This is a genomic window from Polaribacter ponticola (assembly GCF_026191475.2).
GTDB classification, from domain to species: domain Bacteria; phylum Bacteroidota; class Bacteroidia; order Flavobacteriales; family Flavobacteriaceae; genus Polaribacter; species Polaribacter ponticola.
On sequence record NZ_JAOSLC020000002.1, the window covers coordinates 635,343 to 693,013 of the forward strand.

Annotated in this window: 49 protein-coding genes, 1 tRNA gene and 2 pseudogenes (2 of these 52 cut by a window edge); 28 read left to right on the top strand and 24 right to left on the bottom strand. The window is 29.7% G+C overall.

Annotation, left to right across the window (positions count from 1 at the left end; all coding sequences use genetic code 11):
- On the bottom strand, positions 1-250 hold the beginning of the coding sequence (gene surE / locus N5A56_RS03395) for a 5'/3'-nucleotidase SurE (RefSeq protein ID WP_265726600.1). 521 nt of this gene lie to the left of the window's left edge; only the first 250 of its 771 coding nucleotides appear in the window; it begins with the start codon at positions 248-250; the stop codon falls past the left edge of the window.
- Positions 251-460: 210 nt separating this feature from the next.
- Between surE and N5A56_RS03400 the strand changes: the two genes are divergently transcribed.
- From N5A56_RS03400 to N5A56_RS03415, 4 genes are all read left to right on the top strand, one after another.
- A complete protein-coding gene (locus N5A56_RS03400) occupies positions 461-1,084 on the top strand; it encodes a hypothetical protein (RefSeq protein ID WP_274270179.1) in 624 nt (207 codons plus the stop codon).
- Between the two features lie 5 nt (positions 1,085-1,089).
- Positions 1,090-2,592, top strand: a complete 1,503-nt coding sequence (locus N5A56_RS03405) for a carboxy terminal-processing peptidase (protein WP_274270180.1) — start codon at positions 1,090-1,092, stop codon at positions 2,590-2,592.
- Positions 2,593-2,662: 70 nt separating this feature from the next.
- Positions 2,663-3,106 carry an acyl-CoA thioesterase gene (locus N5A56_RS03410; protein ID WP_265726598.1) on the top strand — a complete coding sequence of 148 codons (444 nt, stop codon included), beginning with the start codon at positions 2,663-2,665 and terminating at the stop codon, positions 3,104-3,106.
- A complete protein-coding gene (locus N5A56_RS03415; protein WP_274270181.1) occupies positions 3,103-3,903 on the top strand; it encodes a DNA/RNA non-specific endonuclease in 801 nt (266 codons plus the stop codon). Before N5A56_RS03410 ends, N5A56_RS03415 begins: the two co-directional genes overlap by 4 nt.
- Positions 3,904-4,097: 194 nt before the next feature.
- Here N5A56_RS03415 and N5A56_RS17335 read toward each other — a convergent pair whose 3' ends face one another.
- Positions 4,098-4,541 carry a hypothetical protein gene (locus N5A56_RS17335; RefSeq protein ID WP_337994743.1) on the bottom strand — a complete coding sequence of 148 codons (444 nt, stop codon included), beginning with the start codon at positions 4,539-4,541 and terminating at the stop codon, positions 4,098-4,100.
- Positions 4,542-4,566: 25 nt separating this feature from the next.
- Complete coding sequence (locus N5A56_RS17340; RefSeq protein ID WP_337994744.1) at positions 4,567-5,067, bottom strand: type I phosphomannose isomerase catalytic subunit; 501 nt, start codon at positions 5,065-5,067, stop codon at positions 4,567-4,569.
- A gap of 481 nt (positions 5,068-5,548) precedes the next feature.
- Here N5A56_RS17340 and N5A56_RS03425 point away from each other — a divergent pair, with 481 nt between their 5' ends.
- From N5A56_RS03425 to N5A56_RS03450, 6 genes are all read left to right on the top strand, one after another.
- Complete coding sequence (locus tag N5A56_RS03425; RefSeq protein WP_265726374.1) at positions 5,549-8,710, top strand: SusC/RagA family TonB-linked outer membrane protein; 3,162 nt, start codon at positions 5,549-5,551, stop codon at positions 8,708-8,710.
- 10 nt (positions 8,711-8,720) lie between these two features.
- Complete coding sequence (locus N5A56_RS03430) at positions 8,721-10,403, top strand: RagB/SusD family nutrient uptake outer membrane protein (protein ID WP_265726373.1); 1,683 nt, start codon at positions 8,721-8,723, stop codon at positions 10,401-10,403.
- 111 nt (positions 10,404-10,514) lie between these two features.
- A complete protein-coding gene (locus tag N5A56_RS03435) occupies positions 10,515-11,831 on the top strand; it encodes a sugar MFS transporter (protein ID WP_265726372.1) in 1,317 nt (438 codons plus the stop codon).
- A 4-nt stretch (positions 11,832-11,835) separates the two neighbouring features.
- Entirely contained in the window at positions 11,836-14,166 is a 2,331-nt protein-coding gene (locus tag N5A56_RS03440; protein ID WP_265726371.1) for a GH92 family glycosyl hydrolase, read from the top strand.
- Positions 14,167-14,192: 26 nt separating this feature from the next.
- A complete protein-coding gene (locus N5A56_RS03445) occupies positions 14,193-17,138 on the top strand; it encodes a GH92 family glycosyl hydrolase (RefSeq protein ID WP_265726370.1) in 2,946 nt (981 codons plus the stop codon).
- Between the two features lie 8 nt (positions 17,139-17,146).
- On the top strand, positions 17,147-18,682 hold the full coding sequence (locus N5A56_RS03450) for a basic secretory protein-like protein (protein WP_265726369.1): 1,536 nt from the start codon (positions 17,147-17,149) through the stop codon (positions 18,680-18,682).
- Between the two features lie 35 nt (positions 18,683-18,717).
- Here N5A56_RS03450 and N5A56_RS03455 read toward each other — a convergent pair whose 3' ends face one another.
- The 4 genes from N5A56_RS03455 to N5A56_RS03470 form a co-directional block, all read right to left on the bottom strand.
- Positions 18,718-18,885, bottom strand: coding sequence for a hypothetical protein (locus N5A56_RS03455; RefSeq protein ID WP_265726368.1), 168 nt, complete (start codon positions 18,883-18,885; stop codon positions 18,718-18,720).
- Between the two features lie 32 nt (positions 18,886-18,917).
- Positions 18,918-20,543, bottom strand: coding sequence for a tetratricopeptide repeat protein (locus tag N5A56_RS03460; protein ID WP_265726367.1), 1,626 nt, complete (start codon positions 20,541-20,543; stop codon positions 18,918-18,920).
- A gap of 150 nt (positions 20,544-20,693) precedes the next feature.
- On the bottom strand, positions 20,694-21,881 hold the full coding sequence (gene kbl, locus N5A56_RS03465) for a glycine C-acetyltransferase (RefSeq protein ID WP_265726366.1): 1,188 nt from the start codon (positions 21,879-21,881) through the stop codon (positions 20,694-20,696).
- Positions 21,866-22,846 carry an NAD-dependent epimerase/dehydratase family protein gene (locus N5A56_RS03470; RefSeq protein WP_265726365.1) on the bottom strand — a complete coding sequence of 327 codons (981 nt, stop codon included), beginning with the start codon at positions 22,844-22,846 and terminating at the stop codon, positions 21,866-21,868. The genes kbl and N5A56_RS03470 overlap by 16 nt, the downstream gene beginning before the upstream one ends.
- Positions 22,847-23,015: 169 nt before the next feature.
- Between N5A56_RS03470 and N5A56_RS03475 the strand changes: the two genes are divergently transcribed.
- The 3 genes from N5A56_RS03475 (at position 23,016) to N5A56_RS03485 (ending at position 24,877) form a co-directional block, all read left to right on the top strand.
- Complete coding sequence (locus N5A56_RS03475) at positions 23,016-23,348, top strand: Lrp/AsnC family transcriptional regulator (protein WP_274270182.1); 333 nt, start codon at positions 23,016-23,018, stop codon at positions 23,346-23,348.
- A gap of 202 nt (positions 23,349-23,550) precedes the next feature.
- Complete coding sequence (locus tag N5A56_RS03480; RefSeq protein ID WP_265725062.1) at positions 23,551-23,898, top strand: ISAon1 family transposase N-terminal region protein; 348 nt, start codon at positions 23,551-23,553, stop codon at positions 23,896-23,898.
- 43 nt (positions 23,899-23,941) lie between these two features.
- Positions 23,942-24,877, top strand: a complete 936-nt coding sequence (locus N5A56_RS03485; RefSeq protein WP_420793184.1) for an ISAon1 family transposase — start codon at positions 23,942-23,944, stop codon at positions 24,875-24,877.
- A 107-nt stretch (positions 24,878-24,984) separates the two neighbouring features.
- Here the strand turns inward: N5A56_RS03485 and N5A56_RS03490 are convergent.
- A tRNA-Leu gene (locus tag N5A56_RS03490) sits at positions 24,985-25,066 on the bottom strand.
- Between the two features lie 92 nt (positions 25,067-25,158).
- Here N5A56_RS03490 and N5A56_RS03495 point away from each other — a divergent pair.
- The gene (locus tag N5A56_RS03495; protein ID WP_265726363.1) at positions 25,159-26,553 is read left to right on the top strand and encodes a dipeptidase; all 1,395 of its coding nucleotides are present in this window, start codon (positions 25,159-25,161) and stop codon (positions 26,551-26,553) included.
- A gap of 154 nt (positions 26,554-26,707) precedes the next feature.
- Entirely contained in the window at positions 26,708-27,886 is a 1,179-nt protein-coding gene (locus N5A56_RS03500; RefSeq protein ID WP_265726362.1) for an OmpA family protein, read from the top strand.
- A gap of 70 nt (positions 27,887-27,956) precedes the next feature.
- On the opposite strand, the gene N5A56_RS03505 is transcribed toward N5A56_RS03500, so the two are convergent.
- Complete coding sequence (locus N5A56_RS03505; protein WP_265726361.1) at positions 27,957-28,583, bottom strand: peptidylprolyl isomerase; 627 nt, start codon at positions 28,581-28,583, stop codon at positions 27,957-27,959.
- A 103-nt stretch (positions 28,584-28,686) separates the two neighbouring features.
- On the opposite strand from N5A56_RS03505, the pseudogene N5A56_RS03510 reads away from it, so the two are divergent.
- The 7 genes and pseudogenes from N5A56_RS03510 (at position 28,687) to N5A56_RS03540 (ending at position 35,517) form a co-directional block, all read left to right on the top strand.
- Positions 28,687-29,057: pseudogene (locus tag N5A56_RS03510) on the top strand (BlaI/MecI/CopY family transcriptional regulator).
- Positions 29,054-30,079 (top strand): M56 family metallopeptidase, encoded by a 1,026-nt coding sequence (locus tag N5A56_RS03515; protein ID WP_274270183.1) that lies wholly within the window; start codon positions 29,054-29,056, stop codon positions 30,077-30,079. Before N5A56_RS03510 ends, N5A56_RS03515 begins: the two are co-directional and overlap by 4 nt.
- Positions 30,080-30,614: 535 nt before the next feature.
- Positions 30,615-31,310, top strand: coding sequence for a hypothetical protein (locus tag N5A56_RS03520; protein WP_265726358.1), 696 nt, complete (start codon positions 30,615-30,617; stop codon positions 31,308-31,310).
- A gap of 87 nt (positions 31,311-31,397) precedes the next feature.
- Entirely contained in the window at positions 31,398-32,498 is a 1,101-nt protein-coding gene (locus N5A56_RS03525) for a DUF4407 domain-containing protein (protein ID WP_265726357.1), read from the top strand.
- A gap of 278 nt (positions 32,499-32,776) precedes the next feature.
- Positions 32,777-34,471: a lysine--tRNA ligase gene (gene lysS, locus N5A56_RS03530; RefSeq protein ID WP_265726356.1), complete on the top strand. Its 1,695-nt coding sequence runs from the start codon at positions 32,777-32,779 to the stop codon at positions 34,469-34,471.
- An 83-nt stretch (positions 34,472-34,554) separates the two neighbouring features.
- On the top strand, positions 34,555-35,253 hold the full coding sequence (locus tag N5A56_RS03535; RefSeq protein ID WP_265726355.1) for a hypothetical protein: 699 nt from the start codon (positions 34,555-34,557) through the stop codon (positions 35,251-35,253).
- A 102-nt stretch (positions 35,254-35,355) separates the two neighbouring features.
- Complete coding sequence (locus N5A56_RS03540; protein WP_265726354.1) at positions 35,356-35,517, top strand: hypothetical protein; 162 nt, start codon at positions 35,356-35,358, stop codon at positions 35,515-35,517.
- A 339-nt stretch (positions 35,518-35,856) separates the two neighbouring features.
- On the opposite strand, the gene rsmG is transcribed toward N5A56_RS03540, so the two are convergent.
- Positions 35,857-36,486: a 16S rRNA (guanine(527)-N(7))-methyltransferase RsmG gene (gene rsmG / locus N5A56_RS03545; protein ID WP_265726353.1), complete on the bottom strand. Its 630-nt coding sequence runs from the start codon at positions 36,484-36,486 to the stop codon at positions 35,857-35,859.
- Positions 36,487-36,607: 121 nt separating this feature from the next.
- On the opposite strand from rsmG, the gene N5A56_RS03550 reads away from it, so the two are divergent.
- Positions 36,608-37,699 (top strand): fatty acid desaturase family protein, encoded by a 1,092-nt coding sequence (locus N5A56_RS03550; protein ID WP_274270184.1) that lies wholly within the window; start codon positions 36,608-36,610, stop codon positions 37,697-37,699.
- A gap of 27 nt (positions 37,700-37,726) precedes the next feature.
- A complete protein-coding gene (locus tag N5A56_RS03555) occupies positions 37,727-38,914 on the top strand; it encodes a pyridoxal phosphate-dependent aminotransferase (protein WP_265726352.1) in 1,188 nt (395 codons plus the stop codon).
- Positions 38,915-38,968: 54 nt separating this feature from the next.
- On the opposite strand, the gene N5A56_RS03560 is transcribed toward N5A56_RS03555, so the two are convergent.
- The 14 genes and pseudogenes from N5A56_RS03560 to mraZ all read right to left on the bottom strand — a co-directional run bounded on the left by N5A56_RS03560 (position 38,969) and on the right by mraZ (position 54,966).
- Positions 38,969-39,178, bottom strand: coding sequence for a hypothetical protein (locus tag N5A56_RS03560; protein ID WP_265726351.1), 210 nt, complete (start codon positions 39,176-39,178; stop codon positions 38,969-38,971).
- A 199-nt stretch (positions 39,179-39,377) separates the two neighbouring features.
- The gene (gene ftsZ, locus N5A56_RS03565) at positions 39,378-41,273 is read right to left on the bottom strand and encodes a cell division protein FtsZ (RefSeq protein ID WP_274270185.1); all 1,896 of its coding nucleotides are present in this window, start codon (positions 41,271-41,273) and stop codon (positions 39,378-39,380) included.
- Between the two features lie 66 nt (positions 41,274-41,339).
- The gene (gene ftsA / locus N5A56_RS03570; RefSeq protein WP_265726350.1) at positions 41,340-42,671 is read right to left on the bottom strand and encodes a cell division protein FtsA; all 1,332 of its coding nucleotides are present in this window, start codon (positions 42,669-42,671) and stop codon (positions 41,340-41,342) included.
- Between the two features lie 6 nt (positions 42,672-42,677).
- Positions 42,678-43,403 carry a cell division protein FtsQ/DivIB gene (locus tag N5A56_RS03575; RefSeq protein ID WP_265726349.1) on the bottom strand — a complete coding sequence of 242 codons (726 nt, stop codon included), beginning with the start codon at positions 43,401-43,403 and terminating at the stop codon, positions 42,678-42,680.
- Positions 43,393-44,745, bottom strand: coding sequence for a UDP-N-acetylmuramate--L-alanine ligase (murC, locus tag N5A56_RS03580; protein ID WP_265726348.1), 1,353 nt, complete (start codon positions 44,743-44,745; stop codon positions 43,393-43,395). Before murC ends, N5A56_RS03575 begins: the two co-directional genes overlap by 11 nt.
- Positions 44,742-45,833: an undecaprenyldiphospho-muramoylpentapeptide beta-N-acetylglucosaminyltransferase gene (gene murG / locus N5A56_RS03585; protein ID WP_265726347.1), complete on the bottom strand. Its 1,092-nt coding sequence runs from the start codon at positions 45,831-45,833 to the stop codon at positions 44,742-44,744. Before murG ends, murC begins: the two co-directional genes overlap by 4 nt.
- Positions 45,820-47,001, bottom strand: coding sequence for an FtsW/RodA/SpoVE family cell cycle protein (locus N5A56_RS03590; RefSeq protein ID WP_265726346.1), 1,182 nt, complete (start codon positions 46,999-47,001; stop codon positions 45,820-45,822). The genes murG and N5A56_RS03590 overlap by 14 nt, the downstream gene beginning before the upstream one ends.
- A 216-nt stretch (positions 47,002-47,217) precedes the next feature.
- Positions 47,218-48,552, bottom strand: a complete 1,335-nt coding sequence (murD, locus tag N5A56_RS03595) for a UDP-N-acetylmuramoyl-L-alanine--D-glutamate ligase (protein WP_265726345.1) — start codon at positions 48,550-48,552, stop codon at positions 47,218-47,220.
- Positions 48,553-49,779 (bottom strand): phospho-N-acetylmuramoyl-pentapeptide-transferase, encoded by a 1,227-nt coding sequence (gene mraY, locus N5A56_RS03600; protein ID WP_274270186.1) that lies wholly within the window; start codon positions 49,777-49,779, stop codon positions 48,553-48,555. It lies immediately after the preceding gene.
- 2 nt (positions 49,780-49,781) lie between these two features.
- Complete coding sequence (locus N5A56_RS03605) at positions 49,782-51,248, bottom strand: UDP-N-acetylmuramoyl-L-alanyl-D-glutamate--2,6-diaminopimelate ligase (protein WP_274270231.1); 1,467 nt, start codon at positions 51,246-51,248, stop codon at positions 49,782-49,784.
- Between the two features lies 1 nt (position 51,249).
- Positions 51,250-53,210: pseudogene (locus N5A56_RS03610) on the bottom strand (penicillin-binding protein).
- A 78-nt stretch (positions 53,211-53,288) separates the two neighbouring features.
- The gene (locus N5A56_RS03615) at positions 53,289-53,594 is read right to left on the bottom strand and encodes an FtsL-like putative cell division protein (protein ID WP_274270187.1); all 306 of its coding nucleotides are present in this window, start codon (positions 53,592-53,594) and stop codon (positions 53,289-53,291) included.
- A 9-nt stretch (positions 53,595-53,603) separates the two neighbouring features.
- A complete protein-coding gene (gene rsmH / locus N5A56_RS03620; protein WP_265726343.1) occupies positions 53,604-54,512 on the bottom strand; it encodes a 16S rRNA (cytosine(1402)-N(4))-methyltransferase RsmH in 909 nt (302 codons plus the stop codon).
- Entirely contained in the window at positions 54,499-54,966 is a 468-nt protein-coding gene (mraZ, locus tag N5A56_RS03625) for a division/cell wall cluster transcriptional repressor MraZ (RefSeq protein ID WP_265726342.1), read from the bottom strand. Before mraZ ends, rsmH begins: the two co-directional genes overlap by 14 nt.
- Before the next feature lie 204 nt (positions 54,967-55,170).
- On the opposite strand from mraZ, the gene N5A56_RS03630 reads away from it, so the two are divergent.
- The 4 genes in view from N5A56_RS03630 to N5A56_RS03645 are tightly spaced (at most 38 nt apart) and all read left to right on the top strand, a layout consistent with a single transcriptional unit that may run on beyond the window.
- A complete protein-coding gene (locus N5A56_RS03630) occupies positions 55,171-55,935 on the top strand; it encodes an alpha/beta fold hydrolase (protein ID WP_265726341.1) in 765 nt (254 codons plus the stop codon).
- A gap of 38 nt (positions 55,936-55,973) precedes the next feature.
- Positions 55,974-56,585 carry a ribosome biogenesis GTP-binding protein YihA/YsxC gene (yihA, locus tag N5A56_RS03635; protein ID WP_265726340.1) on the top strand — a complete coding sequence of 204 codons (612 nt, stop codon included), beginning with the start codon at positions 55,974-55,976 and terminating at the stop codon, positions 56,583-56,585.
- A gap of 6 nt (positions 56,586-56,591) precedes the next feature.
- The gene (locus N5A56_RS03640; RefSeq protein ID WP_265726339.1) at positions 56,592-57,281 is read left to right on the top strand and encodes an RluA family pseudouridine synthase; all 690 of its coding nucleotides are present in this window, start codon (positions 56,592-56,594) and stop codon (positions 57,279-57,281) included.
- Positions 57,282-57,309: 28 nt separating this feature from the next.
- A protein-coding gene (locus tag N5A56_RS03645; RefSeq protein ID WP_265726338.1) for a nitroreductase family protein crosses the window boundary here: on the top strand, positions 57,310-57,671 show its beginning. The gene runs 376 nt beyond the window's last position; only the first 362 of its 738 coding nucleotides appear in the window; its start codon is at positions 57,310-57,312; its stop codon lies off the right edge, out of view.

Here is a 57,671-nt window from a genome sequence, read left to right on the forward strand (position 1 = left end):
TTGCCATTTTTACACAATCTGCAGGTGTACCAGAACAGGTATATTCTAATTGTGGTCCATCATCAATAGTAATAGGATTACATGTTAAAACATTATCAACAGTAATTGCATGTCCCATTCCGCTTTGTGGACTATCTGGAGCCACTACTACAACTTCTCCAATTTTATTCATGATTTTTATAAGCGCCCTTATTCCAGGAGCAGTAATACCATCATCATTTGTTATTAAAATTAAAGGTTTTTCTTGCATGTTTGTAGTTTTAATTACAAATGTAATTTATTTTAAACAATTTTCTTTTTAACATTTTGTAAAGAATTAAAGAGTTCCTTTTTATGTAACATTGTAATACTTGAGGTTTCTTACCTAAAATATAAAAAGCAATATAAAAACTTGGCATTATTTTAGTAGTTTAGCAAGAAGAAAAAGTAATTAAAGTATACAAATAACGACAGAAGATTTATGATGACGAAATTTAAGTTTACAACTATATTTATTGCATTAGCTTTTTTAGCTAATAGTTTTACTATAAACGCAACAGACAAAAATACTGATCCAGATCCTGAAAAGGATAAAATTCTTGTTTATGTCTTAAAAAACATATTAACTAGAGGTCATTTTGTTATTAAAGACATGAACGATGATTTCTCTGAACATGTTTACCATTCTTTTATAGAAGGTTTAGACCCTAATAAACGTTATTTTACCCAACAGGATTTAAAAGAGTTCTCTCAATATAAATATGAAATTGATAATCAGCTTTTACAAGACGATTTAACTTTTTATAATTTAGTTTATAATCGTTTTTTAGATAAAATTAAAAACGCAAAATCTTATTATGGAGATTTGCTTGCACAACCTTTTAATTTTAAGAAAAATGAAATTATCGATTTAGAATATGATAAAATTCCATTTGCTAAAAACGACAATGAATTAATTGATTATTGGCGTAAACAATTAAAATTACAAACACTAAGTAGAGTTCAAGAACAAACAGAATTACAAAATGAGAAATTAAAAAAGGATCGTAATTTTAAAGTTAAAACGTTTAAATTGTTAGAAAAAAAGCTAGAATTGAAGTTTTAAAAAACATGGATGAACTCTATCTTAGAATTGAAGAAATAGAACATGACGATTGGTATTCTACTTTTTTAAACTCTGTTGTAGGTGCTTTTGACCCGCATACTACATATATGGCTCCAAGAATTAAAGAAAGATTTGATCAAAGTATTTCTGGAAAACTAGAAGGTATTGGAGCTCGTTTACAGAAAAAAGGAATTTACACCCATGTTTTTGAATTAGTATCTGGAGGTCCTGCTTGGAAACAAGGAGATTTAGAAGCAGGAGATATTATATTAAAAGTTGCCCAAGGAGATAAAGAACCTTTAGATATTGTTGGAATGCGTTTAGATGATGCTATAAAATTTATAAAAGGAAAAAAAGGAACAGAAGTACGATTAACTGTTAAGAAAAAACTAGATAGTTCTATCGAAGTCGTTTCTATTATTAGAGATGTTGTACAGTTAGATGAAACTTTTGTAAAATCTAGTATCGTAGAAAAAGAGGGAAAAAAGTATGCTATAATAGATTTACCTAGTTTTTATATAGACTTTGACGATTTAGAGTCTAGAGATTCTGCAAAAGACATGGAAAAAGAAATTGCTAGATTAAAAAATGAAGATGTTACTGGTTTAATTATAGATTTAAGAAACAACGGTGGAGGATCTTTAAAAACGGCAATAGAAATATCTGGTTTATTTATTGATAAAGGACCAATTGTACAAGTAAAATACAGAGGAGAAAAACCTATCATAAAAAATGACATTGATCCAAAAATTCAATGGGATGGTTCTGTAGTTATTTTAGTAAATGAATTTTCTGCGTCTGCATCAGAAATTTTTGCAGCAGCAATGCAAGATTATAAAAGAGCAGTAATTTTAGGAGGAAATCAAACTTACGGTAAAGGAACTGTTCAAAACATTTTGCCTCTCAATCAATATTATCCAAAATATCAAAAAGATTTAGGGTATTTAAAAATGACTATTCAAAAATTCTATAGAGTTAATGGTGGTTCTACACAAAAAGAAGGGGTTTATTCAGATATTGCAATGCCTAGTAGATATAGTTATATGAAAGTTGGAGAACGTGATTTAGATGGTGCTTTAGCTTGGGACAAAGTACCACAAGCAAATTACACACAAACAAATTCTTATTCAAATTTTGCTGATGTTGTTTATAACAGTAAACAAAGAATTGCTTCAGACAATAATTTTAAACTTGTAAATGAATATGCAAAATGGTTAAAAGAGAAGCAAGACGACTCTTCTTATTCTTTAAATTATAAAAAGTTCCTTAAAGAAAGTGAAGCTAAAGAGCTTGAAGCTAAGAAATTTAAATCTGTATTCGAATATAAATCTACACTTACATATACTTCTCCAAAATACGAGCAATTATTATTTAAAGAAAATAAAGATTTAGCAGATAAAAGAATGGTTTGGCATAAAAACCTTTCTAAAGACATGTATGTTTCTGAAGCTTTAAATGTATTAAGCGAGCTTAGGTTAAAAGATAAAACTGAAATTGTAAAAAACTAAAAAGTCTAAACTTAAAAATATTTATGCCTGATGTGTTTGAGAAACGTATCAGGTTTTTTAATTTCGCACTATGAGCTTTCAAGTAAAATTTGCTACAAAATGGTCTGATTTTGACCCAAACAGACACATGCGTCATACAGCTTACAATGAGTATGCGGCAGAAGTAAGAATTCGTTATTTTTCTGAACAAAATTTCTCTATTGAGGAATTCACAAAACATAACATTGGTCCTATTCTTTTTACAGAGGAAACTTCTTTTAGAAAAGAGATTCATTTAGGAGAAGATATTATAGTAAACATGAAGTTATCTGGAATTTCTGAAAACAACGAACGCTGGAAAATTACTCACGAAGTTTTTAACGAAGCCGGAAAACTATCGGCAGTTATAAAAGTATATGGAGCCTGGATAGACTTAACAAAGAGAAAATTAACGACTCCACCAGAAGAAGCAAAAAAGTTATTTTTAAATACAGTAAAAACTGATGATTATGAAATCATTCCATTAAAAAAATGAAAAGAAGGATAATTTCTGCAATTTTATTAGTTCTTGTATTGTCTTTTTATTTGTATCAAGAAAAATCTGAAAGCAATTCTTTTAATCAAACCGATGTAAAACAAACCGTAAATATTAAAGGTTTTAATTATTTACCTACTTCTACAACGGGTCAAATTGTAAAACATGAAGGTTACAATTTATCGTATTCAGAAAAACACGAACAACCAGAATGGGTTGCCTATTCCTTAGATAAAAAAGACATAGTTTATACCAATAGGAAGCGTCCTTATTTTAATGAAGATCCAAAAGTAAAAACGACTTCTGCTCATTGGAAAAACTATAAGAAATCTGGCTATGATAGAGGTCATTTATGCCCTGCAGGAGACAGACGTTTAACTAAAGAAAGTTATGATGAAACTTTTTATACATCTAACATATCTCCACAAAAACATAGTTTTAATGCGGGTATTTGGAATAAATTAGAGCAAAAAACACGTTATTGGGCTAAAAAATACAATCATTTGTATGTAATTACTGGTGGTATTTTAGAAAACAATTTAAAAACCATTGGCTCAGAAAGAGTTTCTGTACCTAATCATTTTTATAAAATACTTTTAGATTACACCCAACCAGAAATTAAAGCCATAGCTTTTTTATTACCTCATAAAGAAAGTGATAAACCTTTGTATGAGTTTGTGGTATCTATTGATGAGCTCGAACAAAAAACTGGTATAAACTTTTTTTACAACTTACCAGATAATTTAGAAAACAAATTAGAATCTTCTAGTAGTTATAAAGGCTGGAGTTTTAGATAATTTATAAATAAAATAATTTTAGAATATATTTTATACCTAATTTTAGTTTAATATTTTATTAAATTCCTTCAATTTATTCTATCACAAAAAAACCACCAACTAATTTTTTTAGTTGATAGTAACCTCCTTAAAATTAAACTTTCTTTTTTTCAGAAATAATACTCTTAAAATCGAAGTATTAAACGATTGCAATACTAAAGATAAACCTCAATAATTTTTGCATGTTCTGCTTTTAATTTTAATACATTAATAACAGCTGGTATTAGCAATGTTTCTCCCTTTGTTAATGTTATTGTTTTTGCATCACAAACCATATCTAAACTACCATCAACACAAATAAAAATTACAAAAGAATCTAAATCTGAATAATTTTTATCTATTTCTCCAGTAACATTAATAATATTTGTTTTAAAGTATGGAGAAAAGATAAGTTCGTTTGTAGTATTAACCTCAGAATTATATGATGTTTTATAATATTCATAACTTTTAAAATCTATTGCATCAATAGCTAAATCGTTATGTAATTCTCTTTTCTCTCCAGTTAATTTATCAACCCTATCATAATCAAATATTCTATAGGTAATATTAGAAGTTTGTTGAATTTCTGCTAATAAAACACCTGCTCCAATTGCATGCACTCTACCTGTAGGAATATAAAAAGCATCACCTTCTGCAACTTTTTCGGTATTTAGTACTTCCGTTAAACTTCCATTTTCTAAATGTGCTTGGTAGGTTTTTTTCTAATTCTTGATTAAAACCAACAATTAAATTTGCATTTTCTTCTGCTTGCATAACATACCACATTTCATTTTTACCAAAAGAATTATGTCTTTCTCTTGCTAACTCATTACTTGGATGCACCTGAATAGAAAGTGGAGTTTTTGCATCAATAAATTTAATTAATAACGGGAAACTTTCTCCAAAAGTATTGTAAACATGTTTTCCTAAAAAGTGATGCTTATAATCTTTTATTAATTTTTTTAAAGTTCTCCCTTTATGATCACCTTCAAAAACTACAGTTTCACTTCCATCTATGTCAGATATTTCCCAAGACTCTCCAATAGAATCTTGAGTGTATTTTTTATTTAATTCCGTTTTTAATTTTTCTCCTCCCCAAATTCGGTAAGAAAAAATGGGCGTAAATTTTAATGGATATAATTTCATAATTATGAATGTGAAAAGTAATAATAGAAGTAAAAAATCTTAGATAAAAGACCTTTTTTATGAAAGACAAATTTACCGAAGAATCTATTGTATATCGTATTTAAAGCAAAAATCACTCTAAAATTCATGAATTTTAGAGTGATTTTTATTCAAATTAAATTTGTTTAACTTCTATTAACATACTTTCGGAAAAGAAATACGATTAGTCACATTTTTAACAAACAATTAATTCAAAAAAATATGTAAACAAAAAAATAGGAGATGCTCGAACATCCCCTAAACAAAAAATTAATATTGCACAAAACAATACTTAACAAATCAAATTTAAGACTCTTTCTTCATTAATAAAAGCCAATAGGTTAACTAAAATGTTAATTATTACCTAAAAGGTGTTTAATAGAAACTTATTTATGGATTGTGCAATAAAGCTAATTTCAAATTTTAGCTTATTAGAAACAACAATTAATTAAATATTTAAATTATGAAAAACACTTTAAAAAAACTACAATTATTAGTATGTTTTTTTCTGTTATCAAATGCCATTTTTGCGCAAGAGAATATAGTAAAAGGTACAGTTACAGATCAAGAAGGTACTCCTTTACCAGGAGTAAGTATTACTGAAAAAAATACAACAAAAGGAACTCAAACAGATTTTGATGGAAACTATATTATTAAAATTTCTGTTGGTAAAGTATTAACGTTTTCTTATTTAGGAATGCAATCTATAAACGTAACAATTACTAACAAAAGTATAGTTAATGTTAGTATGTTAGAGGATGTTAATCAATTAGGCGAAGTTGTAATTACAGGTTATTCTAAACAAAATACTAGAAATATTACTGGTTCTGTATCTGTTGTAAAAATGGATGACGTTGCCGCTACATCTCCTGTAAGCGTAGAACAATCATTACAAGGTCAAGTTTCTGGTGTAACAGTTGGTTCTCAAGGTGGTCCTGGAGGAAATGCTATGGTTAGAATTAGAGGTTTTGCAACTATTAACAATAACGACCCATTATATGTTGTAGATGGTAACCCAACTAAGTCTGGTTTAAATCAAATTAATCCTAACGACATTGAATCTATTCAAGTTTTAAAAGACGCTGCTTCTGCGTCTATTTATGGAGTTGGAGCAAGTAATGGTGTTATTATTATTACTACTAAAAACGGTAAGTACAACAATGCAACTAAAATGACTTTTAGTGCAACTACTGGTATAGATTATGTTTCTAAATCTGATTTTCCAAAATCTATTTCACCCCAACAATTAGCAAATACAATTTGGAAACGTTTTGAAAACGATGGAGCGGCACCTTCTCACCCTCAATACGGAAACGGAGCAGCGCCAGTATTACCTAATTATTTAACTCCTACCGGAGCAAACACAGCAGATGAAAGTACGTATGACCCATTAACTAACAAAATTACAAAAGCAAATAAAGCTGGTACAAACTGGTTTGACGAGTACTTTAACCCTGCTTTAGTTCAAAATTATAATATTGGTTTATCTGGAGGTTCAGAAAAATCAAAATTTCATTTAGGTTTAGGAGCTTTAAAACAAGAAGGTATTACTCTAAACTCATACTTTAATAGATTTAACTTGAGTTTAAGTTCAGAATTTAAAGTAAAAGAAAATTTACGTTTTGGAGAAACTTTAAACTTAACTTACTCTGAGAGTGTAAACAATACAGGTAGCCAATCTACTGGTGGTGATATTTCCTTCATATATAGAGCAGATCCAATTTTACCAGTATATGATATTGAAGGTAATTATGCTGGTACACAAAGTTCTGGATTAGGAAACGGTGTAAACTCTGTTGCAAATGCAAATAGAAGTAAAGATAATGTAGGAAGAACTTTAAGAGCTTTAGGTAGTTTTTATGGCGAATTAGATATTACAAATGATTTAACTATTAAAAGTAATGTAGGTATAGATTACTCTGCATTCCATAGCTCTAGTTTTGAATTTATTAACCCAGAAGTAAGTGAACCAAGTGCAGTAAATAGTTTAAGTGAAAATACTTTTTACTCTATGCAAACAATTTGGTTTAATACTTTAAACTACCGTAAAAAAATTGGAGACCATAAAATTGATGCTCTTTTAGGTACTGAGTTTAGAAACAATTCATTTAAACAATTTGGAGCTACTAGATCTGTATTTTTTACAAATAATTTAGATTACAGATATTTAAATGGTGGTACAGGTACACAAACAAACTTTGGTTTTGGAGATAAAACTGCATTATTTTCAATTTTTGGTAAGTTAGACTACAACTATAAAGATACATATTTAGCTTCTGCTCTTTTTAGAAGAGATGGTTCTTCTAAATTTGGTAAATCTAACAGATATGGTGTATTCCCCGCATATAGTGTTGCTTGGAGAATATCAAATGAAGAATTTATGAAAGACATCTCTTTTATAAACGATTTAAAATTAAAAGCAGGATACGGTGAATATGGAAATGAGAGTATTGGTTCTGGTAGAACTGCAAATCTTTATGGAAATAATGAAACTCAAAGTAGTTACGCAGTTTCAGGAAGTAATAGTAGTGTAGATGCTGGTTATTATTTACAATCTTTAGGTAATCCTGATATTAGATGGGAAACTTCTACAAACTTAAACGTTGGGTTAGATGGAACATTCTTAGACAACAAGTTAACAGTTGGTTTAGAATATTATATTTCTAAAACAAAAGACATGTTATTACAACTAAAATCTGTTCCAATTTTAAATGGTACAGCAAGCCCTCCTTATGGTAATATTGGAGAAATGGAAAATAAAGGTTTTGACTTTTCTGTTGGATATAATGGTACAATTGGAAAAGAATTAAACTTTAATGCTTCTGCTAATATTTCTACTTATAAAAATAAAATTACAAGGTTAAACGATGATCCAGATTACTTTATAGAGGGTAATGCTGCTAGAGAAACATATCCATCAAGAACACAAGAAGGTTATGCTTTAGCACAATTTCATGGTTTTGTTATAGATGGTATTATTCAAAACCAAGCAGAATTAGATGCTTCTGCAGATTTTTCAGGAAAAGGTATTGGTACATTTAAATATAGAGATATAAACTCTGACGGGATAATTGATGATGCTGATAGAACTTATATTGGTAACCCTCACCCAGAATTTACTTATGGTATAAATTTAGGATTGGATTATAAAAGCTTCGATTTATCTTTATTCTTACAAGGTAGCCAAGGGAATGATGTATATAACTTTACTAAATTCTTTACAGACTTCAATAGTTTCCCTGGAGGAAAAAGTGAAAGGTACCTTAACTCTTGGAGCCAAACCAATACAAGCTCATCTTTACCAAAATTAACTAACAACCCTGCACAACATTATTCTAGTGCAAGTAGCTATTATGTAGAAGATGGATCTTACTTAAGACTTAAAAACATTCAATTAGGTTATAATTTACCAGAAAATATAGCTTCTAGATTAGGTTTAGGAAGTTTAAGAGTATTCTTACAAGGTAAAAACTTAATTACTTGGACTAAGTATTCTGGTTTAGATCCAGAAATTAACCTACAAAACTACGGTGGTGGCGGTAGTACAAACTTAGATATTGGGGTTGATAGAGGAGCATATCCAGTATCAAAAACAGTATTATTAGGAATTAATTTAACACTTTAAAATAAAAAACATGAAAAAAATATTATTAACAGCATTAATTGTAAGTGCTTTTACAATTACTTCGTGTGATAAAGAATTAGATATTAACCCGCAAGGATCACTTACAGAAGGTGTTATCCCTCAAGATGAAGTTTGGGTTGGACAGCAACTAATTAGTGCATATGCAATGTTAGATGGTCATCCAAATTATTTTTGGGCACCTGCTTCCAATTGGGCATTAGGAGATGTTGCTTCAGATGATTTTTATAAAGGATCAAGTAGTGGAGATCAGCCACCACTTAATGATGTAGAGCGTTATACACCAGGTACTACAAACATCTATTTAAGTAGAAAGTGGAATAGTATTTATGATGGTATTAATAAATGTAACCAAACATTACGCTCTGCAGAAACTGCTTTAGAGCAAGGTGCATCTGCTAGTAAAATAAATGTTTTAGTTGCAGAAGCAAAGTTCTTAAGAGCTCATTACCACATGGATGCTAAAAAAATATGGAATAATATTCCATACATTATAGAAACAACAACAGAGGTACCTTCTAACGAAGTAGACTCCTGGGTTAATATCGAAGAAGATTTATTATTTGCAATTGATAATTTACCAAATTTTCAGGACGATAAAGGAAGACCAACCTCATGGGTGGCTAAATCATATTTAGCAAAAGCTCACATGTTTCAAAAAGATTTAGCTAGTGCTAAACCAGTTTTAGATGATGTAATAAATAATGGTCCTTATGCTTTAGTTTCTAATTACCATGATAATTTTAATGGTGATAAAAACAACAATTCAGAATCTATATTTGCTGTTCAAAATTCAGTAAACGATGGTGGAGATGGAGTTTGGAATGGTAATGCTGGAAACAGATTAAATCATCCTTATGCATCAGATGCTCCTGGTGGTGGATGTTGTGGTTTTTTTCAACCTACTCAAAATTTGGTAAACGCTTATAAAACAGATGCAAATGGCCTACCATTGTTAGATACTTTTAATGATGTTGATGTAAAAAATGATCAAGGAATACCTTCTAGCGATCCATTTACACCTTACACTGGTACTTTAGACCCAAGATTAGATTGGACTGTTGGTAGAAGAGGAATAGAATATTTAGGATGGGGAAATATGCCAGGAATGAGATGGACAAGAGACCAAGGTAACGGAGGTCCATATGTTGGTAAAAAACATGAGTATTTAAAATCTCAAGAAGGTACAATATCATCTTCCACTTCTGGTGCTTTTAATGCTATTAACACTCCATTAATTAGATATTCTGATGTCTTACTATGGAGAGCAGAAATACATGCAGAAAATAACGAGTTAGATTTAGCAAAAAACCTTGTAAACCAAATAAGAAGACGTGCTGCAAACCCAAATGGTTTTGTAAAAGATGCTAATGGAAATGACGCTGCTAATTATGTAATTAAAGAATACACTTCTTTTCCATCAAAAGAGTATGCAGTAAAAGCGGTTCGTTTTGAGCGTAGATTAGAATTAGCTTCAGAAGGGCATAGATTTTTTGATTTAGTTCGTTGGGGTATTGCTAAAGATGTTCTTAACAACTACATAACAGAGGAGCAAACGAAACGTGTATACTTAAGCGGAGCGGCTTTTGCTAATGGTAAAAATGAGTACTACCCTATTCCATTAGATGCAATCAATTCTTCAGATAATGTTTTAAAACAAAATTCTGGATATTAATATAAAAATGATTTTGATTTGAGTTAATTTGAATTATGAAGGGCAATATCTATAAGTATTGCCTTTCATTTTTTCTATTAAATTTAACTAAAAAAATACTATAAACTATTTATGAAGCAACAAAAAACTTATCGCACTTCTTTTATCTTATTAACTACTTTATTTTTTCTTTGGGGGTTTATAACAGTATTAGTAGATTCTTTAATTCCTCGTTTAAGAGAATTGTTTACCTTAACTTATTTTCAAGCTGGTATGGTGCAATTTGCATTTTTCGGAGCTTATTTCTTACTCTCCATTCCTGCAAGTTATATGCTATCTAAAATTGGTTATAAAAAAGGTATTATTTTAGGATTAGTTACTATGGCATTGGGCTGTTTACTTTTTTACCCAGCAGCTTCTTATCGTGTGTTTGGTGTTTTTATGTTAGCTTATTTTATTTTAGCTGGTGGTATGACAATTTTGCAAGTAGCAGCAAATCCTTACGTTGCTATTTTAGGATCTGAAGATGGTGCTTCTAGTAGATTGAATTTATCACAAGCCTTTAATTCTTTAGGAGCAGCAATAGCACCTTTAATTGGAGCTTTATTTATTTTAAGTGATAAAATAAAAACAAAAGATGAAATTTCTGGACTTACAGAAACTGCAAAAGAGAGTTATTTTACATCCGAAGCTTTGGCTGTGCAAACTCCTTTTCTTGGTTTGGCTTTATTTACCATTGCAATAGCGGTCGTTTTTCTTTTTGCTAAATTACCAAAACTAATTAAAGAAACAACAATAGAAGGTACCTATACAGATGCTTTTAAACAAAAGAATCTTATGCAAGGTGTTTTAGCCATTTTGTTTTATGTTGGAGCAGAAGTAGCTATTGGAAGCTATTTAGTAAACTACTTTTTAGATATGAATCTTGTAGCCATTATTAAAGAAAATGAATTGATGAGATCTATTGCAGAAGGCCTACTAAACTCTGGTCTTGCCAATAATGATAACAAAGCAATTGTAGGTGTATTTGTTGTGTTTTATTGGTCTGGAGCTATGGTTGGTAGGTTTGTAGGATCTTATTTAACCAAAATAATGAAACCAGGAAAAGTATTGGGTATTTTTGCAAGTATTGCTATCACGTTAATTTTAATCTCAATTAGTACTACAGGTTTATTAAGTATGTGGAGTATTTTGGCTGTTGGGTTATTTAATTCAATTATGTTTCCTACAATATTTACATTAGCTATAAAGGGTATTGGAGAATTAAAGCCAAAAGCATCTGGTTTGTTATGTACAGCTATAGTTGGTGGTGCAATTATTCCGCCTCTTTATGGGTATTTTACAGATATTATAGGTTTTAAAGCAGCTTTGGTATTTGTTATTATTTGTTACGCTTATATTTTATGGTATGGGTATAAAAACTCTAAAAAAACAATTTTATATGTTTAAAAAAATGTCACTTATCCTTTTAGTAGGAATCCTTTTTAGTTGTAAAAATGAAACTTCAAAAGAAGGAAACAAAGAAGAATTTAACACTTCAAAAAAAGATTATACGCAATATGTAAATCCATTTATAGGCACTAGTAAAATGGGGCATGTTTTTCCTGGAGCAACAGCACCGTTTGGTATGGTGCAATTAAGTCCGCAAACCAATTTTGAGGTTATGTTTGACGATAAAGGAAGATACAATGCAGAAACGTATGAATATTGTGCAGGTTACCAGCACAAAGATTCTACAATTGTAGGTTTTGCACACACAAATTTTAGTGGAACAGGGCATGCAGATTTAGGAGATTTCTTGGTAATGCCAACTACTGGAGATTTGGTGTTAGATCCTTTAGAAACTAAAGAGAATAAAAAAGGCTTTTACTCTACTTTTTCTCATAATAAAGAAGAAGCCTCACCAGGGTATTACAAGGTAGATTTAGATAGTTATGGTATTAAGGCAGAATTAACTGCTAGTGAGCGTGTTGGTTTTCATCAATATACTTTTCCAAAATCTAATGATGCACATGTTATTTTAGATTTGGTGTATAATGTGTATCATCATGATAACAAAAATGTTTGGACATTTATCCGCGTAGAAAATGATACTTTAATTACAGGTTACAGGCAAACAAAGGGTTGGGCAAGAACCAAAAAAGTGTTTTTTGCAATGCAATTTTCTAAACCTTTTAAAAGCTACGGGCATAAAAAATATGATGAAATTAAATATGATGGCTTTTATCGTAGATTTAAACAAGATAAAAATTTCCCAGAAATGGCTGGTAAAGATATAAGAGCTTATTTTAATTTTGATACAGAAGAAGGTGAAAAAATCAATATTAAATTTGCGCTTTCACCAGTAAGTACAAATGGAGCGTTAAAAAATTTAAAAGCAGAAATACCGCATTGGAACTTTAATAAAACAAGAGAAGAAACCAAAAGGAAGTGGAACAAAGAATTGTCTAAAATAGAAGTTACCACTTTAACTGAAGGAGATAAAACTAATTTCTATACAGCCATGTATCATACAAACCTATCACCTATAATTTATGAAGATGTAGATGGGCAATATAGAGGTTTAGATCAAAATATTTATACTTCAGATGGGTTTACTAATTACACTATTTTTTCGCTTTGGGATACTTATAGGGCACTACACCCTTTATTCAATATTACACAACCAAAACGAAATAATGATATGATAAAAAGTATGTTAGCACACCAAGAACAAAATGTACATAACATGTTGCCAATTTGGTCTCATTATGCAAATGAAAATTGGTGTATGATTGGTTACCATGCAACTTCTGTAATTGCAGATGCTATGGCTAAAAATGTTGGAGATTTTGATTATAAGCGTGCATTAAATGCTTCTGTAGCTACTGCAAATGTTAGATATTTTGCTGGTTTAGGAGATTATATAGATTATAAATATGTACCAGATGATAAAAGTAGTTCTTCTGTTTCTAAAACATTAGAGTATGCTTATAATGACTGGTGTATTGCACAAATGGCTAAAGAAGTAAACAATACTACTGTAGAAGATGTGTTTACAAAACGATCTGAATATTATAAAAACGTGTACGACCCATCAATTGGTTTTATGCGTCCAAAATTATCAGACGGAACTTTTAGAAAAAACTTTGACCCAATGGACACACATGGGCAAGGTTTTATTGAAGGAAATGCTTGGAATTATGGATTGTATGTACCTCAAAATATTGACAAAATGGTAAGTATGATGGGCGGTAAAGAACGTTTTACAACACAATTAGATTCTTTATTTACTATGGAAATTGCAGACAAGTATATAGAAAATCATGAAGATATTACAAGAGACGGAATTATAGGGAATTATGTACATGGTAATGAGCCAGGTCATCACATACCATATTTATATAATTGGACAGGCAGACCAGAGAAAACACAAGCACGTGTTCGTATGATTATGGATACCATGTATGCGCCAACAGTAGAGGGTTTATGCGGTAATGATGATGCCGGACAAATGAGTGCTTGGTACATTTTTAGTTCTTTAGGTTTTTATCCTGTTACTCCAGGTTCTGCAGATTATGCAATTGGTAGTCCTTTGGTAAAGGAAGCTGTTATAAATTTAGAAAGTGGTAAAACCTTTACCATAAAAACTGAAAACCAAAGTAAAGAGAATGTTTACATTCAAAAAGCAACTTTAAACGGCAAAGAAATTTCATCACCAATATTAAATCATAATGATATTGAAAAAGGAGGTACGTTAACTTTTTATTTAGGAGATAAGCCTAGTAAGCTTTGGAGTAACTAAAAATTATTATTAAAAAACGATTCATTATGAAAAGAATTTTCATATTTCTTTCAGCTATTTTAATAATAGCATGTTCAGAAAACACAGTAAAGACTCCTGTAGATTATGTAAATGTTTTTATTGGTACAAAAGCACCAGGACATACATACCCTGGGCCAACCTTACCATTTGGTATGGTACAATTAGGGCCAGATACAAGAAACGATCATACCAGTTGGCCAGCATGTGCAGGTTATGACTATACCGATACTTCTATTTTTGGTTTTACACATACGCATTTATCGGGTACAGGTGTGCCAGATTTAGGCGATATTTTGTTAATGCCAACTACAGGAAAAATTCAAACAGAAACCGGAACTATTGAAAATACAGAATCTGGATACCGATCTAAATTTAGTCATAAAAACGAAACGGCTTCGCCTGGTTACTATAGTGTTTTATTGGATGATTACAATGTAAAAGCAGAACTAACAACAACGTTAAGAACTGGTATGCATCGTTATACGTTTCCAAAAACAGATGCAGCTCATATTATAATAGATCTAGAGCACAGAGATCCTGTTATTGAAGCAGAATTTAATATTATTAGTAAAACCGAAATTTCTGGGTACAGAAGATCTAAAGCATGGGCAGGAAATCAAAGACAATATTTTGTTGCTAAATTCTCTAAACCTTTTATTTCTTATGAAATTCTTAATGGAGAATCGGTAGATTCCGTTGGTGTAAAGTTTAACAATAAAAAAATAATTGCGGCTTTAAATTTTAATGCTTCAAATAGTGAGGTTTTAGTGCAAGTTGCTCTTTCTGCGGTTAGTATAGAAGGTGCTAAAAAGAATTTAGAAGCAGAGTTTGCAAATTGGGATTTTGATAAAACAAAAGAGCAAGCTAGAGAAACTTGGCAAAAATCGTTAAGTAAAATACAAGTAACAGATAATAACGAAGATAAAAAGGAAATATTTTACACTTCATTGTACCATAGCCTTTTAACGCCAAATTTATATAGTGATGTAGATGGTAAATATAGAGGTATGGATGATGCTGTTCATACCGCAAATGGTTTTAATAATTATACAGTTTTTTCACTTTGGGATACTTTTAGAGGGCTTCACCCTTTATTAACAATTGTAGAGCCAAAAGTTACAAGAGATATTGTAGTAACACTTCAAAAAAAATACGAACAATTTGGAGAATTGCCAATGTGGGAATTGGCAGCAAATGATACAAGATGTATGATTGGTTACCATGCAGTTTCTGTAATGGCAGATGCGTATGTAAAAGGCATAACAGATGTAGATGCTAATAAGGTGTTAGAAGCAATGGTTGCAAGTGCAAACGTAAATAAAAGAGGTATTAATTATTATACAGAATTAGGATTTGTACCAACAAATAAAAGTAGTCAATCTGTTTCTAAAACACTAGAATATGCTTATGATGATTGGTGCATTGCACAAATGGCGAAAGCTATTGGTAATACTGAAATGTATGATGAGTTTTCTAAAAGAGCCCGTTTTTTTGAAAATTTATTCGACAAAGAAACCAATTTTATGCGTCCAAGATATTCAGACAGAAAATGGTATGAAAATTTTGATCCAACCTCTGTAGGACAAACTTATAATTTTAATTTTACTGAAGGCAATTCTTACCAATACAGCTTATTTGTGCCGCATGATATTGCAACAATGGTAGAATTAGTTGGTGGTGAAAAACATTTTGATGAATGGTTAGACAACTTGTTTAATGCACACGCCGATGAGGAAGAAGAAGATTCTGATGTTTCTGGTTTAATTGGGCAATATGCTCATGGTAATGAACCAAGTCATCACATAGCTTATTTGTATAATTATGTAGGTAAGCCATGGAAAACTCAAGAAAAAGTTCATGAAATTTTAAATAAATTATACTCTTCTGAAGCAGATGGTTTGTGTGGGAATGATGATGCTGGTCAAATGTCTGCCTGGTATGTATTAAGTAGTTTAGGTTTTTATTCTGTAACACCAGGAAGCCCTAATTATGTTATTGCAAGTCCAAGTTTTAAAGAAGCTGTTCTGGATTTAGATAATGGAAAAAAATTCACAATTAAAGCAAATAATGCTTCAAAAGAAAATATTTATTTTTCTTCTTTAACATTAAACGGAAAAGCATATCCATATTCATATTTAAAACACGAAGATATTTTAAAAGGAGGAGAATTGGTTTTTGAAATGACGAATGTACCAAATAAAGAATGGGCAACAAATAAAGAATTTTGGCCATTGTCTGACACGCAAAAGACGGTTAAAATTCCATTTTTAAAATCTGATGATAAAGTCTTTTTAAATTCTATGACTGTAGATTTAGATTGTGAAACTACCAATACAGAAATTTTTTATACAACAGATGGTTCTGAACCAAACCAAACTAGTAAAAAATTTACCAAACCATTTAATATTAATAAAACTACGATTTTAAAGGTTAAAGCATATCATAATAAAATAGCCCCTAGTTATACAGCTGTTTACAACCTAGAAAAACAAAAACCTGTTAAGAATATTAATAGAAATCAGTTAGTAAACGGGCTTAACTATGGTTATTATGAAGGTATTTTTAGATCTGTTTATGATTTTTCTAGAGAACAACCTATAGAAACAGGTGTTGTAAATACTGTTGAAATTTCTAAAAAAATTAGAGATGAATGGATTGGTTTTGATTTTACAGGTTATATAGATATTCCAGAATCTGGTACTTATAATTTTGAAATATCTGCAAATGATGGTGCTCAACTTTTAATAGATAGTAATGAATTATTTGAAAGTGATGGAAGAAAATCTTTCAGTTTTACTCAAAAAAATGATATCATTTTATCCAAAGGGCTTCATAAATTTGAGGTTAAATATTTTCAATGTTCAGATAACATAGGGTTAAATGTATTTTGGAAAGGATCAAATTTTAAAAGACAAGAAATTCCTGCAATATCATTTTATCGAAAAAAATAAGAGAAATAATGAAAAATAATATTTTATTTTTAAGTTTATGTATTATTGTTATCACAAGTTGTAATACTAAAAAACAAAATATAAATCCTTTTAAGCAAGGGTATAAAAACATAGTAGGTAAGCAAACTATTTTTAAAAGTAAACAACCCGTTTTTAGTAAAACGGAAGGAATAGCTAAAGTGTTTGATGCTGATAAAAACACCAAATTTTTGGTGGCTAACCCAAACAATACAATAACTATAGAAAATAAGACCGAATCTGTTTTAAAAAAGTATGCAATTACTTCTGCTAACGATGCTCCTGGTAGAGATCCTAAAAATTGGACGTTAAGTGGTTCTTTAAATGGCGTTTCTTGGGAGATTTTAGATAGACAGAGCAATCAGAAATTTAACAAAAGAGGTGTAACTAATAGTTATTTATTAGAAAGTAATAATACATCTTATTCTTTTTATAAATTAGATTTAGAACACTCGAAAACTTCTGTTTATGGCGATGATTATTTACAAATTGCAGAAATTGAATTGGTGGCTTTAACAAATGAGCCTATTTCAGAATTTACATCAAACTTAAGTAGAGCTAAAGTAAATGATACAATTCAGTTTCAAGATATATCTGCAAATGCTCCAGATTCTTGGCAGTGGATTTTTGAAAATGGAACACCAGCAACAAGTAATTTACAAAACCCAAGTGTTGTTTTTAAAACTCCAGGAAACCATAATGTTACCTTAATAACAAGTAGTAAGTTTGGTGTAGATACCTTATCTTTAAAAAGAAATATTAAAGTATACGATCCAGAAAATCCGTGGGAAGGATTTTATTATCCTAAAATTACACTAACGCCTACAGATACTATTTCCGAAGGTTATAAAAGAGCTATTTCTGTAATTCCAGATTTTAAAAAAGCAATTAATGAAGTTACTTTAGGAGTTTGTAAACAATTATACCGTAACATATCTGAAGTTCCAGATTTTGGAAAAGTAAATTTTACATTTAATTGGAGTGATGTTTTAGCAGCTAGAGGAGGTAATGCCGTTGCAATGGAATTATGGTTTAGTACCAAATACATTCAGAATGCATTAAAAAACCAATCTGATGAAGCTGTAAAATATGAATTATATGGTGTGCTTTGGCATGAATTAACTCATGGGTATCAATTTAGCCCTTCTACTATAGATAATCAATATAAAAGAGGGTATGATTATTTTGCCTTTTTAGAAGGTGAAGCAGACTTGGTGCGTATAAACGCAGGTTTTCATAAAACAAGACATCCAGATTTAGGTTCCGATAATCATAAATACCTTTCTGGTTATACAGCTACAGGGTTTTTCTTAAAATGGATTGTAGATACTTATGATAATGACTTTACTTATAAATTTAATGCCTCTGTAAAAACAATAAAACCTTGGAGTTATAAGGCTGCCGTTAAAGAAATATTAAATAAGGATGTAGATGAATTATGGAAAGAATATGAAATCTATGTAAAAGAATATAATAAAATAAAGAAGCCTAGTAAAAAGAAACGATTAGATTGGACAAATATGTAATCTAATTTAAAAAAATGGAATTGGTTTAAGAAATCTTAAACCAATTCCATTTCTGATTCTTGAATTAACTTTTTTATAAAATAAGAAGGTAATATTCCTTGCCTTTTCTTAAAAGCAGCATTAAAAGTATTTAAATTATTATATCCTGCACAAACGGCTATATATCCCAATTTACTTTCTCTAAAATCTTTTTCATTAATCAACCTAACTAATAAATGATTTATCCTTAATTCGTTTATATAATTGCTAAAATTAGATTTTTTTCTTGATTAATAACTTGAGATAAATATTTTGGATTTGTTTTAAGCTGCTGTGCAATATCTCTTAAAGTACAGTTTTTATCTAAAAAGAAGAGTTCTTTTTCTAGTTTGTTTAACTTATTTAGAATAATGTTTTTTACATTTTCATCTATAGTATTACTAGTATTTGCTTTTTCTAAAACTGCATCATCTTCTTTGTTATTTTCTTTAACAATAGGTGCTGTGCTCTCTAATGCAATTATTTTATTGCGCATTTCTAACTGAATTTTAGCCAGTTCTAAAGATCTATTGTATAGTAATTTGTTTTTATTCTTAACTTTTAAATAGGAAAATAAAATTATAAAACTTAAACTTAAAAGGCCAACAAGAATACTAATTATAGTTTGTATTTTATTTTTTTGAGCTTCATTTTCTAAAGATAAAATTTTTTGCTTTTGAGTAATTTCTTTAATTTTTCTTTGTGCCTCTAGAATAACAATTTTTTGCTCTTTCTCATTAGTAAAATGAGAATCTTTTATAGAATTATGAAGCGCCATATATTCGAAAGATTTAGAAGAATCTCCTATGGTTTTATATAAATCTCCTAGAGTTTTACTTGTAGATTGTACAACATCAAAAGCATTAATTTCTTCAGCAGCAGTTAAACTTTTTTCGTAAAATTCTATAGCTTTGGTAATGTTTTTTTCTTTTAAATAGATGTTAGCTTGTAAAATTAAAGCTCTAGGTATTCTAAATTTAAAATTGTTTTTGTAATTTAAAGTTAATGCCTTTGAAATGTAGTTTTGAGCTTCTTTAAATTTATCAATTGAAGTATAAATATCAGACATGTTCATGTAAACAATGCTCTGTATATAATCTCCAGGAGGAACCGTTTTTTGCTCTAGTTTTAAGAAAAAATTGTAAGTTTCTAAAGCTCCGGCAGTATCTCCTAAATGAAATAAAATTCTTGCAATCTCATCAACTTTAAAATGTAAATATTGTGTTTCCTTAATTTTAAGGGTATAATCTAATCCTTTTAAACAGTGATTTAGTGCTTTTGAATAATTCTCGTTTCTTATATAGTAATGTAATAATGCTCCATGAGCTTTCATTAAAATATAATCATTTCTTTCTTTTTCACCTAAATCTAATAACTTTAGTGCTAAATCTAGAGCTATATCATATTCGCCCCGCTCTGAATGTATTAAGGATTTTAAGCATTTAATATCAGAATTTATATTTGGGAATTGAGTGTGATTTTTTGAGCTGTCAATTTTATTTAATAAATCTGTAGATGTATCAAAATTACCATTTACAAATAATAAATAAGCATTGTTATATTGTGCTTTTAAAACCCCTTTGTTAAAGCAAATGCTTTTAGAATACTCTAGAGCGTCATTATTATATTTACTTGCAACATTAGAATTTTTGTATTTGTAAAATTTATAGAGCTCTAATAGCGTGTTTGCTTTTTCATTTTTTTTAGTTAGTTTAACTTTTTTAAGTAAAATATCTTCAATATTGGCAGCTCTTTTTAAGTTGTGTGTTAGATCTATGGATGCCTCTATTTGTTTAAAATAGTTTTGTATTGAATCGTTTCTAGTGGTTTGTGCATTAAGCATCAAACCACTTTGAAAAGAAAGTAATAGTATTAATATTTTAAAAAAAGAGTTCAATTTAAGACCGATTTTATAATTAGAGTAATAATACAAACTTAATTAATAATCAATATATTGATCATTAATTAAGTTCTATTTTTTTGATGAAAAAGGTTAAATAACCTCTAACTTTTTCCCAACTTTTACAAAAGCATTAATAGCTTTTTCTATGTGCTCTTTAGAATGTGCTGCAGATAGTTGTACTCTAATTCTTGCTTTTCCTTTAGGTACAACAGGAAAGAAAAAACCAATTACGTAAATACCTTCATCTAGTAACAGTTTTGCAAATTCTTGTGCAATTTTAGCATCATAAAGCATTATTGGTACAATTGGGTGTGTGCCTTTAACAATGTTAAAACCAGCAGAGGTCATTTCAGTTCTAAAGTGTTTGGTATTTTGTTCTAGCTTGTCTCTTAAATCTGTAGATTTTGTTATTTTATTTAATACTTTTATGGTTGCACCAACAATTGCCGGAGCTAGAGTATTCGAAAATAAATATGGACGCGAATTCTGTCTTAATATAGCAACTATCTCTTTTTTGGCTGCTGTAAAACCACCAGAAGCGCCACCTAAAGCTTTGCCATAAGTTCCTGTAATAATATCTACTCTGTCCATTACATTATGGTATTCATGCACACCTCTACCAGTTGCTCCAATAAAACCTGTAGAGTGGCATTCATCAATCATTACTAAAGCATCATATTTGTCTGCTAAATCACAAATTTTATCTAATTGAGCAATTGTACCATCCATAGAAAAAGAACCATCAGTAACAATTAACCTACGTCTAGATGAGGTAGCTTGTTTTAACTGTTCTTCTAGGTCTTTCATATTATTATGGTCGTATCTAAATCTTTTTGCCTTGCAAAGACGAATACCATCAATAATAGAAGCATGGTTTAAAGCATCAGAAATAACGGCATCTTCCGCAGTAAGTAGCGGTTCAAATAAACCGCCATTTGCATCAAAAGCTGCAGCGTATAAAATGCAATCTTCCATACCTAAAAATGCAGCAGTTTTCTGTTCTAGTTCTTTATGAATATCTTGTGTACCACAAATAAACCTTACAGAAGAAAGACCAAAACCATGAGTTTTAATGGCATTAATACCAGCTTCTATAACATCCGGGTTTGAGGCAAGACCTAAATAGTTATTTGCGCAGAAATTAAGTACCTCGTTTTGGGTGGTTGTGTTTATGTTTGCGCCTTGTTTAGAGGTTATTATACGTTCGTTTTTATATAGACCATTAGATTTTATTACATCTAATTCTTCTATTAAATCGTTTTTTATGTTACTGTACATGCTATTAGTAGGTTATTAGTTTTTTTATATTTAAGTTCTAAATTTTTTAACATAATTTCTGTCATAGATTCTATATTAAATGCAGGTTTCCAGTTCCAGTCTTGTTTTGCTTCAGAATCGTCTATACTCATTGGCCAAGAACTAGCAATTTCTTGTCTAAAATCTGGCGTGTAACTTATTCTAAAAGCGGGGTAATTTTTTTTAATAGCTTCAGATAATTGATAAGGGGTAAAGCTTAAGCCAGAAATATTATAAGATGTTCTTACGGTTATTTTTTCTTTTGGAGCTTCCATTAATTCTAGTGTTGCTCTTATAGCATCATCCATATAGATCATTGGTAGTTCTGTTTCAGCATTTAAAAAACAGTCAAAATCTTCATTATTAACTGCTTTATGAAAGATGTCTACAGCATAATCTGTTGTGCCGCCGCCAGGTAAAGATTGATAGCCAATTACACCTGGGTATCTTAAAGAGCGAACATCTAATCCGTATTTGTCAAAATAATATTTTCCCCAATTTTCACCAGCAGCTTTACTAATTCCGTATACAGTAGAAGGTGTTAAGTTAGAAGATTGAGGGGTGTTTGAGCGTTCTATGTTATTGCCAAAGACAGCAATAGAACTAGGAAAAAAAACTTTATTTATTTTATAAGTTTTAGAAATTTCTAAAACGTTAAAAAAAGTTTTCATATTTATGTCCCAAGTACCTAAAGGATTTTTCTCTCCGTTTGCAGATAAAATTGCTGCTAAATGGTAAATTTGAGTAATTTTATGTTTTACTACTATTGCTTTTATAGCTTCAAAATCTGTAACATCTAATGCTTCAAAAACGCCATTAAATGTTGGGTTTTTTCTTAAATCTGTAGCAATAATATTTTCGTTCCCGTATTTTTCTTGTAATTTTTCTGTTAAAACAGTACCTAATTGACCACTAGAGCCAGTTATTAAAATAACTTCATTTTTCATTTTTAATAATATTTTGAAAGGATAAAATTAAGTATTTGATTAATTAAAAAGTTAATTACGCTTTATTTAATTAAAAAATAAGTATTTTTATCTTTAATTTAAGGTTATTTAAATAATAAAAACTAAAATGAGTATCTGCGTACTTATTAAAAAGTAATTTTATCTTTATATGGAAAAGCTAGACGAAATAGATTTGAATATTTTAAGGATTTTTCAAAAGGATTCTAAAAAAACAACAAAAGAAGTAGCAGAGATACTTAATTTAACTCCATCACCAGTGTATGAGCGCGTTAGAAGATTGGAAAAACGTGGATATATAAAAAAGTATGTTGCTCTTCTAAATAAAAAGCTTATAAATATACCCATTACTGCTATTTGTATGGTTTCTTTAAGATATCATAATGAAGGATTTATAGATAAGTTTGATAAACAAATTAAAGGATTAAAAGAGGTGCAAGAATGTTATCACATGGCTGGTAAGGTAGATTTTTTTAAAAATTAATTTAAGCAGTTTGGATGAGTATCATGAGTTTGTGCGATTAAAATTATCTAAAATTGAAAATATAGGTGTTTTAGAAAGTTATTTTGTTCTAAAAGAAATATTCTCTACTACAGAGTATTTTATAGAATAATTAAGAATCAACACAAAAAGTTGTGGAGCATTCAAAAAAAGAAGAACTTTGTTTTTCTAAATTAGATTCATTTTGAGTAGACTATTAGATATTGCTAAATTATTATTGCCAGAAGTTCTTGTTGATAATTTTAAACTCACAAAACACGAGATTAAACAAGATGAGCTTCATTTTTATTTCACAGAACTAAATAATGTTCCAATAGAATATAAAGCAGTTAAGTTAAGCTCTAAAGGCTTTTTTCCAGAAGCTACTGTTCAAGATTTTCCTATACGTGGTAAGAATGTTTACTTACACATAATAAGACGACGTTGGCTAAATGAATCTACAAAGAAAGTCATTACTCGAGATTGGCAATTAGTAGCAAAAGGCACTAGAATCACTAGTGAGTTTGCTACTTTTTTAAAAGATATCAGTTAGTAACAATCCTAGCAGTACTACAATTATAGCGAACTTTTACGGAGTGAATTCAAGAAACCTGCAAAGACAATATAAGGATCATTTAAGTGATTTTAAACAATGGAATCAAAAATCACATGCTAAACAATGGCTATTGTTTCCAAAAAATATTGGAAAATATATTTCAATAGATGAAACTGCTTTTTCAAATGGAGACTTATACACTATTGTTACCAATAAAAATGCGAAAGGCAAGAAAGGTGCTTTAATTGCTATGATTAAAGGAACTAAGGCAGAAACAGTTATAAAAATACTTCAAAAAATAGCTTTAATAGAAAGACAAAAGGTAACCGAAGTAACCTTAGATATGGCTGGAAATATGGGGCTAATTGTTAAAAAGTCATTCCCACAAGCTGCTTTAGTTATAGATAGGTTTCATGTGCAAAAATTAGCTTTGGACGCTTTACAAGAAATTAGGATTAAACATCGTTGGGATGCTATAGATACAGAAAATGATGCTATAGAAAAAGCAAGAAATCAATCTTTGAAATATACACCAAAATTATTATCAAATGGAGACACTTTGAAACAATTATTAGCAAGAAGCAGATATTTACTATACAAATCGACAAATAAATGGACTCAAAATCAATCTGATAGAGCTAAAATACTTTTTGAACAATATCCTGATATAGAAAAAGCATACAGATTATGCCAAAATTTATCATGGATATATAATCAAACAAAAGATAAAACTTACGCCTTAATAAGACTTGCTAAATGGGGTGAAAAAGTCAGACAAGCACAGTTTAAAAGTTTTAATAGCATCTCTAGAACAATGTCTATACATTATAAAAACATACTAAACTATTTTGATAATAGAAGCACAAATGCTTCGGCGGAATCTTTTAATGCAAAAATTAAAGCTTTTAGAACGCAATTTAGAGGCATTAGAAATATAGAGTTTTTCCTTTTTAGACTCTCAAATATTTATGCATGATTCCTAAATCCCACAACTTTTTGTGTTGATCCATAATTAAAAAGGTGATTAATAAAAATTAAAAAACCTCAAACCACTAAAAATAAGTGTTTTGAGGTTTTTATCTGTACAGGCGGAGAGACTCGAACTCTCACACCTCGCGGCACTAGATCCTAAGTCTAGCGTGTCTACCAATTCCACCACGCCTGCATTTGGGTTTGCAAATATAAACAATCATCAGAAACTACAAAGCAGTTCATTATTATTTTTCTATTTTTGATAAAGATTATAAAATTATATTAATGAATACTATTCAAACATACATACAAGACAATAAAAAACGTTTTTTAAACGAATTAATAGAATTACTTAAAATACCTTCAGTAAGTGCAGATTCTGCCTACAAAAAAGACGTTTTATTAACTGCAGACTTTGTTTTATCTAGTCTTAAAAAAGCTGGTTGTGATAACGTTGAAATGTGCGAAACTCCAGGTTATCCTATTATTTATGGTGAAAAAATTATTGATTCTAAACTGCCAACAGTTTTAGTTTATGGACATTATGATGTTCAGCCTGCAGATCCTATAGAACTTTGGACATCTCCTCCTTTTGAACCTGTAATTAAAAATACAGACATTCATCCAGAAGGAGCCATATTTGCAAGAGGAGCTTGTGATGATAAAGGGCAAATGTATATGCATGTAAAGGCCCTAGAGTATATGACTTCAACAGGAAATTTACCTTGTAACGTAAAGTTTATGATTGAAGGAGAAGAAGAAGTTGGATCGGAAAGTTTAGCATGGTTTGTACCAAAAAACAAAGAAAAACTTGCAAATGATGTAATTTTAATTTCTGACACAGGAATGATAGCAAACGACATTCCTTCTATTACAACAGGTTTACGTGGTTTAAGTTATGTCGAAGTTGAAATTACCGGTCCTAATAGAGATTTACATTCTGGTTTATATGGAGGTGCCGTTGCAAACCCTATTAATATATTAACCAAAATGATAGCCTCTCTTCACGATGAAGATAATCACATCACTATTCCTGGATTTTATGATAATGTAGAAGAATTATCAAAAGAAGAAAGAAAAGAGATGAGTAAAGCTCCTTTTTCTCTAGATAAATATAAAGGTGCTTTAAAAATTAATGCCGTTCATGGAGAAAAAGGATATACTACAAACGAACGTAATTCGATTAGACCTACTTTAGATGTAAACGGAATTTGGGGAGGTTATACAGGAGAAGGTGCAAAAACTGTAATTGCAAGTAAAGCCTTTGCTAAAATATCTATGCGCTTAGTTCCAAATCAAAATTGGAAAAATATTACAGATTTGTTTAAAAAACATTTTGAAAGTATTGCGCCAAAATCTGTAACTGTAAAAGTTACCCCTCATCACGGTGGGCAAGGTTATGTAACGCCTATAGATAATATAGCTTATAAGGCTGCCAGTAAAGCTTACGAAACTAGTTTTGGTAAAACTCCAATACCTCAAAGAAGTGGAGGTAGTATTCCAATTGTTGCTTTGTTTGAACAGGAATTAAAAAGTAAAACTATATTAATGGGTTTTGGTTTAGATTCAGATGCAATACACTCGCCAAACGAACATTTTGGTATTTGGAACTATTTAAAAGGTATTGAAACTATACCATATTTCTATAAATATTTCACAAAAATGCATTTAGATAAATAAGTAAAACATTTATAAAGTAAAAAAATAGTTGAAATTATTTTTTTACTTAACTCTTAAAACATAGGTTTTAACTTAATATCTATACAATTGAAATAATTGTAGAACAATTATAAAAAAATAGTTATAAATTTGTAATAGATTAAAAATATTAAACATGAAGAATTTCTTTTTTGGAGCAATTTTATTTTGCTTTATAATACAATTAAATGCTCAAGAATATAATAAATGGTCTGTAGACTTTGGTGTTGGTGTTCATGAAATTATAAACCCTTTATCTCCTGGTTACGAAACAGGAGCTTTAAGTTTTGGGCAAGCAAATATAGGTGTAAGGCATATGTTTAATGAAAAATTTGGACTGCGTTTAGACTTAGGTTATAATGAATTTAAGGAAGGCAAAAATAGTTTGCCATTTAGAGCTAATTATTACAGAGCTACTTTAGAGGGGGTTGTAAATGCAGGAAACCTTTTAAAGTTTAGTAGTTGGACAAATAGATTTAACCTTTTATTTCATGGAGGTATGGGTTTATCTAGCTTAAGAACTATAAAGCCTGTTGAAACTGGTGGAGAACCTTTACTTAATTTTATGGTAGGTTTTACTCCACAATTTAAGTTATCTAATCGTATATCTTTGTTTTTAGATGCTTCTGCCCTATTTCATGATTATCAAAACTTTACTTTTAATGGAGCGACCAATACTAAAGAAAGAGAAATAAGTGCTAATATTTTTAATACATCTATCGGTGTTAATATTTCTCTAGGTAAAAATGCAGAAAATGCAGATTTCTTAAAAGATGAAGAAGTAATTGTAGACAATGAATTAGATGATATTAAAAAACGTTTAAAAACTGCAGAAAATGAGATTGCGGCATTAAAAGTTAAGAAAACAGAAATAAATAAAGTTGAATTGGTTTCTGAACTAGACAATAGATATGCTAAAAAAGGAGAAGTTGTTACTAACAGATATGCAGACGTTGTTTCTAATTCTAATGTAGATTTTATTAAACAACTATTAAATAGCGGATATATAAATGTATATTTTGATGTTAATAAGACAAAGGTTCAAAAAGGTTCTTTAAATTCTTTAAATTACTTAATTCAATTTATGAAAGACAATCCTAATGTATCGGCTTTATTAATTGGTTATGCAGATGAAACAGGAGATGAAAATAGAAACTTATCTTTATCTAGAAGAAGAGCAAAAAGTATTTTTAACATCTTAGTTGCTTCTGGTATTAGTGCAAGCAAACTTTCTTACACAGGTGGTGGAGAAGATAAAAGTGTAACTGAAAATGCTAGACAATTTGCTAGAAAAGTTACATTTAGAATTCAATAATACTTTAAAATAAACTTATAAAAAAACGATCAATAAATATTTATTGATCGTTTTTTTATATAAATTATTCTTAATTTTTAATTATGTAGGCTTTAACTATATAATCTACCTTTGGAAATTTTTCTCTTAAAAAACTGTTTCCAAATTTATTAATAGAGTCTTGTTTATACCCTAGTTTATCTCCATAACCACTATAAAATTTAAATACATTTTCTTTACCAGCAATTACTTTTGCAACTACAGGAAAACCAGTAACACCAGAATACTTTAAGGTATTTAATCTTTTATTATTTTTTAAATTGATGAAAATTTGATTAGATCTTGTATTCACTCCACCTCTTGCAAAAGAAATAGTCATTGTATCATTTTTAGCTAAAACAGGCTCATCAATTATACCTTTTTTCCAACTTTTATTAATAAGACTATCATTATGAATACCAAACTGTGCAACAAAATTTGGTACTACTCTAAAAATGGCAACATCTTCATAATATCCATTTTTAATCATCTGGTATAACCTATCTACACCATTTGGAGACCAAGCCCTATGGGCTACAATATCAAAATTTCCTTTTGTAGTTTCAAACCTAGCTTTAAATGTATTTGGCGATTTAACTTTTAACCATTTTTCTTTAAACTTACTAGAAGCACAAGAAGCAAAAACTACTAAACTCAATAATAAAAATATTTTTCTCATAATTAGTTTGCTAATTAATTTTAAACAAATGTAACTAATCTTTAACTCTACATTTGTAGAATTCATTTTTTTATTCTATGTTTGTAGAGTAAAAAATAAAACAATGCAATTATCTAAATCAGAAGAACAATTAATGCAATATTTATGGAAACGTAAAAAAGCATTTTTAAAAGATTTATTAGAAGATTTTCCAGAGCCAAAACCAGCAACTACTACAGTTGCAACTTTACTTAAAAGGATTTCTGGGAAAGGCTTTATAGATTATAAACTCTTTGGTAAATCTAGAGAATATTACCCTTTGGTTAAAAAAACAGATTATTTTTCCAATCATGTAAATGGATTGATAAAGAACTTTTTAACGATTCTGCTAGTCAGTTTGCATCTTTCTTTACCAAAGAAACCAACCTTTCTACAGAAGAATTAGAAGCTTTAAAAAAAGTAATTGATAATCAAATAAAAAAACAATCAAAATGATAACATATCTTTTAAAATCTACTGCTTGTTTAGCATTGTTGTTATTTTTCTATCATTTGGTTTTAGAAAAAGAAAAGATGCATAGCTTTAATCGTTTTTACTTATTAGTAGGTGTTATTGCCTCTTTTTTAATTCCTCTTGCTACTATAACAACTTATGAAAAAATCCAAGTAGAACCTATTACAAATGAAGTTGCTCAAACATTTTCCAATCCTATTTTTACAGATAATTCAGTAAATATTATTCAAGAAAACCCAATAAATTATACTCAAATAGCAATTTACATTTACAGTTTTATTTCACTTGTTTTATTATTTCGTTTTGGATTCAACTTATTTAAAATTATAAGAAAAACAAGAACCTACAAAACAATTGGTCATCAAAAAGCAAAACTAGTTTTAGTTGATGATAAAATTTTACCTCATACTTTTTGGAATTATATTTTTATCAATAAAGACGATTATGAAAATAAAAAAATTGAGCAAGAATTGTTTACACATGAGTTAACACACGTTACTCAAAAACACACTTTAGATGTATTATTAATAGAATTTTTACAAGCAATTTTTTGGATAAACCCACTATTTATTTTCATTAAAAAAGCTATACAATTAAATCATGAATTTTTAGCTGATGACACAGTTATCAATCAATATAAAAACACATTCCAATACCAGCATTTATTATTGAATAAAGCTACTTGGAACAACGAATATTACTTGGCCAGTAATTTGAATTATTCACTCACAAAAAAAAGATTAACAATGATGACAACACAAAGTTCACCAACAAAAATCTTGTTAAAAAAACTGGCGGTAATTCCGTTATTAGCAGGATTTATTTTCCTCTTTGCAGAAAGAGTTGAAGCACAAGAAAAACAAGAAATTAAAGAAGAACCTATTGAAGAAATTGTAGAAGATGTTTCATTTAAAAAAGAAGATTTTTATAAATCAGAAATCTACAAAGAATATTTCTATCAAAATATATTTATAACTAGCAAAGATAAAAATGGAAAAAAATAACAAAAAAATATAGTGAATTAACAGAAGAAGAAAAGAAAAGATTAATTCCTCGTCCAGTATTAAAGTCTAAAAAGAAAATACCGACTCAAAAGTTAATTGAGCAACTAAAAGATGGTAAAAAATATGCCATCTGGATTGATGGAAAAGTAGTCAAAAACGATGTTTTAAAAAATTACAAAGCATCTGATTTTTCAAGTCATTTTGTAAGTTTTGTATATAAAAATGCAAGAAGTAAACGTTTTCCTCAAAATTACCAAGCACATTTATCTACTCACAAACATTTTAAAGCTGAAAATGAAAAGGAATTTAAAAAGTTTAATGAGTTTTTAAAAAAGAAATATAATATTAAAGAAATTGAGGTTATAATACCACCTACAAAAGAGAAAAAAAGAACAATAAAAAATACAATTCACCTAGCAGCAAAGGTTCTAAACAAAGTATCCCATTTAATCCAAAAAAAGAATTAGTAGATATTAGAGAAAAACTTCAAGATGTTAATAATTTAGAATTAACATTCTTAGGAAAAGATTCAGTATTGATTAATTATAATTTTCTAGCAAATAAATACAATCAAATTCCTATTGAAAAAAGAATCATAAAATTAAGGGACTTAAACAGACTAGAATCTCTATATAAAAAACTTTCTAAAGAGGAGAAAATAAAAGCTGAACCTTTTCCTGAATGTTATTTACCAAGTAAAAAAGCATTAAAACAAAAACCTAAATTTAATAAAAATTGGTTTATTACAATTGATGGGCAAAAATATTATTACACTTTTGATAAAGATGAGAGAGTAGCAAGATATTATAAAAATGGAAAATTAGCAAATCTTGATATTGTAAAAGAATATAAGAAGAAACACAAAATATTTGAAAATCTAAAAGGAAAAGGAATACATTATGTATTTAAATCTGAAAACCATAAAAAAGAAATTGATAGAGAATTTTCTGATTTAGGAGGAATGTATTTTAGAATGCCTAGAGTTGATAAAAATAAAGTTCCTTATCCAGAAAACCCTGTAAAGCCATATGTAAGGTTAAGAAAAGGAGATAAAATTTGGTATAAAAAAAGAAATGAGTTAACTGAAGAAGATAAGTTATTGCTTCCTCCTCCACCTCCAGTACCAAATGCAACAAAAGAACAAATTATAGAAGCAAGAAAAGCTTATAATGAATGGAAAAAAAGAATGGGTAATAATTTACCTCCACCTCCACCACCTAGAAAAAATTAATTTTTTGTTAAAGCCTCACAATGTGAGGCTTTTTCATGTAACAATTTTACTACAAACACGTTCTAATAGTATATAAAATATAAATCTGTGCTTAAAAAATTCTTTATTACTTGTTCTGGAGCTGACAAAAATATTTTAGAAAACTGCGCTAATGGCGAGCAAAATAAATATGTTGGTATTGGAGCCACTGTATTTTTTACCGCTGTGATGGCAACTATTGCTGGTAGTTATGCCTTGTTTACTGTTTTTGATAATATATACGCAGCAATTGCTTTTGGTGTTATCTGGGGATTATTAATTTTTAACTTAGATCGATTTATTGTTTCCACCATTAAAAAAACTGATTCTAAGTTTAAAGAATTTTTACAAGCATCACCAAGAATTATTTTAGCAATTATAATTGCTATTGTTATTTCTAAACCTTTAGAATTAAAATTATTTGAGAAAGAAATCAATAATGTTTTATTGACTGAAAAGAATCAAATGACTTTGGATAATAAAACACAGATTGCAGAACAATTTACACCAGAAATTGAATCAATAAATTCTGAAATTGCTGTCTTAAAACAAGAAATCACATCTAAAGAAAATGAAACAAATATTCTTTACGAAACTTATATTGCAGAGGCAGAAGGTAGAAAAGGAACTAAAAAATTAGGAAAAGGACCTGTTTATGAAGAAAAAAGAGCAAAACATGATGATTCTTTAGCTGCTTTAAATCAGTTGAAAAAAGACAATTCAGAAAAAATAAAACAAAAAGAAAGCGCAATTGTATCATTAATAGAAAAACAGAAATTAACAGAAATAAAATCACAGCCTATAATATCTAATTTTGATGGATTAATGGCCAGAATAGATGCTCTTGGAAAATTGCCTTGGTTACCATCATTCTTTATCTTTTTGCTGTTTTTAGCAATTGAAACATCTCCAATAATTGCAAAGTTATTAGCTCAAAAAGGCGAGTATGATTTTAAATTAGAAGATTATGAAACTGCGATTAAAACATTGGTAAAACAACAAGTGCAACAAAGAGAACAAATGCTAAAAGCTGATATAGTTATAGACAATAAAGTATATAAAGATATTTCTGAGGAAGAAGATTTATATAACTACAAGCAGAAGATTGCAAGAGATTTAATGAAACTACAAGCAGATTCTTTTTATAAAAAACAACAAAAAATGTTATAATTACTTCTTTTTAAAAACTTTATAATTTCTTTAAAATAAAAAAAGCGTCCCATTTCAGGGAAGCTTTCCATTGGTTAACAAAACCACGACATTTTTACTAAAATGCCAAAACAACACAACTAAATGCTGCTTTTCTTAAAAAACAGCCTGCAAATATACATAGTTTTTCAGTATTCGCAAATAAATATGTTCTTTTTTATAATTTTCTCAATTGTCTATTAATTCAATTGATTGTATCTTTGCTGCCTTTAATAAACATCAGAAAAATTAAACAGCAAATGCAATTATCAGAACAAGAAGTTGTACGTAGAGAAAAGCTCGTAAAACTACGTGCTTTAGGCATCAATCCTTATCCTGCAGATTTATTTCCAATCGATTCTAATTCAACGGATATAAAGAAGAAATATGAGGAAGGGAAAAAGGTAATTATTGCTGGTAGATTAATGTCTATTAATATTCAAGGAAAAGCTTCTTTTGCGCAGTTACAAGATGGTGAAGGTAGAATACAAGTGTATTTTAATAGAGATGAAATTTGTACTGGCGAAGACAAATCTTTATATAATGATGTTTTTAAAAAACTATTAGATTTAGGTGATTTTGTTGGTATAGAAGGTGAATTATTTACAACTAAAGTTGGCGAGAAAACCGTAAAAGTAAAATCTTTTACATTATTAAGTAAAGCTTTAAAACCTTTACCAATGCCAAAGGTAAAAGATGGTGTTACTTTTGACGCTTTTACAGACCCAGAAATGCGTTATAGACAACGTTACGCAGATTTAGTTGTAAATCCGCATGTAAAAGAAGTATTTATTAAAAGAACAAAATTGTTTAATGCAATGCGATCGTTTTTTAACGACGCTGGGTATTTTGAAGTTGAAACGCCAGTTTTACAACCAATTCCTGGAGGAGCTGCAGCAAGACCATTTATAACACATCATAATTCTTTAGATATTCCATTATACATGAGAATTGCAAACGAATTATATTTGAAAAGATTAATTGTTGGTGGTTTTGATGGTGTGTATGAGTTTTCTAAAAACTTTAGAAACGAAGGAATGGATAGAACTCATAATCCTGAGTTTACAGCCATGGAAATCTATGTTTCGTACAAAGATTACAATTGGATGATGGATTTTGCAGAGCAACTTTTAGAGCATTGTGCTATTGCTGTAAACGGTACTTCTGAAGCTACTTTTGGTGAACATAAAATAGATTTTAAGGCTCCTTACGCAAGAGTTACTATGGCAGATTCTATTAAGCATTTTACTGGTTTTGATATTACTGGTAAAACGGAAGATGAAATTAGAGAAGCAGCTAAATCGATGAATATTGAGGTAGATGCAACTATGGGTAAAGGGAAATTAATTGATGAAATTTTTGGTGAAAAATGTGAAGGAAACTACATTCAACCAACTTTTATTACTGATTACCCGAAGGAAATGTCTCCTCTTTGTAAAGAACATAGAGATAATCCTGAATTAACAGAGCGTTTTGAGCTAATGGTTTGTGGTAAAGAAATTGCTAACGCATATTCTGAATTAAATGATCCAATTGACCAACGTGAGCGTTTTGAACATCAATTAAAATTAGCTCAAAAAGGAGATGATGAAGCTACAGAATTTATAGATGAAGATTTCTTACGAGCTTTAGAATATGGTATGCCTCCAACATCTGGAATGGGAATTGGAATGGACCGCTTAATTATGTTTTTAACGAATAATCAATCTATACAAGAAGTGCTTTTCTTTCCTCAAATGAGACCTGAAAAGAAAGCTTCTTCTATTGAATTGAATGATGAGGAGAAAGCTTTACTTACAATTATAACTAAAGCAGAAAAAATTGATTTAAATGAGTTGAAAACTCAATCTGGTTTATCTAATAAAAAATGGGACAAGGCCATAAAAGGTTTAACTAAAAAAGAGGTTGCTAAAGTTTCTAAAACAGATGAAGGTTTGTTTGTAGAAGTTTTATAACAATAACTTTAATGATATAAATAAAGGAATTACAGCAATGTAGTTCCTTTTTTATTATTAATAATATTTCTAAAAACTTTATTATGGTCAAGTTATCTAATTCTAAAAATCAAATTCAAATTGTAAAAAATTTTGAAGCACTCATTTCCTCTAAATTTCAAGGAGATTTAAATGCCATGTGCTGGAATCGTACCTTAGAAGGTGATTTTTCTGAAATTATTAATAAATTTACAATAAACAGAAATATCACAGAAGTAAACGTAGCGCAATTATTAACACTTCAATTAAGTAAAAAAGGACAAATTGCACGTGAAATTATTATAAACGATTTAAAATTATTAAAAAAACATGGAGCTTCTCCTATTATAAATATTATAAAAAATTATGATAGAGATGATAGTTTTCCGTTTTTCCCTACAGATGTTTATTCTTTTCATGTAGATCGTTCTCCAATACCAACAGAAACTTTTTTATGTACTTATTATGGAACACCAAGTGAAATCATAGAAAACTCTAAAGCCACACAAAAAATTCTTATTCCAGAAATTCGTGAGGAACTTAAAAAATTATATGATGGCTCAGAAAATGGTTTTGAAGAGTTTTTAACTGAATATTTTTTTGATTTACATTATCAAGCTAAACCAAATGCACAACCTATTAATTTAGGTAATTGCAATTTATGGAAACTAGCAGTTGATCATCCAGAAAGTAACGTTTTACCTTGTATTCATAGAGCTCCAAAAGAAAATACAGGAGAAAACAGACTTTTATTAATTTGTTAAGTAAGTAATATTATTTTTTTCTTTTACTTCATTTAAATACGCTATTTATGAAAACACTTTACTCTAAATAGTTTATTTTTGAATAAGAAGAAAATTGATACTATGAAAAAAACGCTTTTACTTATTATGCTAACTCTAATTATAGGGTGTGCAGAAACTAAAAAAACTGTTAAAGAAAAAACTGTTTTACCACCAGATTTTGAAGGTAAAATTTCACAAACTGAAATAGATTATTTAACAAAAACTTATTTTTTTGGGAGATAAAGAAATATTAATTATAAACCACCTAGATCTCATTGTCTTTTTAATAATTACAAAAACATTAGCGAAAGTCAAAAATCGTGGGAAAAATTTTATGCCGAATTAGATTTACCTCAATCTAAAGTTATACATATTTATTCTGATGCTTCAAAAGCCAAAAAAATATTTAGATTATAAACACTACTTTAAAGATTACGACAACTATCTGTTAAATAAATTTTTTCTTGTTAAAAAAGATTGTTGGGATTTACTTATGTTTCATAAAAACGGAAATTATATCCAAAAAATGGGACATTATTACAAAGAAGATATTTTAGCTTACACCAAAATACTTAGATTAAATTAATTTTTAAACTTCATACCTAAATGCACTACTTTTTTAGTTTCGTAAAAATTTTCATCAAAATAATCTGGTAAATTATAAATGGTTGCAGAAGTATATAATTTTAATTCCTCTGTTAAATCGCCTCCTTTTAAATAAAGTATTCCGTTTTTTAAATCGTGGTTTTGCTTTTTAGCAATTCTACCTTTTGTCCAACCTACAAAAGTTTCCATTTGTGCTACTGCTCTACTTACTATAAAATCATAAGTATCTTTAATTTCTTCTACCCTACAGTTAGAAGTTTTTACGTTTTCTATACCTAAACCAGCAACAACTTCATTTACTACCTTTATTTTTTTTCCAATAGAATCTACCAAATGAAATTGTGTTTCTGGAAATAATATTGCCAATGGAATACCAGGAAAACCACCACCTGTACCAACATCTAAAACGTTAGATCCTGGTTTAAAAGACATTACTTTAGCAATACCTAAAGAATGTAAAACATGGCGTAAATACAATTCATCAATATCTTTTCTTGAAACAACATTAATTTTTAAATTCCAATCTTTATATAAATCTTGTAATTTAGAAAATTGTTCTATTTGAGTTTCAGATAAATTTTTAAAATACTTGTGTATAATTTCCATCAATAAAATAAGTTAGAACTGCAAAAATAGTTATTTAGAACAGACAATTCTTAACAAAATCTGACGTTTATCATATAAAGCTATTTTAAATACCATATTTTTGCATTATTATTTATAATATATGAAAACAATAAACTTCTCGAGAGTTGATAAAGCAAAGTTCTTTAGAACTTTAAATAAAAGAGTAAATACCTATTTTAAAGAAAACGATATTAAAAGAACAGGAAACTGGAAATTGTATTCTAAAGCAATTATTATGTTTTCATTGTTTTTAATACCTTTTATTTTAATATTAACCGTTTCTATGCCACAATGGGCAATGGTTTTATTAATGGTAATTACAGGAATAGGAATGGCTGGTGTTGGTATGAATGTTATGCACGATGCCAACCATGAGTCTTTTTCTAAAAGAAAATGGGTAAACAAATTAATGGGAAGTAGTATTTATATACTTGCTGGTAATGTATATAATTGGAAAGTGCAACACAATGTTCTACACCATACATTTACAAATATTAAAGATCATGATGAAGATATAGACGCAGGAAGAATCATTCGATTTTCTAAGCATGCAGAATGGATGAAAATTCATAAACTTCAGAAATACTATTCTATTTTCTTATATGGCTTACTTACTATAAACTGGGCGATTACTACAGATGTTAAACAAATGCATAGTTATTTAAAAAGAAAACTATCTTATGGTAAATTTCCTAATCCTGCTACAGAATGGACTAAATTAATTATTTCTAAAATAGTTTATTATGCACTTTGGATTGTTTTACCTCTCTTAGTACTAGATATTTCTTGGTGGAAAGTTCTAATAGGCTTTTTTGTAATGCATTATACTGCTGGTATGATTTTAAGTTTAGTGTTTCAATTAGCACATATTGTACCCAATACAGAAATGCCAATTCCAGATAAAGATGGAAATTTAGAGCACACTTGGGCAGTCCACCAATTGTACACAACTTCTAACTTTGCACCTAGTAACTGGTTGGTTAATTTCTATACAGGTGGTTTAAATCATCAGGTTGAACATCATATTTTCCCTCATATTTCTCATGTACATTATGATAAATTAGCTAAAATTGTAAAAGAAACTGCTAAGGAGTTTAACTTGCCTTACAACGAATACGAAACAATGAGAAAAGCCGTTGTAGAACATTTTAGACATTTAGGGGTTTTAGGACAAAAACCTGAAATAGCTTAATAGTAAAACACACAACTAAAATTAACAATGAAACATCCATTATCGGACAGAATTAACAGTTTACCTGTATCTCAAACTTTAGCAATGGCTGCAAAAGCAAGAGAATTAAGAGCAGAAGGAAAAGATATTATTGGTTTAAGTTTGGGTGAACCAGACTTTAACACACCAGATTTTATAAAAGATGCTGCTATTGAAGCCATTAATCAAAATTACAATTCTTATACTCCAGTAGATGGGTATGCAGAATTAAAAGAAGCTATTTGCGTAAAATTTAAGCGTGATAATAACTTAGTGTATAAACCAAGTCAAATCGTAGTTTCTACAGGTGCAAAACAATCTATTGCAAACATAGCGCAAGTTTTATTAAACCCTGGTGATGAAGTTTTATTACCAGCACCATATTGGGTTAGTTACTCTGCAATTGCTACCTTGTGTGAAGCAACTTATGTAGAAATACCTTCTTCTATAGAGAATGATTTTAAAATTACTCCAGAACAATTAGAAGCTTCTATTACCCCAAAAACTAAAATGATTTTCTTTAACTCGCCAAACAACCCAAGTGGTACAATTTATAGCGAAACTGAATACAGAGCATTAGCTGCAGTTTTAGAAAAACATCCAAGAGTTTTCATCTTGTCTGATGAAATATATGAACATGTAAATTACGATTCAAAACCTTTTAGTTTTGCCTCAATAGAAAGCATGTATGATAGAACAATTACAGTAAACGGTTTAGCAAAAGCATTTGCTATGACAGGTTGGAGAGTTGGTTATATTGGAGCTCCAGAATGGATTGCTAAAGCATGTACAAAAATGCAAGGACAAATTACATCCGGAACTAATTGTATTGCTCAGAGAGCAGCTATTACTGCAGTTTTAGCACCTGTTTCTAAAATTCAGTTTATGGTAGACGAATTTAAAACTCGTAGAGATATTATAATTGGATTATTAAGAGAAATTGATGGATTTAAAGTAAATGTCCCTGAAGGAGCCTTTTATGTTTTTCCTGATGTTTCTGATTTCTTTGGTAAAACAATAAATGGAGTTACTATTAATAACGCAAGCGACTTTTCTTTATTTATTTTAGAAAAAGCAAATGTAGCTACTGTTACTGGTGATGCTTTTGGAGCTCCAAATTGTATCCGTTTATCTTATGCCGCTTCAGAATTACAAATTAGAGAAGCAACTAAAAGAATTAAAGAAGCTTTAGGTTAAACTAAAACATATTTACTTATGAATCTCACAGTATAGCTGTGAGATTTTTTTGCCTTAAAAACTAATCATTACAATAGCAATAGCAAAAAGTGAAACTCTTAAAATAGTTCCTGTTTGACTTTCTAATCTATCATTATTAACCATTAGAGATTTAATTTTAGATAAAGATACATTTTTTGAAGTTGCGACACTTTCTCTTATTTCTCTTTTATAGGTAGATGTTAAAATTCCTCTTTCTACTGATGATGAGTATGCTGATTTCATAATATTTAGTTTAATTGATTACATAGTTTAGACGAGCATTAAGAAACAATGTTACACACTAAAATTTTAAAAATCAGAAAGAAACATCATTTCTGTAGTGTTTATAGTTTACGGCAATCAGAAAAAAATGAAAAAAGTTCTATAAAACAAAAAATCACATCTTAATAAGATGTGATTTTTAAATTTTAAGAAATTATAATTAATCTACATTATCATGTAAAAAAGAATTATTCGATTTAAAACCTAAATCATCATTATTCTTTTTAAGTGCAGTTTCTGTTTTACTAATAGCTGCATTTTTATCTAAATCTACACCTAATCTTTTATATGCTGGCTGTCGCTCAATTTCATCAATATTTTTGTTTAATTGATCATTAAACTTATAATTGAATCCTTTCATTTTTTTACGTCTTTCTTCAGCTCTTTTTTGCAATTCTGCAATGGTTAGGTCTAAAGGGGAAACTTCTTCGCTTAAAGTCTCTATCTCATTAATTGCTGTTTGAGATGGAGTCGACTTTAATTCAAATTTAATTTCTTCTTCTTCAACGATTTTCTTATCTACAAAACTAGAGCTTTTTCCAATAGTAGGTTGAGCATCAAAATCTTCTAAAATGTATCTTTTTTCAACTTCTTGCTTTTCTGCTTTAATATGCTGAGCACCAAATACTTTTATCTCATTAATATTTAACTCCTTTTCTACATTTAAATTAAACCTAATCTCTTCATCAGATTTTACTTCGGTAGATTTTAAAGGTAAATCAAACAATAAATCTCCTTGAAATTGACTAGTTGTTTCTTCTATTTTCTCTTCAACTTTATCAGCCTCGGTAATTATAAAATCATCTTCAGAAACTGTATCTATTGTAACTTCTTCAAAAGCTACAGGCATACTGGCAATAATATTATTTGTTGCCACTAAATCCATTTTAGGTTTAGTATCTACTATATCATCGTCTAAAGTATGTACAATTTTCTTTTCTACAACATTCGAAAGCGGCGTATTTAAAGTTGGTGATTTTGTTACAGTTTGCTCAGAAAAATTATAAGTAGCTTTTTGCTCATCTTCTAAAGTGTGAATAATTTTTTTCACTTCTGTATTAGTAATAGTATTTTGTTGATCTGAAGCAAAACCAGTTGCTACAATCGTAACAGCAATAGACTCACCTAAATCATCATCTTCTCCAATACCCATAATAATATTAGCATCATAACCAGCTTCATCTTGAATGTAGTCATTGATTTCTCCAATCTCATCTAAAGTAACTTCGCTTTTACCAGAAACAATTAACAACAATACATTCTTAGCTCCTGTAATTTTATTATCATTTAATAATGGCGAATCTAAAGCTTTAACAATAGCAGTTTTTGCTCTGTCTTGTCCTTCTTCTTTTGCAGACCCCATAATTGCAGTTCCACTATTAGAAAGTACCGTTTTAGCATCATGTAAATCAATATTTTGTTTATAATGATGTGTTATAACTTCTGCAATACCTTTAGACGCTGTAGATAAAACTTCATCAGCTTTAGAAAAACCTGCTTTAAAACCTAAATTACCATAAACTTCACGTAATTTATTATTATTAATTACAATTAAAGAATCTACATTTTGACGTAATTGATCAATTCCTAACTGCGCTTGTTTTGAACGTCTTTTCCCTTCGAAAGCAAATGGCATTGTTACAATACCAACAGTTAAAATGTCCATATCTTTTGCAATTTTCGCTATTATTGGAGCAGCTCCTGTACCAGTTCCACCTCCCATTCCTGCAGTTATAAATACCATTTTTGTTTGGGTATTTAACATTTGCTGAATCTCTTGCATACTTTCTTTAGCTGCCTGCGCTCCAATTTCTGGATTTGCACCTGCACCTAAACCAGATGTTAAAGTAGCACCTAACTGTATTTTATTAGGGATTGGACTATTTTCTAGAGCTTGTGAATCTGTATTACAGATTACAAAATCTACTCCTTTTATGCTTTGTGTGAACATGTGATTTACTGCATTGCTTCCACCACCTCCAACACCAATTACTTTAATGGTGTTAGATTGTGTTTTTGGCATGTCAAATAAAATGTTATCGAATTCTGAGCTCATAATAACGTTTATCTTTTTAGGTTTTTATTGTTGTTTGTTCTTTTATTCTTAATTATTTGCTGAATTTTATTCAGCGTTGTCTAAAAAATCTTTTAATCCTTCTGTAAATTTCTCGAAAAAAGATTTCTTTTTTGGTTTCGGTTTTTCTACCACTCTTGGTTGTATTTCTTCAACTTCTTTCTCATTAGTTTCAGAAATTATTTCTTCTACAACCTCTTCTACTTCTTCAACTTTAATGTCTTTCTCTAGACCTACCATTAATAATCCAACTGCAGTTGCATATGAAGGGCTTGACAAAATTTCATCAGAATCGCCTGCTAAATGCTCATTAGGAAAACCAATTCTTGCGTCCATACCAGTAATATATTCTACTAACTGGCGTAAATGCTTTAGTTGAGAACCTCCACCTGTTAAAACAATACCTGCAATTAATTTTCCTTTTGCAGTTTCATGTCCATAGTTTTTTATTTCTAAATATACATGCTCTATAATTTCTTGAACTCTTGCATGTATAATTTTTGATAAATTTTTAAGCGTAATTTCCTTTGGTTCTCGACCTCTTAATCCAGGTATAGAAACAATTTCAGTTTCTTTATTTTCTCCTGGCCAAGCAGAACCAAATTTAATTTTTAATAATTCGGCTTGTTTTTCTATGATCGAACATCCTTCTTTAATATCATCTGTAATAACATTTCCTCCAAAAGGAATTACTGCAGTATGACGAATGATTCCGTCTTTAAAAATAGCTAAATCTGTTGTTCCACCACCTATATCTATTAAAGCAACACCTGCTTCTTTTTCTTCCTGACTTAAAACAGCTGAAGCTGAAGCTAATGGCTCTAAAGTAATTTCATTTAACCCTAAATCTGCACTTTTAACACATCTTCCAATGTTTCTTATTGAAGATACTTGACCAACTACAACATGAAAATTAGCCTCTAAACGACCACCATACATCCCAATTGGTTCTTTGATATCTGCTTGAGAATCTACTTTAAATTCTTGAGGTAAAACATGGATTATCTCTTCTCCAGGTAACATTACCAATTTATGAACTTGATTTACTAAATCTTCAATATCGTCTTCATCAATTACTTCATCTGCATTACTTCTAGTAATATAATCGCTATGGTGCAAACTTCTAATGTGTTGACCCGCTATACCTACTACAACATCGTCTATTTTTACTCCAGATACACTTTCTGCTTCGTCAACTGCTTGCTGTATAGATTGTATTGTTTGCGTTATATTACTTACAACTCCACGCTTTACACCTAAACTTTTAGCTTTACCAATACCAACAACTTCTATTTTACCATATTCGTTCTTTCGACCGATCATTGCAACAATTTTGGTTGTACCAATATCTAAACCAACAGCTAATTTATTGTCTTCCATTTTGATTTATTTAGTGCACACAACTTGGTTGTGATATTTTAAATTTATTGTTTTATAATTATTAATCGTTTTATCTTCAAATGTTTTATTATAAAACGCTTTTAACTTCTTAAATTTTATATCGACATCGATTAATTTACCAAAATCAATTTTATAATTTCCACTTCTTACTGTAAATTGATACTCATCTACGTCAGATTTCTCAATTCCAACAATTTCTTTTTGCAAAAAATTGTCTTCCAAAATAAGCGAAACTAGCTCCAAAACAACCTTAATTTCCGCTTCATTTTCAATACCAGAAACCAACAATACTCTTGCAGAATAACTGCTAGACAATGGCACTTTTACCCCTTGTTTATCAACATAATAAGATTCGTTTTCAGAAATAATTCTTAACACCGGAGTGCGTTGTTTAACAACTGATTTAAGCTTACCATCTATAGTTAAAAAAACAGAAACATCTTCTACATAAGGATTTTCTGAAACCTTATTTTCTAAACCGTATAAATTTATTACAGATTTTGCTTGGTTTTGTACTGTTTCATTATTTTGTATTAACAATTTATTAACCATCGAATGTGTCAAAAAATTATTGTCTCCTTCTTCAAATTCCACAACAATTTCAGATACTTTTTTTTGTGAATTTCTAGCCGATGAAAAGCTATACAAAAACCCTACACTTACTATTAACATTAGTAATGTAACGTATTTTAACAACCTTTTAATCTTCATTTTTTTTAAATTTTAAAAGTTGCTCTGTCACTTCATTTATCATTACTCCAATATCACCTGCGCCTAACATTACAACTATTTTGGCTGATGAATTTTTAATATCTTTTACTAAATTATTTTTTTGTGTCAATTTTTTATTCTTATGTAAGACCTTTTCAAGTAACCATTTAGAATTAACACCAATAATTGGTTTTTCTCTTGCTGGATAAATATCTAACAACAATATTTCATCAAATTTTGACAATGCTAATGCAAAGTCATCAATAAAATCTCTTGTTCTTGTAAACAAATGTGGCTGAAAAACAATGGCCACTTTTTCGTTTGGATACATTTCTCTTACAGAATTCTCCACCGCATTTATTTCTGTAGGATGATGCGCATAATCATCAATTAAAACAAAATCATTTGTTTTAATTTTATATGAAAATCTACGCTTTACTCCTTTAAAGGTTGATAAACTTTGTTTTATATCTTCTAAAGAAACACCATATACATCTGCCATTGCCAAAGCAGCCAAAGCATTCATTACATTATGCTTTCCTGGTAAATGGAACTCAATATTTTTTATAGTTTCTGATGGTGTTTGAACATCAAAAACATACTTCCCACTTTCAATTTTTATATTAAAAGCCCTATAATCTGCATCTTCATTTACTGCATATGTTAAACCTTGTAAAGGCAAACCTTTTGCTACAATTAAAGTATCAGTTACTTTATTTGCAAACTCTATAAACGATTCGTTTAAAGCATCCGAATCTCCATAAATATCCAAATGATCAGCATCCATAGAGGTTACACAAGCAATATTTGGACTCAATTTTAAGAAAGATCTATCAAATTCATCTGCTTCAACAACCGATATTTTATCTTCTCCTAAAATTAAATTTGAATTATAATTTTCTGCAATTCCACCTAAAAAAGAAGTTGCTTTCTTTTGATGCATAATATGCCCTAAAATAGAGGAAGTTGTTGTTTTACCATGTGTACCCGCAACCGCTAAACAAAGAGTTGTTTCAGTAATTTTACCTAAAACTTCAGATCTTTTTAAGACTGTAAAATCATTATTTAAAAAATAATTTAACTCAACATGATTAGAAGGAACCGCTGGCGTGTAAACAACCAAAGTTTTATCTTTATTTAAAAATGAAATTGGAATATTTTTCAAAGCATCTTCAAAATGAATATCTACGCCTAAACTTTCCAAATCTATTGTAATTTGAGAAGGTGTTTTATCATAACCAGCCACTTGTTTACGATTAGCTCCAAAGTAACGAGCAATCGCGCTCATTCCAATACCGCCAATGCCAACAAAATAAATGTTATGTATATTTTCTAAATTCACTTCTTTAATAATTTTTCAATTTCGTTTACAATATCTGTTGTTGCATCTGGTAATGCTAATTCTTTTATATTTTCTGACAAGTGTTCTTGTTTACCTTTATCTTTTAAAAGCGTTTCAAAAACAATCGAAAAAGTTTCTAACTCGCTTTCTTTTAACAAAATTGCACCATGTTTATCAGCAATTGATTTTGCATTTTTGGTTTGATGATCTTCTGCTACATTTGGCGACGGAATAAAAATTACCGGTTTACCAACTATACATAATTCTGATACAGAACTTGCTCCTGCTCTAGAAATTATAATATCTGCAGATGCATAAGCTAAATCCATTCTATTTACAAATTGATGTACTTGCACATATTCTAGCTCAGAATATTTTTTATATTCATCAAAATATAATTTTCCACACTGCCAAATAACTTCTACTTCTTGATTCTTGAAGAAGTCTAAATTACTTTCTACTAATTCATTTATTTTTCTTGCCCCTAAACTTCCGCCTAAAACCAAAATTGTTTTTTTAGTTTTATCTAACTTAAAAAACTGTTTTCCTTCTTCTTTTTTAGAATGAATTGACAATAAATCTTGACGAACAGGATTTCCTGTTTTCACAATTTTATCCGAAGGAAAAAAACGTTCTAAATTATCATAAGCAACACAAATCTTTTTTGATTTTTTACTTAATAATTTATTCGTTATTCCAGGAAAAGAATTCTGTTCTTGTATTAAGGTTGGAATCCCTTTTCTATTTGCCATTATTAAAGCTGGTCCGCTTGCAAAACCACCAGTACCAATAGCTACATCTGGTTTAAACTTTTTTATAATCCTTCTAGACTTCCATAAACTACTTATCAATTTAAAAGGAAAAGACAAGTTTTCTATTGTTAATTTTCTTTGCACTCCAGAAATCCACAAACCTTTTATATCATATCCCGCTTGCGGAACTTTTTCCATTTCCATCCTATCTTTTGCTCCTACAAACAAAAAATTAGCATCAGGATACCGTAATTTAATCTCGTTTGCAATTGCAATCGCTGGATAAATATGACCTCCAGTTCCGCCTCCAGAAATAAGTATATTATATGGTTTCATGCAAAATATCTAAAGGGTTATCATCTAAAATATCTTCTTCGGTATCTTCTTTTGATGCGCTTACGCTAAGTATCATACCTAATGCAAAACAAGTCATCCAAATAGAAGTACCACCACTACTTATTAATGGTAATGTTTGCCCTGTAACGGGAAATAAATTTGTAGCAACAGCCATATTAATGGTTGCCTGAAAAACAATTGGCAAACCGACTCCTATAACCAATAAGGTTCCAAAAATTGTTGTCGTTTTTCTAATAACAACAAAAATTCTAAACAACAATAAAAAGTAAATAGAGATAATTACAAAACCACCAACAAACCCATATTCTTCAATAATTATTGCAAAAATAAAATCTGAAGAAGATTGAGGTAAAAAGTTTTTTTGCACACTTTTTCCAGGACCAACACCTACAGGACCACCAGTTGCAATGGCTATTTTCGCTTTCTCTACTTGGTATGCTTCTTTATTTTCTGAATCAGAAAAACTTTCTATTCTACTTTGCCAAGTTTGCACTCTGTTTGGCATTGCATCAGGAAAGGCTTTTGCTACTAAAATAAAAAACATCAAAGCAAAAATACCTGCTCCTAAAATAATTCCTATATGTTTTAAAGGGTAACCACCTATGAATGTAACAATTAAAATCATCACAAAAATAATAGCGGTTGTAGAAAAGTTTGCAGGTAATATCAATATTAAAACAAGACCTACAGGCAACCAAAGTTGCAACAAACTATCTTTAAAACTAATTTCTTTTTCTTTGTTTTTTGCCAAATATCTTGCCACATAAACCATTAAAACTAAACCTGCTAATGTAGAAGTCTGAAATCCAATACCAGCAATACGAATCCATCTACTTGCATTTGCTCCTCCAATCGTGGTTCCTTGCATTAACGTAATAAACAACAGAAGAATAACAATTGGTAACATTAAAACGGAACCACCAGAAAAATATCTATACGGTATTTTATGAACTCCGTAAATAATACCAAATCCCATAATTAATAAAACCATGTGTTTTAACAAATACCCTAAAGTAGAACCCGCACCAACAACATACACCAAATTTGTACTTGCGCTATACACAGGCATAAATGAGAATATTGCCAAAATAGCAACAATTGCCCAAATGGTTTTATCTCCTTTTATATGTTCGAAAATGGTTTTCACTGTTAGTTTTTAGTTTTTAGTTTTTAGTTTTTAGTTTTTAGTTTTTAGTTTTTAGTTTTTAGTTTTTAGTTTTTAGTTTTTAGTTTTTAGTTTTTAGTTTTTAAAGTGTTAAAAAAAGACTACATAAATTCAAACTGAAACTCATAACAAGTTATCAACATATACTTTAAAAACACTCTCACAATTAAACAAATAAACAATTACACGATTAAACATTTATAGGTTTCTAACTGCTGCTTTAAATTGACGTCCTCTATCTTCATAACTCTCAAACAAATCAAAACTTGCACAAGCTGGCGACAATAAAACAGCCTCACCTTTTTCTGCTAATTTTTGAGAAACTTTAACCGCTTCTTCTGCACCTGCAGTTTCAACAATAATATCTACAACATTACCAAACGTGTTTTTAATTTTTTCATTATCAAGACCTAAACAAACAATTGCTTTTACCTTTTCTCTAACCAACGGTAACAAATCATTATAATCATTTCCTTTATCTACACCACCAACAATCCAAACTGTAGTTTTTTCCATACATTCTAAAGCATAAAAAGTAGCATTTACATTTGTTGCTTTAGAATCGTTTATATATTCTACTTCTCTAACTTTAGCTACATTTTCTAAACGATGTTCTGCCCCTTCAAAATCTTCTAAACTCTCTTTTATATTTTGCTTTCTAACTTTTAATAATTGAGCAGCCATTGTTGCTGCCATCGCGTTCTTTGTATTATGTTTCCCTTTAGTTGATAAAGTTGATATAGGCATGTTAATTCTATCTTTAGTAATATTGATAATTATATTGTTGTCTTCTACGTAAGCTCCGTACTCTAATTTTTTTTCAAGTGAAAACGGAACTAATTTCGCACTTGTTTTATTTTCTAATAACCATTTATTAATGGCTTCGTCATCTGCATCATAAATTAAAAAATCTGATGCCGTTTGATTTTTTGTAATTCGAAATTTTGAATCTATATATTTATTAAAATCGTACTCATATCTATCTAAATGATCTGGTGTAATATTTGTTAAAACAGCAATATGAGAATTGAATTTTTCAATTCCATCCAACTGAAAACTACTTAATTCTAACACATAATTATCAAAAGAATGTTCTGCTACCTGTTGCGCAAAACTATCTCCAATATTTCCTGCAACACCAACATTTAAACCTGCATTTTTTAGTATATGATATACTAATAATGTTGTTGTGGTTTTCCCATTAGAACCTGTAATTCCAATAATACTTGCCGTTGTAAATTGTGCTGCAAATTCAATTTCAGAAATAACTGGAATAGAATTTTCTATCAATTTTTGAACTAAAGCTACTTTATCTGGAATTCCAGGGCTTTTCATCACTACATCAGCATTTAAAATTTTGTTTTCTGTATGTTGATTTTCCTCAAAATCGATCTCGTTATGTTTAAGAACTTCTTTATATTTTTTTGACATTGCTCCTTTATCAGAAACAAAAACATCATATCCTTTTTGCTTTCCTAATATTGCAGTTCCTACACCACTTTCACCTCCACCAAGAACAATTAACCTTTTCATCTATCTTAATTTCAATGTAACAATTGCAAACACCGCTAACAAAATTCCTACAATCCAAAAACGTACCACAATCTTACTTTCATGATAACTCAATTTTTGGTAATGATGATGTAGTGGCGACATTCTAAATATTCTTCTTCCTTCTCCAAATTTCTTTCTAGTATATTTAAACCAAGAAACCTGCAAGATTACCGATAGGTTTTCTACTACAAAGATTCCTGCTAAAATTGGCAGCAACAACTCTTTACGAGTAGCAATTGCTATAACAGCTATAATACCCCCAATTGTTAAACTACCTGTATCACCCATAAAAACCTGAGCAGGATACGTGTTATACCAAAGAAAACCAATTAAAGCACCTGCAAACGCAAGAATAAAAACAGTCATTTCTCCAGACTTTGGTATATACATAACATCTAAATAATCTGCGAAAATTATATTACCAGAAACCCAAGCAAAAATTGCAAGCGTAATAACAATAATTGCTGATGAACCTGCAGCTAAACCATCAATTCCATCAGTTAAATTTGCTCCGTTAGAAATACCAGTAACAATAAAAACGGTAATAAAAATAAAAACGATCCAACCATATTTTTCATAACCATCTCCTAAAAAACTCAAAGCTTTTGAGTAATCTAATTCATTATTTTTAAAAAATGGCACTGTTGTTTTAGTTGACTTATGAGCTTCACCAAAAACCTTTTTCCTTCCATTTTTTTGAACGATTTGCTGCTCTACTGGCAGTTGTTCTTTTATTGTTACATCATCATGAAAATAAAGCATTGACCCAACAATTAACCCTAAACCAACTTGTCCTAAAACCTTAAATTTTCCGCTTAAACCCGCTTTATCTTTCTTAAACACTTTTATATAATCGTCTAAAAAACCAATAAAACCCATCCAAACAGTTGTAATTAAAAGAATAACAACATAAATATTATCTAGTTTTGCTAATAAAATTACAGGAATTAAAGTTGCTAAAATAATGATGATTCCGCCCATAGTTGGAGTACCACTTTTTTGTTTTTGCCCCTCTAAACCTAAATCTCTAACCGTTTCTCCTACTTGTTGATTTCTTAAGAAATTAATAATACGTTTACCATAAATAGCAGAAATTAACAAAGACAGAATAAACGCAGCAGCAGCTCTAAATGTGATAAACTGAAACACACTCGCTCCTGGAATACTAAACTGACTTTCTAAATATTCAAATAAATAATACAGCATTCTTACTTCTTTTTTAATTGATTAAAACAGTTTGTTACTTCTTCTAAATCATCAAAATGAGAACGAACTCCATTCACTTCTTGATAATCTTCATGCCCTTTTCCTGCAATTAATATAATGTCTCCAGCTTCAGATAATTTACAAGCTGATTTTATTGCTTGTCTTCTATCTAAAACCGTTAATGTTTTTCTATAATTTTCTGCAGAAACACCAACTTCCATTTCATCTAAAATAGTTTGCGGGTTTTCTGTTCTAGGATTATCTGATGTAAAAATTGCTTGATTACTTAACTGTGAAGCAATGTGCGCCATTTTAGGTCTTTTAGCAATATCTCTATCACCACCACAACCCACAACTGTTATTACTTTTTCATTACCTGTTCTAATATCATTTATAGTTTCCAATACATTTTTTAATGCATCTGGTGTATGTGCATAATCTATAATTGCTGTAATACCATCCTCTGAAATTACGTATTGAAAACGACCACTCACACTTTCTAACTGACTAACAATCGTTAAAGTTTCTAACGCATCTAAACCTAACAAATCTGCAGCTGCAATAATTGCCGTTAAATTGTAAATATTAAAAACACCAATTAATTTAGTCCAAACTTCAGTTCCATCAACATTAATCAAGGTTCCAGAAATTTGCTTTTCTAAAATCTTCGATTTGTAATCTGCTAATGTTTTTAAAGCGTAGGTTACTTTTTTTGCTTTAGTATTTTGCAGCATAAAGCTGCCATTTTTATCATCAATATTTGTTAATGCAAATGCTGATTTAGGTAAAGAATCAAAAAATGATTTTTTAACATCTCTATACTCACTAAACGTATCGTGGTAATCTAAATGATCATGAGAAAGGTTTGTAAAAACCCCACCTGCAAAAGTTAACCCTTCCGTTCTTTTTTGATGAATTCCATGAGAACTCACTTCCATAAAACAATATTCAACACCAGCTTCTAGCATCATGTCTAAATATTTGTTTATAGTTACAGAATCTGGAGTTGTATGTGTTGCCTTATACTCTACCTCATCAACTAAAATTTTAACAGTAGACAACAAACCAACTTTATAACCAGCTTTACTAAATAATTGATATAACAACGATGCTATAGTAGTTTTACCATTTGTACCTGTAACACCAATCACCGGAAATTTTGTAGAAGGATTCTCATAAAAATTAGAAGCCATTATAGCTAGAGCCACATTTGCATCAGCAACCTGAACATAAGTAACTCCTTCTTTTTTATCAATTGGAAAATCTTCGCAAATAACCACAGAGGCTCCTAAAGAAATAGCTTTATCAATATATAAATGACCATCTACAGACACTCCTTTTTGAGCTACAAAAACATCATTATCTTCAACTTTTCTTGAATCAAAAACAAGCTGATTAATTTCAACATCTGTAATACCAAATACTTGAATAATGGAAACCTTATATAATATGTCTTTTAAATTCTTCAGTTTACGATAGTTTTAAAGTAATTGTTGACCCTTTTACTAATTTTGTTCCTTTTTTAATTGATTGATGATTTACTTTTCCTACTCCAGAAAACTCAACTTTCAACCCTATATTTTCTAACAAAGACACTGCATCCATACCAGACATTCCTCTAACATTTGGCACTTTAGAATACTCTCTATTAATAACTTTATTATATTTTTTATACTGATTATCTATTGTAGCAAATTCCGTTTTATCATTTACCAATTGATTATCAATAGGAGTAGTTGTATAAATTTTTTGAGCTATTTCCTTAAATACAGGAGCCGCCACCTTTGCTCCGTAATATCCTTTTTCTTTTAAAGGATCATGAATAACCACTATACAAGAATATTTTGGTTCATCCGCAGGAAAAAAACCTGCAAAAGATGCCACATAATGCTTATTAGAATAATGACCAGATATTGTTTTACCATTCTTATCTTTATGTCTTGGTATAAACTTTTTAGCAGTACCTGTTTTACCTGCCATTGAAAAATTTGAAGAATAAATATTATCTGCAGTTCCTTTAATAACCACGTTCTCCATAACTTTTCTAATTTTTTTAAGGTTAAATCAGTTGCAATTTTATTATTAACTATTTCTGTTTCAAAAATCCTCTCTGTTTTATCCTGTCTACGTAACTCTTTTACAAAACGAGGCTTTACCATAACCCCATTGTTTGCAACAGCATTATAGAACATCAATGTTTGCATAGGAGTAACAGAAATTCCATAACCCCAAGACATCCATTCTAATGAAATTTTACTCCATCTTTTATCTTTAGGATTTGGCACATATGGCCTACCTTCTCCTTTTATCTGAAAACCTATAGGTTTCGTAAATCCGTATTTTTCTAATTTATCAATAAACTTCTCTGGTTTATCATCGTAATATTTTCTAATTAATTTTACAATACCTACATTGGATGAAACCTCAAAAACTCTTGCTGCAGATATCTTACCGTAACCACCTCTTTTAGAGTCTTCAACTTTTCTATTATGAATAAAAATCTTACCTTTTCCCGTATCAACAACCGCAGAAGTATCAATAACATTATCATCTAAAGCAGCCATTAAACTTGCTAATTTAAAAGTAGAACCAGGCTCATGACTTTCCCAAACCGCGTAATTTCTTTTTTCAAAATACCTACCTTTTGAAGTTCTCCCTAAATTAGAAATTGCTTTAATTTCTCCAGTTGCAGTTTCCATAACAACAGCACAACCATGATCTGCTTCAAAATATTCTAATTGACGCAACAATGCGTGATGTGTTATATCTTGAATATTTACATCTATCGTTGTAATAACATCATGACCATCAATAGGCTCTTTTTCATTAACGTCAGAAATTGGCTTCCATTGGTTTTTTGCAATTTTCTGTTTCCAACGCAAACCATTTTCGCCCTGCATAAAATCTGCAAAAGCACCTTCTATTCCAGCCTCCCCTCTAAAATCATCATAACCAATTGTTCTTGCCGCAATTTTACCTATTGGATGTGCACGTACAGTTTTGTGCTCCGCAATAAAACCTCCACGATAAACCCCCAAATTAAAAATTGGGAATTTTTTCATCTTTAAATAATCATTATAACCAACATTTCTTGCAATTAAAAGATATCTATTCTTTCTCTTTTTTGCAGTTCTTAAACGATCTTGATAATATTTAGTAGGCTTACCAAACATTGTAGACAACTCTTTAGACAAGGCTACAAAGTTTTTTTCGAACGTATTACTTTTTACAGCTACTACATCCATTCTAATGGTAAATTTAGACATTGATGTAGCCAACAAATTACCATCTGCTGCGTATACATTTCCTTTATTTGCTCTAATTGTATCTTGCTTAATCGTAAGCTCAGTAGAAAGTTTCTTATACTTATCTCCCTGCACATACTGTATATGCACAACCCTAACAACAACTGCCAACAAAAAAATCGTCATAAAAGCAGCTACTATGTAGAATTTGGTAAGTATGCTTTTTTTCTGAGTTGCCAATTGATTAATCTTTATACGTTACTTTTATTTTTTTGGAGGTGCTTCTGAAGGCTGTAATCCTCTAGCCTTTGCCTTTTCTCTTATACTCGATTCCATTTTCATTCTCATTAAAATAGTCCCAGTATCTACATATTCTGCTCGCAATTCCCTTTTCTTCTTATTTAGCTCTGATATCTTAATAACTTTCTTATCGGCATTATGCGCACTTGAAATCATAATTAACAAGAGCCCAACAACAAAAATTATTATTCTCCAGTTTTTAAAAGCAGACTCATCCGTTAGGAAGCTACCTCTTAAAACACCATAAACCCCTTTTTTAACTTTAGACATAAATAGGTTTTAAGCTCTTTCTTTTTTTAATGTTGCTATCCTTAACTTTGCACTTCTAGCTCTATTATTCATTTTTACCTCTTCTGCTTTCGGGATAATTAACTTACCAACCTTTTGCATTGGCTCATTAGATCTACCAAAAACATCTTTCTCTAATTCACCTTTAAACAAACCAGTTCTTATAAATCTTTTTACCAACCGATCTTCTAAAGAATGATAAGAAATTACACTCAACCTACCTTCTTCTTTTAGCAAATTAGGCATCTGTTCTAAAAACTCTTTTAAAACATCTAATTCTTCATTTACCTCTATTCTTATCGCTTGAAATATTTGTGCTAAAATTTTATGCTCTTTAGCATTTGGCAAATACCTTTTTAAAATAGTTTTCAACTGAAAACTAGTTTCAATTTTCTCTTTCTCCCTTTCCTCAACAATTGTTTTCGCAATGTTCCTAGAATTCCTCAACTCACCATACATAAATAAAATATCTGCTAATTTTTCTTCAGAATATTTATTTACAATTTCTCTTGCAGATGTTTTTGATTCCTGATTCATTCTCATATCTAAAACACCTTCAAATCTTGTAGAAAAACCTCTTTCAGCCTCATCAAACTGATGAGAAGAAACACCTAAATCCGCCAAAACACCATCAACCTTTCTAACACCATGAAACCTTAAAAACCTAGTTATATATCTAAAATTTTCAGGAATTAAAGTAAAACGATCATCATCAATAACATTACCTAAAGCATCAGGATCTTGATCAAACGCAAACAATCTCCCGTTTTCTCCCAATCTATTTAAAATCTCCCTAGAATGACCACCGCCACCAAACGTAACATCTACGTAAACGCCATTTTCTTTTATATCAAGCGCATCGATACTCTCGTGCAATAAAACTGGATTATGATAACTCATCTACATCTGTATTTCCCATTACTTCCTCAGCTAAATCTGCAAAATCTAAAGCAGCGTCATCAATAGCTTTCTCGTACTTGTCTTTATCCCAAATTTCTATAATATTCACAGACGAAGACATTACAACTTGTTTTTGAATACCTGCAAAATCTAACAAATCCTTTGGGATTAAAACTCTACCCGTAGCATCAAATTCCACCATTTTCACACCTGCCGTAAACCTCCTAATAAAATCGTTGTTCTTCTTTTTAAACTTATTTAATTTGTTGATTTTCGCCATCATCAAATTCCACTCTTGCATTGGATACAACTCTAAACAAGGCTGAAAAACAGCTCTTTTCATAACAAAACCATCTTGTAACACAGAAGACAACTGCTTCTTAAAGACCGATGAAACCATCACCCTTCCTTTAGCATCTGCTTTACACTCATATGTTCCAATTAGGTTTATCACTAAAAAGCTTTTATAGACATCAAAAATAAATAATTTTTACCACTTTTTACCACTTTTTACCACATTGTTAATAAGTATTAAGAATCCCCTTTATTCATAGTAACTAGAACCTTGTTAAAAACCCTAATCTCCTGATAATGAAATAAATTTCTATGTTATAAAAAAGAACTACATTTGCGTTTAGTGAAAATCAAACAAAAATCAATGACTGACACCTTAAAAACCGAAGGGAAATTTACCTACGCAGAAGCTGGAAAAGGACCTACAATCATTGTTTTGCATGGATTAATGGGAGCTTTAAGTAACTTTGGAGCCACATATAATCACTTTCCAAACAATGGTTACAAAGTTATAATACCAGAATTACCTTTATATTCTTTACCCCTAATAAAAACAAATGTTAAACATTTAGCATCGTTTTTAAAAGAGTTCTTAGAATTTAAAAAAATCGACAAGGCTATTCTTTTAGGAAACTCCTTAGGCGGTCATATTGCTCTTTATTTCACTAAACATTACCCAGAAAAGGTTAACGCACTTGTACTAACAGGAAGCTCTGGCCTATATGAAAAAGCGATGGGAGATAGCTTCCCAAAGAGAGGAAATTATGAGTATATTGAACAAAAAGCAAGAGAAGTTTTTTACGATCCTAAAATTGCTACTAAAGAATTAGTTGATGACGTTTATAGCACAGTTAATGATAGAATGAAAGTTTTAAAAACTTTATCTATAGCTAAAAGCGCAATTAGACACAATATGGCTAAAGATTTACCAGAAATGAAACAACCTACTTGTTTAATTTGGGGAAAACAGGACACAGTAACACCTCCAGATGTTGCCGATGAATTCAATAAATTACTACCAGATTCAGATTTATTTTGGATAGATAAATGCGGTCATGCTGCCATGATGGAAAAGCCAGAAGAGTTTAATACGATTCTTCATACTTGGTTAACTTCTAGAAATATTTAAATTTTTGCTGATATTTTATAAGCAAAGAAAATTTTACAATGAAAATAAAATCTGCTGAATTTTTGATGAGTAACAGTAATGTTACAAAAGCACCCAAAGAAAGAATTCCTGAATATGCTTTTATAGGGCGTTCTAACGTTGGGAAGTCTTCATTAATTAACATGTTAATGGAGCGAAAAGGTTTGGCAAAAATTTCTGGAAAACCTGGTAAAACCCAATTAATAAATCATTTTAAAATAAATGACGAGTGGTTTTTAGTAGATTTACCCGGTTATGGTTATGCACAAATATCAAAAAAGAAAAGAACTATTTTTCAGTACTTTATAGAAAACTACTTTAAAGAAAGAGAACAATTGGTTTGTACTTTTGTATTAATAGATAGTAGACATGATCCTCAAAAAATTGATTTAGAATTTATGCAGTTTTTAGGTGAAAATCGGATTCCTTTTTGCTTAGTGTTTACAAAAGCAGACAAACTTGGAAGCTCAAAATTAAATAAACAAATTTCTTCTTATAAGAAGAAATTATTAACTACTTGGGAAACCTTACCAATGACATTTTTAACCTCTTCTTCTACGGGTTTAGGTCGAAAAGAGTTTTTAGACTTTATCGACGGTGTAAATGAAGATGTTGCAAAAGATTTTAAATAATCGTTAATGCATTCTACAAAAGAAAACTTACAAGTTTTATTTGAAGACAATCATATAATTATTGTTAACAAGCGCTCTGGAGATATTACACAAGGTGATAAAACTGGAGATAAACCTTTAAGCGATGTTGTTAAAGAATACGTTAAAGACAAGTACAACAAAGCAGGCAATGTTTTTTTAGGTGTAGTACATAGATTAGACAGACCTACATCTGGCGCAATTATTTTTGCACGAACCTCTAAAGCATTAGAGCGTTTAAACAAAATGTTACGCGATAAAACCATTAACAAAACGTATTGGGCTGTTGTAAAAAAATACCCAAAAAAGGAAAAAGACACCTTAGTAAATTACTTAAAAAAGAATCCTAAGAATAATAAATCATCCGTTTACGCTAAAGAAATAAAAGACTCTAAAAAGGCAATTTTACACTATAATGTGATTAAGAAATTAGATAATTATTCTTTAATTGAAATTGATTTAGAAACAGGAAGACATCATCAAATTAGAGCACAATTATCTTCTATTGGATTTCCTATAAAAGGAGATTTAAAATACGGTTTTGATAGAAGCAACAAAGATGGAAGCATACATTTACATGCTCGTAAAATAGTATTTATTCATCCGGTTTCTAAAGAAGAAATTTCGGTGATTGCTCCTACTCCAAATGAAGTTATTTGGAACGCTTGTAAAAATTAACTTTATTACAATAACTTATATATTTTTTATGACACACGAAAAAACAGTTTCAGAAGCTATTAATTATAGAAGATCTGTAAGAATTTATGATACTAAAAAAACCATAGACAAAACTATTGTAAAAAAGTGCTTAGAACAAGCTGCATTAGCTCCTAATAGTAGCAACATGCAATTATGGGAGTTTTATCATATTACATCAAAAGATACAATAGCAAAAATAGCACCTTTTTGCTTCAATCAAAATGCAGCTAAAACAGCACAACAATTAGTTGTTTTTGTTTCTAGAAAAGATTTGTGGAAGAAAAGGGCAAAAGCAAATTTAGCGTTTATAGACAAAAACTTTGGGGCAAACAACCCTAAAGATGAACAAAGTAGCAGAGAAAAAGTAGG

Excerpts from the sequence above, each read along its gene's own strand:
- N5A56_RS03400 (WP_274270179.1), top strand. The coding sequence starts at position 461 with ATGATGACGAAATTTAAGTTTACAACTATATTTATTGCATTAGCTTTT.
- N5A56_RS03405 (WP_274270180.1), top strand. The coding sequence starts at position 1,090 with ATGGATGAACTCTATCTTAGAATTGAAGAAATAGAACATGACGATTGG.
- N5A56_RS03410 (WP_265726598.1), top strand. The coding sequence starts at position 2,663 with ATGAGCTTTCAAGTAAAATTTGCTACAAAATGGTCTGATTTTGACCCA.
- N5A56_RS03415 (WP_274270181.1), top strand. The coding sequence starts at position 3,103 with ATGAAAAGAAGGATAATTTCTGCAATTTTATTAGTTCTTGTATTGTCT.
- N5A56_RS17340 (WP_337994744.1), bottom strand. The coding sequence starts at position 5,067 with ATGAAATTATATCCATTAAAATTTACGCCCATTTTTTCTTACCGAATT.
- N5A56_RS03425 (WP_265726374.1), top strand. The coding sequence starts at position 5,549 with ATGAAAAACACTTTAAAAAAACTACAATTATTAGTATGTTTTTTTCTG.
- N5A56_RS03430 (WP_265726373.1), top strand. The coding sequence starts at position 8,721 with ATGAAAAAAATATTATTAACAGCATTAATTGTAAGTGCTTTTACAATT.
- N5A56_RS03435 (WP_265726372.1), top strand. The coding sequence starts at position 10,515 with ATGAAGCAACAAAAAACTTATCGCACTTCTTTTATCTTATTAACTACT.
- N5A56_RS03440 (WP_265726371.1), top strand. The coding sequence starts at position 11,836 with ATGTCACTTATCCTTTTAGTAGGAATCCTTTTTAGTTGTAAAAATGAA.
- N5A56_RS03445 (WP_265726370.1), top strand. The coding sequence starts at position 14,193 with ATGAAAAGAATTTTCATATTTCTTTCAGCTATTTTAATAATAGCATGT.
- N5A56_RS03450 (WP_265726369.1), top strand. The coding sequence starts at position 17,147 with ATGAAAAATAATATTTTATTTTTAAGTTTATGTATTATTGTTATCACA.
- N5A56_RS03460 (WP_265726367.1), bottom strand. The coding sequence starts at position 20,543 with ATGCTTAATGCACAAACCACTAGAAACGATTCAATACAAAACTATTTT.
- kbl (WP_265726366.1), bottom strand. The coding sequence starts at position 21,881 with ATGTACAGTAACATAAAAAACGATTTAATAGAAGAATTAGATGTAATA.
- N5A56_RS03470 (WP_265726365.1), bottom strand. The coding sequence starts at position 22,846 with ATGAAAAATGAAGTTATTTTAATAACTGGCTCTAGTGGTCAATTAGGT.
- N5A56_RS03475 (WP_274270182.1), top strand. The coding sequence starts at position 23,016 with ATGGAAAAGCTAGACGAAATAGATTTGAATATTTTAAGGATTTTTCAA.
- N5A56_RS03495 (WP_265726363.1), top strand. The coding sequence starts at position 25,159 with ATGAATACTATTCAAACATACATACAAGACAATAAAAAACGTTTTTTA.
- N5A56_RS03500 (WP_265726362.1), top strand. The coding sequence starts at position 26,708 with ATGAAGAATTTCTTTTTTGGAGCAATTTTATTTTGCTTTATAATACAA.
- N5A56_RS03505 (WP_265726361.1), bottom strand. The coding sequence starts at position 28,583 with ATGAGAAAAATATTTTTATTATTGAGTTTAGTAGTTTTTGCTTCTTGT.
- N5A56_RS03515 (WP_274270183.1), top strand. The coding sequence starts at position 29,054 with ATGATAACATATCTTTTAAAATCTACTGCTTGTTTAGCATTGTTGTTA.
- lysS (WP_265726356.1), top strand. The coding sequence starts at position 32,777 with ATGCAATTATCAGAACAAGAAGTTGTACGTAGAGAAAAGCTCGTAAAA.
- N5A56_RS03535 (WP_265726355.1), top strand. The coding sequence starts at position 34,555 with ATGGTCAAGTTATCTAATTCTAAAAATCAAATTCAAATTGTAAAAAAT.
- N5A56_RS03540 (WP_265726354.1), top strand. The coding sequence starts at position 35,356 with ATGAAAAAAACGCTTTTACTTATTATGCTAACTCTAATTATAGGGTGT.
- rsmG (WP_265726353.1), bottom strand. The coding sequence starts at position 36,486 with ATGGAAATTATACACAAGTATTTTAAAAATTTATCTGAAACTCAAATA.
- N5A56_RS03550 (WP_274270184.1), top strand. The coding sequence starts at position 36,608 with ATGAAAACAATAAACTTCTCGAGAGTTGATAAAGCAAAGTTCTTTAGA.
- N5A56_RS03555 (WP_265726352.1), top strand. The coding sequence starts at position 37,727 with ATGAAACATCCATTATCGGACAGAATTAACAGTTTACCTGTATCTCAA.
- N5A56_RS03560 (WP_265726351.1), bottom strand. The coding sequence starts at position 39,178 with ATGAAATCAGCATACTCATCATCAGTAGAAAGAGGAATTTTAACATCT.
- ftsZ (WP_274270185.1), bottom strand. The coding sequence starts at position 41,273 with ATGAGCTCAGAATTCGATAACATTTTATTTGACATGCCAAAAACACAA.
- ftsA (WP_265726350.1), bottom strand. The coding sequence starts at position 42,671 with ATGGAAGACAATAAATTAGCTGTTGGTTTAGATATTGGTACAACCAAA.
- N5A56_RS03575 (WP_265726349.1), bottom strand. The coding sequence starts at position 43,403 with ATGAAGATTAAAAGGTTGTTAAAATACGTTACATTACTAATGTTAATA.
- murG (WP_265726347.1), bottom strand. The coding sequence starts at position 45,833 with ATGAAACCATATAATATACTTATTTCTGGAGGCGGAACTGGAGGTCAT.
- murD (WP_265726345.1), bottom strand. The coding sequence starts at position 48,552 with ATGAAAAGGTTAATTGTTCTTGGTGGAGGTGAAAGTGGTGTAGGAACT.
- mraY (WP_274270186.1), bottom strand. The coding sequence starts at position 49,779 with ATGCTGTATTATTTATTTGAATATTTAGAAAGTCAGTTTAGTATTCCA.
- N5A56_RS03615 (WP_274270187.1), bottom strand. The coding sequence starts at position 53,594 with ATGTCTAAAGTTAAAAAAGGGGTTTATGGTGTTTTAAGAGGTAGCTTC.
- rsmH (WP_265726343.1), bottom strand. The coding sequence starts at position 54,512 with ATGAGTTATCATAATCCAGTTTTATTGCACGAGAGTATCGATGCGCTT.
- N5A56_RS03630 (WP_265726341.1), top strand. The coding sequence starts at position 55,171 with ATGACTGACACCTTAAAAACCGAAGGGAAATTTACCTACGCAGAAGCT.
- yihA (WP_265726340.1), top strand. The coding sequence starts at position 55,974 with ATGAAAATAAAATCTGCTGAATTTTTGATGAGTAACAGTAATGTTACA.
- N5A56_RS03640 (WP_265726339.1), top strand. The coding sequence starts at position 56,592 with ATGCATTCTACAAAAGAAAACTTACAAGTTTTATTTGAAGACAATCAT.